The following is a 57671-nucleotide window of genomic DNA, read 5'->3' on the forward strand; positions in this document are numbered from 1 at the left end:
ATTTTGCATGTCAGCTCTGCGATCTTGCCAACTTTTCGTCTCTATACCTGATGCCTTTGCTTTCGCGTCAATTTTCTCTGAAATGGCTGGGCGTAATGTCCAAGATATTCTATCACCTACATCATGTGTGACGGGGAGCTCGCTGGTCGCAGACATGTGACAGGTTGCGCAGGTCGGTGCGGCGTCGTAGTCTTCACCGACAATCCATTTCGAGGAGTCCATATTCATGCGATCAACATGAGCATAGAAGTTGATACCATGCTTCGATTCTTCGTAAATTTCTTTTTGTGGGTGATCTGGGCCTAGGTGACACTTACCACAAGCTTCAGGACGTCTGGCTTGCACCATATCGAATTCATGACGCTGGTGGCAGGCAGTACAAGCGCCGATCGAGCCATCTGGGTTGATACGGCCAATTCCGGTGTTTGGCCAAGTGGTTGGGTCTAAATCGCCATTTTCTAGCACTTTGACTTCTGAACCGTGACACTGCCAACAGCCACTGACCGCTGCCGGGGATTCACCGTTGAAGGTTAGTGCCCCTTCAACGACTTCCGCTAAGAAGTTGTCGAGAGAACCAATGATTTGTCCTGCTTTTGCGTGATGACTTTTAGCAAATTCTTCAACCTGTTTTGAGTGACAGTTACTGCAATCTTTAGGCGATACAATAACTGCAATATCAAAGCCTTGGTGTTTAATGGCGTCTTTGTCGGAAGGATCGGCTTGGTGGCATTCATAACACCCGACATTAGCACCAAAGTGCTTTGAACGTCCCCATTGTGCGTAAATAGAAGGGTTCTTTTCCTTGTGACAAGCGGCGCACTGTTTACTCTCAGGGCTCAGTTGTGCAAATGGTTTTAAAACCAAGGCTTCCGGCTTAGCATTCGCCGTAACGGGAAAAGCAATTATTAAGATAAATAGTGATGCTAATAAGAGCAGCATCCATGTTGACAGGTTGCCTCGGTTTATATCCATATCGGGCCTCAATTTATCAGTGAAAGGTTCAATTGTATTTACTGAATATCATCCTGATTGATAATTTTAGTGTTAACTAATAATTCCACAATTAAAAAGTGGTTATTTTGAGAAGGAAGCTATCTTCAATCGGAATTATCTGATCTTTTATTGATTTATATCAGTTTGTTAAAGTTGAGGATGTAGAACTAAAATAAGCTCAAAAGGTCAACAGGATCTATGCTTGGGGCGGGCTGTTTTTTGTGGCTGAGCTTTATAGGTGTTGGTTAGTCCGCCAATAATAATCGCTAAAATTCCCATTAAAGTGAGATAGGTGATAGGTTCGTGGAAGAATACAACGCCAAATATCGCAGCAAAAATTAGGTTTGAGTATAGCCAAGGTGCGGTAGCTGTCGCATTTGATGCGGCTCTATAACCTAAATTGCGAATAGTTCGGTTGAGTGCTGAGGCGACGACAAAAACAATTAAAATTAACCAAACCCATATATCAATATGAGGTTTTATCATCGGAGCGTGATCCGTTTGCCAAAGCAATAGCGGTAGGCTAGCGATCCCCGATACTAAAAACGTCCAGCTGACTTGAGAGCTAACTCTTAAATCAGACTTTGAAACGCGGTGAGCAACGATTTGGGTAACCGCTAGTGTTATAGCAGCGATGGCTCCGTATACAAAACCATGATGCAAGCTTATGCTGCCGTCTTCAGTCAGCAAAGATACCCCAGCAAATGAAATAAGTAACGATACAATATTTTTTATTTTTATCGCACGTCGGTAGACCAACCAATCTAAAAATGGAATCAAAAGGGGGGCGAGGCTAATCATTAATGTCGCTCCAATCAAGCTCATGTTAGCTAAAGTTAGTAGCAGCATTAATTGGGTAAACATGATCAAAATACCGTTCAAAATGATTGCTTTTAAATCACCTCCTTTAGGAAACTCAACCCCACCTTGATACATGGTTACGAAACAAATAGCCGCGATAGAGAAGAATCTCACGGAAAGTAAAAAGCCAAGCAACATTTCATTGGTTAATTGCTTTGCTGCCGCACTCTGAATCGCTAGAAAAAATGTTGAAATCACGACCAATAGTGAAGCTTTTATATTGCTATTCATGGTTCTTCTACCCACAAAATAAAACGTAGCTATTATTTTAAAAGGGATCACTCTTATGGGTAGCGATATAAATTTTCACGTTTATTAGTTGAGCTGACAAATGCATCGAAAGAACATCTCTAGTTGACATTGAAGCAACGCTCAACCTCATTTAATAGACTAGAAAGAAATAGTTTTTGTGCCCTTTAACACGAAAGTTGGCTATCTTTAGTAATAAATTTAACATTTTTTTAAACTTACAATTGATTCAAATGGCAAATATGCTCTAATTGGAACGGATATTGCCTAAGCTTATGAGTTTTTGCTTTTTATAAGGACATTGTATGCGAACCCTGTCTGTTCAGTGGAAGATCACCATTCTTGCGGGATGCTGCTTGCTGATTACCTCACTTTCGTTAGTAGGATTTTCTGTTTATAACGCGTTGGGAAATCAAAAGATTATAAAAGAGCAAAGCTCAGAGTCTGTGATAAATAAATCTCAGCAGCTTTTGCAAACTCGAGCCCTGTTTAATGCCTCATTAGTCGCGGAGTTTTTAAATGAGGCTATCTATCGCTCTGAAATGCTAGCAAGTAACGCCTTGTTTTATAAAATCAACACGGAAGAGAACTTTGGTTCCAGTGAAGAGCTGCGAACCGCACTTAATGACATGGTGAAAAGTGCAGTCATCTCTTATAAGAATATTCAAGGTGCATACCTAGTCTTTAAACCGGATATGCTGGATAGTGAAGACAGCAACTACCAAAATGCACACTATGTCGGCTCCAATGAGAAAGGGCGTTTTGCCTCCTACTGGCTAAAAGCTGGAGAGGATGCAAAGGAAAATGTATTGAGTGAAGCAGCTCTGGCAGATTCCGGCAACAGCGAGCGCTTTTTCTGCCCTCTATCTAGCGGCAACACTTGTGTATCGAGTCCTAAGCTAACGCAATCCGGCAACGGCGCTTTACTCACTTCATCTATCTCCGTACCTATCAAGCAAGAAGGAGAAACCATAGGTTTCTTTGGTATTGACTTGAACCTGAATCCACTTGCAGCTATCGCTCAGGAGTCTGATCAGAGTTTATTTAGTGGTTCGGGCAACATTTTTATCATTAGCTTAGACGGGTCTTTAATCGCATCAGACAATGCGGAATTGCCGATTGGTTCGCAATTTAGTAGTAAGCATGTTTCTAGTGAAGCAGTGACTGACTTTTTATTTGGTAATGACGTTGTGACCAAGTGGAGCACTGACGGCGAATGGTTAACGGTGTTCGCGCCAATACAAGTTGCCAACCAAACTTGGGGCGTAATCTTTGAAATGCCAAGAACCACAGTACTGGCAGACGCTGATCACTTGGATCAAATGATCAGTAGCCAAGTGGAAAGAGGCGTTTATGTAGAACTAGGTACTGGTGCAATAACGGTTGTCATTGGCTTAATGGTGATCGCATTTATGTCACGCAGCTTAGTTAAACCAATCCGCGATGTCGTTGCTCGTTTGGATGATATTGCTTCTGGAGAAGGAGACTTAACGCAACGCTTGGAAGTTAAATCTCAGGATGAGATTGGCCAGCTTGCGAGTGGCTTCAATCTGTTTTTGGAGAAATTGCAAAATACCATCAGTCAAGTAGTGGATACAACACACCAAGTTGCTTCTACTACAGAGCAAGCGAAAACGGCGGCGGTACACACTCGTTCAAGTAGTGAGTCGCAATTCAAAGAAGTGGATCTTGTGGCGACAGCGTGTGAAGAGATGACGCAAACTGCGGGGCTGGTGGTACAAAATGCGGAAGTAGCGGTAAATGCTGCGGGAGAAGCGAACGAAGCGGCCAATTCAGGTAAAGAAGTCATTGAGCGCTCGGAGCAAGAGATGATCAAACTCGTTGAGCGCATGACCAGTGCAGTGCCTGTGGTGGAAGAGCTGGCGAAAAACAATGCCAATATCACCGATATATTGACGGTTATCGAAGGCATTTCTGAGCAAACCAATTTGCTGGCTTTGAACGCAGCGATTGAGGCTGCGCGAGCGGGCGAGCAGGGGAGAGGCTTTGCAGTTGTTGCTGATGAGGTAAGAAATCTTGCCAGCCGCACGCAAGATTCTGTTGGTGAAATACGAGAAGTCATTGAAAAAGTTCAACGCGGTACACAAGATGTGGTTGAAGCCATTAACCAAGGTAATGATCTAGCCAATGACTCTGCGCATCAAGTGAACAAAGCGGTCGAAGAACTTAACCACATATTTGAGTCCATTGCGGCGATCAACGATATGAACTCTCAAATCGTTCGCGCTGCTGAAGAGCAGCAAGCTGTTTCTGGAGAAGTTAACCAAAGTGTCACCAACATCCGCGATTTAAGTGCGCAAATTCTTGAGCAAGCTGGCGAGTCAGAAGCGGTAGGTGAGCAAATTGGCACACTATCGAGCAAGCAGCAGCAACTCGTTAATCAATTTAAAGTTTAGTCTTCAAAATACCAATAGCCCTTGTTAACCAGCTCGGTTAGCAAGGCTATTGTTTTAAAGCCAAGTTCTGAGCTGTCAATAGTAAAGCTAGGCCGATTACAAAGTTTATCGGCTATTTGGTTATCTTCTGATGCATCAAACTTTTCTCCATTAACATAAACAGAGTGCTCATCACCGCTGTGATAAAAAGCGCGCAACCCCGCAACTTTAACGAGCCTTGTTTCAGTGGAACAGAGTTCATCAAGAACTTGCTGCTCTGTATAGGCTGGTTCAGGCTCTACGATATCAAGCTGATGGCGAGATTGGCTAAGCATTGATGCCAAAAAATCTTTCATTAATTGGGGCTGGTCGATACTCTTTTCGATGATTGAGCGAAGTTGATCATAGGCTTTACTGCTGATCTCTCCAGTCTTGCTTTGTAGCACAATATTGTCAGTAGTGACATGCGCATCGCCGAGGTTTTCGGCTAAATAAAAATCCGCAAACTGGCTTACTAGCTCTTGCTCTTTTGGGGTGCGATAGCCAATGGAGTAGCTGATACTATTTTCAAGCGCATACCCTTCATGCGGGAAAGCGGGGGGAATATATAAAATATCGCCTGGTTCGAGCACTTCATCGATAATGGCATCGAATTGTTTTATCTGCCTCAATGCATTCGCTTGAATCACTTCTTCGTACTGGCCCTTATCTTCTGCACCAACGCGCCAATGACGTTTGCCAAGCCCTTGAATAATAAATACATCATACTGGTCGATGTGAGGGCCTACACCGCCATTTGGTGTTGAGTAACTAATCATTACATCATCAAATATCCACTGCGGAATTTGCGCAAATGGGGGAACGAGCTCAGCCGCTCCTGAATGCCAGTGATTGGCGGCTTGGATGACTAATTGCCAATGGGTTTCGGGCAGGGAGGTAAATTTACTCTCTTCGAACGGGCCATGTTCTGCCGCCCATTGCTCGTTTGCGTTTGATATAAAGCGAGAGTCTACTTCTTCTTCTAGAGCTAAACCCGCGAGCTCTTCAGGAGTAATTGGGTCAACAAAATTAGCAAAACCCGCTTTAATCACAACGGGCTGTTTCCGCCAGTATTCTGTTATAAACTCCTGTAGAGAGAAAGTCAGTTTATACATCACTGTTCCTTGCGCTTATCTTGTTTTCGATATCATGTTTGACGATTTCTAATGCCGCTAGCGCTGTTTCGAGTTCGACTTCATTGGTTTCCAACAGATAGATAAGATCGACCGCGAGTTTTATCTCATCGGGTGCGTTGTCTAGAGGGTTTGGTTCGGGTTTATTTGGGGTATCGGAACTCATAACTACTGGTTTTTCTCCCTGAAGGTAATTTGTTTCTCTAACTTTAGTTTCGAATCTTGGCATCGCTTAAGGCGCTGCTCTGTTTTTATTAGCGTTTGCTGAGCTTGTGTTTGTTGGTTAAATGGCGCTTGAGCGACAGCCAGCTCTTGTACGCGCACCATATCTTTCAAACGTCGTTCCCACTCTTGGTGCTGGGCCAATTCTTGATAGAGTTGGTTAATCGATTTCCGAAAATGGTGATAATGTTTGGGTTCATCTTTACGAATAGATAGAGTGGATAGCTCGCGTTGGATTGCTTCGATTTGTGCTACCAAACGCTCGGTTAAAAACTCGGCCCGCTGAGGTGTCAGTTTTTCGGCTTGTTGCTCGCGAGTTAGGCTCGATAATGTAGCCTGTGCTTCCTCAACACATGGCACCAATAAGCGGGCTTTACTATGAAATAGGCGCTCATCAAACAAAGCCTGATGGTGTTCACCTCTTTTTCTATCCACTTGCGCAGCATGTTTGCTTAAGCTTTCTAACGTGTTCTCGATTTGGCTAAGTTGTCTCATAAGTTAAAACCACGCTTGGTAGGCCAGTTTAATCGATAATATGCTGACAACGCAGACAAAGACAGGCCGAATAAATTTCGAGCCAAAACGAATGGCCGTGTGTGCACCAACAAAAGCGCCACCCATCAAGCAAACGCCCATTGTTAAGCCTAATACCCAGTGAATATGCCCTAAATAAGCAAATACCAGCAATGAGGTAAAGTTGCTGGTGAAGTTCATCGCTTTTGCTAGCCCAGAAGCGAGCAAAATATTGAGTCTATAAAGAGCCATTGAGCTTACCGTCCAAAAAGCGCCGGTCCCTGGGCCAGCCATGCCATCATAAAAGCCAAGCGCTAAACCTTGTAATTTTTGTTTCTTATGGAATTTTGGATCCGATGTCGGGATGGCATTTTTATGGGCATCAGGGGTTTTGTGCCAGATAGTGTAAATAGCAGCAGCTAAAATAATGAGCGGCAGCGCTTTATCTAAAAAGGCAGTGCTGATTTTATTAACCAAAAGAACGCCTGCGATCGCCCCAACAAATGTGGCGATAAAAGAACGCATCCAATATCTAGGTTTGAACAAGCGCTTTTTATAATAAGTAAATGCTGCCGTTGAAGAAGCAAATGATGCTGCTACTTTATTGGTGCCAAGCGCGATATGTGGAGGCAAGCCCAAAGATAGCAAGGCAGGAACTGTTAACATACCGCCACCGCCAGCAACGGCATCGATAAATCCTGCAATAAATGCAACCAACGCCAAAATAATTAGCGTGGTTGGCTCGATATATTCCATAGGGTATTTTTCTTTTTATAAAGGCTACGTACAGTTTAGAGGCGATTGACCTCTAGTACTCAATATTTCGCTTGAATGGCGGTAGTGAGTCGAGTAATGCTTGGCCATAACGCTTTGTCACGATGCGTCGATCAAGGATGACGACTCTACCAGAATCTTGCTCCTTGCGCAGTAGTCGTCCCACAGATTGAATTAACTTTTTACTCGCTTCTGGGACAGTGATCTGCATAAATGGATTGCCACCCTTATGCTCGATATATTCTGAATGCGCTTGCTCGACAGGTGAGGTTGGCACTGCGAATGGAATTTTAGTAATGATTAAGTTCTCCAGTTGTTCCCCGGGTAGGTCCAAACCTTCAGAGAAGCTACCAGTACCAAAAAGGATGCTGGTTTTACCGCACTGAACGAGGGCTTTATGTTTATTTAGAATTTTAGATCGCGATGCATCGCCTTGAACTTGCAGTGCCCAGCCTTTCTTTATAAATTTTTTGTTCAAACTTTCAGCAACTTGATTCATTTGCCAATAAGAAGCAAACAGAACTAAGTTAGCTTTGTTCTCTGCAATGAGGTTAGGCAGAATTTCACATAAACTGTCAGTGAAGGTATCAGCTGAAGGTTCAAGCTTCATTTTAGGGATAAGTAGTTCACCATTTTCCGTGTAATCAAACGGTGAAGCGAGAGCCAAAAAGCGTGTACCATCTTCTTCTTTATCACTGACTCCTGCTTGTTGGCAGAAAAAACGAAAAGAATTTAACGCTCGCATGGTTGCAGATGTCAGCACAGCTCCGATACATCGGCTCCAGATCTGCTGGTCGAGCTTCCAGCCTGCCTCTAAAGGCGAGACGTTGACAATAAAGTCGCCTTCTTTATCTGGGTGTAATTCTAGCCAGCGAGCGAGTGGTGCGCCTTTTTCTCTTTTTGGTTCAGCCATCAAACTCCAAACCTGAGTAAGGTTTTCCATCCTTTGTATATAAAAGCCGATTTCTGCCAAAGCAGGCTCTGCAAGTTTATTGGACACTTCACCATCTTTTATACGCTCGGCAATTAAGTCGGCAATTTTGTTGATTGCTTGGTAGCCTTTTGAACTGAGCTGCTTTAGTGTTTGAGATTCTTCTTCTAGCCAACTGGGTAGATCTCCGTGTTCAAAGCGGTAACACTTTTCTTCAAAATGCGCAGGGTCAAATCGCCTTGCAAGTTGAGTGAGTGATGGAACAAGCTGCTGGATACTGTCTTGCAGTTCATTGCGAAAACGACTGACACGCTTCTCGTCAGCTAAGTTAGTGTATTTCGTGACTGATTGGTTGAGTTTTTCTAGCCAGCTCGCTGCACCTTTTAAGCTTGCCGCCGCTGAAGAGTGGTCGCGTGCGACCTTTGGCAGGTGGTGCGCTTCGTCAAATACGTAAATGGTATTTTCTGGCTCGGGCAGAATAACGCCTCCCCCTAAGTCAGCATCAGCCATCACTAAGCTATGGTTGGCGACAATCACATCGGCTTTATCCAGTTCAGCTCGAGCTTTCTGAAAAGGGCACTGCCTGTGGGCGGGCAGACTATTGTTGCAGCTATGCTTGTCGCTTACAATCAATGACCACAACTCATCTTTGATGGTTTCGGGCCATGAGTCTCTGTCACCGTCCCATTTCCCATTCGCCAAGCTTTTATACAACTCTTGTAATAGCTTGATATCGTTTTCTTTAGGCTTCGACTCGAAAATGGCTAGCTGTCCGCCATCGGTGCCACTCGCCACCATCAATTTTTCTGCGCAGCAGTATCGCTGTCTTCCTTTGACCAACTGAAAGCGAAAATCCAAATCAGTGATGCGCCTAAACAAAGGAAGGTCTTTATCCAATAGCTGCTCTTGCAGCGCCACCGTTGCAGTTGAAATGACGACTTTACGATTGTTTAGGACCGCGACGGGTACGGCCGCCATTAGATAAGAAAGCGACTTACCGATCCCTGTTCCCGCTTCCGCCACGATTAGACGATTGGATTTGTGATACTCCCCGCACAAGGTTTTAGCAATTTCAGCCACTAGATAATTCTGCGCTCTACGTGGCACAAAGTTTTCCAATTGAGTTTGCAAGTTTTGATAGCTGTTTCTTATCGAGGATTGGATATTATTCGCTGGCATAAAGGGACCGAGTTATTTGAAGGCTAGGGCGCATTAACCGAAAAAGGTTAGCGCGTACTAGATACTAACACACTTTCACACATGCTATTGAGTTCACGAATTAGATTTTTTTTAAGCTAAAAATAGATCTAACTCACAAAATAAAATTCCGTAAAAAACCTGTAAATAAAAATAAAGTCACTAGTTTATAAAACTAATATTTAATAAATAATTAGAACTATATTCTGATTATCCATCTTGATTATTGATTTTAACAGCACAAAGCTTTGAATGTTGAACTTGTGTTACAAAATAATGATTTACGTGCTAATACTTAAGTAAATACTTATAAATCAAGTTTTTACATTAAAGTGTATGATTTTAAAGGATTTTATTTATTTTTATATATTAATTTTTAGGCTATTTGACAGCTTGGGGATTCTCTAGCAAGCTTAGCTACGGAATTTTACGGTAGTGACATCCGACCATTTAAGAGTTTGAGTGATTACCAGAAACATAAAGGGAACCGGATAAGGACTTCCCGCTAAGAAAAGGCAGTGGATTACTATGAAAAAGACGCTAATCGCTCTAGCGGTGCTAGCTACGGCTGGTACTGCAAACGCAGCACAAATCTATGGATCAGATACTTCAAAAGTGTCTCTAAAAGGTGAGATTGACTCGTACATTTCTGACTGGCAGCGCGATACAAGCGCTACAACCAAAGATAAGTACAACACAGATGTTGATCTATGGGCAAAAATTCAAGTTGATGCTGAGCATGACCTAGGTAACGGATACACAGCATTTGGTTCATTTGAGATCGAAGCTGGATCTGGCTGGCTACCTGAAGATAACGGTGCTTATAGTGCTACATTTGATGACCTATATGCTGGTGTGAAAACTGACACTTGGGGTGTGGTTGCTGGTGAACATGGTGATTGGGCGGACTCAATGGACGCTACTGAGAAAGACGACATCACTAACGAAGGTTATTACTTAGGTAATGCTGGTGGCCACCACACTGAGTCTGCTGGCCACGGTATTGGGTTTAAATTCTATGGTGTCGACAACCTTACTCTTGTTGCTGACGTGACAACTGACCAAACTGATGGTGTATCTCCTACAGTAGGTGTTTCAGCTGACTACACTATGGGTGCTTTCTCTCTAGGTGCTTCATATCAGTCTGGTGATCAGGCTACTGGCGTTACTACTACTGATTCAACGTACGCAGGTACTGATTATTACAAAGCAGGCGCTTCTGCTTCTGCTACGTTTGGTGGTCTCTATGTAGCTGCAACTTATGTAGCATATGAAGGTGTATCTGACTTTGGTTTCTGGGATGCTGGTAACTCTGCCACTACAGGTACTTTCTACGAAGGTAACTCAATTGGCGCTGCTGTAGCGTACACAATTGATAGCACTCGTGTGTATGCGACGTACTCATTATTGTCTAACGATAAAGCAACAACCGTTACTTCTTCTTCAAGCACTACTGCTGACGTTAATAACGCAGACGTTACAACATGGCTTATTGGTGTAGATCACCAAGTGTCAGACAACCTTCTAGCATTCGTGGAGTACCAAACAGCTACAGCAGACTCAGGAAACGGCTTTGCAACAGCTGATCTAGATGCTTATTCATGGGTAGTAGGTACATACTACACTTTCTAAGTTCTTAACAAACTTAGTATTAAATCTAAAGCCAACGTGTTACGTTGGCTTTTTCTTTTGAGCTATTAAGGAGAATAGTATGTTATTTAAGAAGTTTTTCTTGGGGTTCGTTTTATTGACCTTTACCAGTTTGGTTTCTGCAACGACTTTAAAAGCTAATACAGGAGTTGAAATTGCCATATTGAATGGTGAAAAAGTAGAAAGCAAAACTGTGGAGTTGCAGCCAGGGGAGAACCAGTTAGTACTAGAGTTTGGGGCTAGATTACAAAAGGGAGCACAAAGAGAGTATTTGAGCTTTTATCCTTATGTGGTGGTGATTAACAGTAAAGATTATAAAACTGTAGATGTCAGTGTTGCTTCTAATCGTTACTCAAAAGTAAAAGAACTTTCCGATGCAAAGAAACCGGTTTACAAGTTTGTTGCCGATGGCAAAGAGATCGATAGTAAACAATTCGTCCTTCCTGCTCCAGAAGGTGCCTTCCCTTACCGTGATGTATTGGCGTTAATCACCAGCTACAACAAAGAACACGGCCTAGTATTTGAGTCGGGCAAAATCCGCGAGCTGAAAAAAGAAATCCAACAAACGAATGGTGGTAAAGCGGTCACTGGTGAAACCGAAAATATTCTTCAGCTTAAGCTTTGGTATAGCCGCGCTAACAAAGAAGAGCGTGCACAGTTTGAGCAGTGGGTGAAATCCCAGTCCTAATTATTTAGGGGGAATCGAACAAGATTTAATAGATAATAGTCTCATTGCTATATGTTGGGAGCCAAGTGTCGGCTCCCTTATTAATGCGAAGAAAATAGCGTTTGTTATAAGCTTTGAAAACACTCAGGGCTATTTAACGCAGCCTCAATTGCACTCACTAGTTTTTCTATGTGCTCTGGTTTACTGATAAATGGCGGCATCATATAAATGAGCCTGCCAAATGGCCGGATATAAACGCCATGCTCTACAAACAGCTTTTGAATGGGCTCCATGTTGACGGGCTTGGTGGTTTCCACTACACCAATCGCGCCAAGCCAGCGAGTATCTTTGACTAATTCATAGTGATTCAGTTTTGGTAAAAGCTCTGCGAACAGTTGTTCAATTTGTTTTGTTTGTGCCTGCCAATCGTTTTTTTCAATCAACTCTAAGCTCGCGTTGGCCACAGCACAAGCAAGTGGATTGGCCATAAAAGTTGGGCCATGCATAAAGCAGCCAGCTTCACCGCCACATACTGTCATTGCCACTACTTTGGTAGTGATAGCAGCGGATAATGTCATGTAGCCGCTAGTCAATGCTTTGCCCACACACATAATATCTGGCTTGATACCAGCGTGTTCACAACCAAACAGTTTTCCAGTGCGACCAAAACCTGTTGCGATTTCGTCCAAAATTAACAACACACCAAACTCGTCACACAAGCTTCTTACTTGGCGCAAAAATTCAGGGTGATAGAGTCGCATTCCTCCAGCGCCTTGCACAATGGGCTCTAATATAACAGCTGCCACTTCATTATGATGATCCGTTAGCTTTTGCTTGAAATCGTCAATATCACTTTGTTGCCAGTCATCCCAAAAGCCAGTTTTTGGCGATTCGGCAAAAATGTGTTCTGGCAAAAAGCCTTTGTAAAGAGAGTGCATCGAATTGTTTGGATCGGTCACCGACATAGCGGCAAAGGTATCGCCATGGTAACCGTCACGAACAGTCAAAAACTTTGGCCGTTTTTCACCTTTTGCATGCCAATACTGCAGCGCCATTTTTAAAGACACCTCAACAGAAACGGATCCAGAGTCCGCCAAGAACACATGCTCTAAGTTATCAGGAACCAAGTTAAGCAGTCGCTTACATAAATTAATGGCGGGCTCATGGGTAATGCCACCAAACATCACATGAGACATTTTATCTATTTGCCCATGAGCAGCAGCATTCAGGTGGGGATGATTATAACCATGAATGGCTGCCCACCAAGAAGACATACCATCGATTACTTCTCTGCCATCTTCTAATTGAAAGTAGGCATCTCTAGCACCAACAACTGGATAGCAGGTGAGTGGATCAATGGTGGAAGTATAAGGGTGCCATATGTGCTGACGATCAAACTCTAAATCCATAAAGCCCTCAGATTAAAAATTAACCAATTGTAAACTTTGATTTTTATGATATGTTGACAGTTTATCTCTTGTCGGTAGACTAGCCAACAAAATTATCCCTCTAATAAAAAGGTAGCTCTGTGGAAGTGCGTCAAAACTGGACTGTAGAAGAAGTACGTGAACTGTTAAATAAACCCTTTATGGATCTTATTTTCCAAGCGCAGCAAGTGCATAGGCAATATCACCCTCACAACTATGTTCAGGTCAGTACGTTGCTCTCTATTAAAACAGGTGCGTGCCCTGAAGATTGCAAATACTGCCCGCAAAGTGCTCATTACCGCACTGACGTTGAGCGCGAACGCTTGATGGAAGTTGAGCGTGTATTAGATGCTGCCGAGAAAGCTAAAAATGCCGGCTCAACGCGTTTTTGTATGGGTGCTGCATGGAAAAATCCAAAAGAGCGCGATATGCCGCACTTAATCCAGATGATTAAAGGTGTGAAAGATCTCGGCTTAGAAACCTGCATGACACTTGGCATGCTTTCTTCAGAGCAAGCGAAAGAGCTTTCTGATGCTGGCTTAGACTACTACAATCACAACTTGGATACGTCTCCAGAATATTACGGCAATATCATTACTACCCGCACCTACCAAGATCGTTTAGATACGCTTTCCCATGTTCGTGATGCCGGGATGAAAGTTTGCTCAGGCGGCATTATTGGTATGGGCGAAAGCACCAATGACCGTGCAGGTTTGCTTGTTGAACTCGCCAACTTGCCAACTCAACCAGAGAGTGTGCCAATCAATATGTTGGTCAAAGTGAAGGGCACTCCCTTAGAAGAAGTAGAAGATGTGGATCATTTCGACTTTATTAAGCTAGTCGCTGTCGCACGCATCATGATGCCAAAATCTGCAGTGCGCTTATCAGCAGGCCGTGAAGGCATGAATGAGCAAACTCAAGCGCTTTGTTTTATGGCTGGTGCGAACTCCATTTTTTACGGTTGTAAGTTACTGACTACGCCAAACCCAGATGAAGACAGTGATATGCAACTGTTTAAGAGGTTAGGTATCAATAGCGAGCAAGTTGTACAGAAGCCAGACGTGATTCAAGAAAGTGAATTGCTTGACCAAGTTGTAGAACAAGTAGCGGCGCGACCAGCGGAAGACGATTTATTCTACGATGCCAGTGTTTGATTCTCGAATTTCCCAAGCGCTTGAAAAAAGGCGGCAAGAGGAATTAACAAGGAGGTTAGTGCCGTTTGAACACGGTAATACTGCCGAACTGGTGTCTCAAAACCGTCCATACGTCAACTTCTCTAGCAACGACTACCTAGGGCTAGCGGCGGATGCTGAGTTAGCGAAAGCGTGGCAGCAAGGGTTGGCTCTTTATGGGTGTGGTAGTGGCGCATCTCCACTCGTCACTGGCTTTAGTCATGCACATCAAAAGCTTGAGCAAGCACTTTGTGACTGGCTTGAATATGATCGCGCTATTTTGTTTAGCTCTGGCTTTTCCGCGAATCAAGCTTTGCTGTTTAGCTTGATGAAAAAGGGCGATCTGTTAATTCAAGATAAACTCAATCATGCTTCCTTGATGGAAGCAGGCAGCTTGTGTCCAGCCACTATGAAGCGGTTTAGGCATGGCAGTATCGAGCACCTTTCTGATCTGTTAGATGAAGAAAGTCATTCTCTTGTTGTGACGGAAGGTGTATTTAGCATGGACGGAGACCAGTCACCACTGCAAAAGATTGAGCAAACCTGTCGAGGAAAAGCGTGGTTAGCCGTTGATGATGCTCATGGTATAGGTGTGCTAGGTGAAAATGGGCGAGGAAGTACTTTCTTGCAAGGTGTGAAACCACAAATTTTGGTTGTCACTTTCGGCAAAGCATTTGGTTTATCGGGCGCAGCGATTTTGTGCAGTGAACAGGTAGGAGACTATTTAACTCAGTTTTCTCGCCATCATGTTTATTCGACGGCAATTCCACCTTCCCAAGCGCATGCACTTCATCATGCTCTGACAATGATTCAATCTCAGCAGTGGCGCCGAGACAAACTCGCCGAATTGCAATCTGTTTATCGTGAAAAGCTTGAAGGTATAAATGGTTATATTGATACTCAAACTCCAATTAAGCCTTTGATTATTGGTAAAGCCGAAAATGCACTTGCATGCGCTGATCTGTTGCGAAAACAGGGTTTTTGGGCCACGGCTATTCGTCAACCTACTGTACCAAAAGGCCAAGCTAGAATAAGACTGACACTTACAGCGAATCATAGCAAAGAGCAGGTCGGCAACTTGTGCGATTCAGTTCTAAGTGCAATGGAGAAAATAAATTTATGATGCTTGGCACTTCAAACTCAGCCCAAACTTATATTGGTAGCGAGATCGTGGATAAAGAAGCGGTGGCCAGTGCATTTTGTAAAGCGTCTAGCACCTATGATAATTGTGCAGAACTGCAACGAAATGTTGGACAGCAGTTGCTCAACAAGCTACCACAAGATTTGTCCGGTAAAGTTGTACTCGACTTAGGTTGTGGAACAGGTTTTTTTACACAAAAGCTATTGGCTCGTGGTGCAAATGTCCTATGTGTTGATATCTCTGCTGGTATGCTTACTGCCGCTGAGCAACGTTGCGGCAACATCAACGTAACTTATTTACTCGCAGATGCTGAGAAACTGCCGTTAGAGGATAGCAGCGTCGATTTTGTATTTTCTAGTTTGGCACTACAATGGTGTGCAGACTTAGTCGTACCCTTACGGGAAATGAAGCGCGTTGCGAAGGGGAATGGGGCACTTTTCTTTTCAACCTTGCTGGATGGTTCACTCTCTGAACTCAAACAAGCGTGGGCGAACGTTGATTCGTATCAACATGTCAATGACTTCATAAGTAACAATCAAGTAAAAATTGCGTTAGCGCAATCTCATTGTGTCGACCATGAATTAGACTGTCGGAAAATTACGGTTTGGTACCAGTCTGCATTTGATCTAATGCGTGATTTAAAAGGGATTGGTGCTAATCATGTTGTTGGTCGTTCACAAGGGCTAACAAGTCGCAAAGCGCTTATGCAAGTTGAGCAAGCGTATGAAGTTTTCAAGAACCATTTAGGTCTCTTACCTGCTAGTTATCAGGTATGTTTGGGGGTTATTCACCTATGATTGATGCACTATTTGTTGCGGGAACAGACACGGATGTTGGAAAAACTGTCGCATCTAAAGCAATATTAAATGCTTTTGCGACCAAAGGACTACTGACTATTGGCTACAAACCTGTAGCAGCAGGATGTGATAATACAGATGAAGGCTTTCGTAGCTCCGATGCCCTGCACCTTCAACAGGCCGCAACTCAAAAAGTCGCTTATGATGACGTTAATCCGTATGCTCTAGAGTTACCCGCTTCTCCGCATATTGCGGCGAAGAAAGAGAACGTTGAGATCGATTATCAAGTGCTGAGTGAAAAGCTGGCCAAGCACAAAACGAATTCAGATATTGTGTTGGTTGAAGGAGCTGGCGGTTGGCGTGTCCCTGTCTCTGACGAAGATTACTTGTCAACGTGGGTGAAGAGAGAAAAGCTGCCAGTAGTGTTGGTTGTAGGGATTAAACTTGGCTGTTTAAACCATGCTATTTTAACTGCTGAGCAAATTCGAGCTGACGGCTTAGAAATTGTTGGTTGGGTAGCGAACAGAGTGAATCCTGGTACGGAACATTACGCTGAGATCATCAAAATGCTTGAGCAAAAAATTGCCGCGCCTAAAATTGGTGAAATTCCTTATCTGCCAAGCGTGACAAGGAAAGATTTGTCTAAATACATCAAGCCTGAAGCTATTCTGAATTCGTAACGCAAAAAATAAGGGCTGCTACTGCAGCCCTTATAGGAGCGTAAAGAAAATTATCGTCAATTTACTTTTCTTCAGACATACCAATCGCTGCTTGTCTGTCTTTTTCCGTAATTGTCTTTTGTGCTTGTTGTTCTGCTGAGATACCTAACTGTTGCTTCGCTTCGTCTTCAGTAAGACCTAAGTGGCAGCACAGTAAGTCGATAGCCATTTTATAGTTGCTCATTTCCACCATAGCCTAGTCCTTGTGTGTGTTAGTTATACTAATATTGTTATTATATCCAGTACGATACTAGTTTTATTATGTGATCTCAATACGACTAAAGTCTAAACTAATACTATAAAGACGTTGACTTTTATATGGGTCACTAATTGTTGCAATTTGTCGTGAAATCTTGAAGTTTTGCCTCTGGACTATATGTATAAAAAGTATAGGCTAATTAAAATGGAAAGCTTACGAGTGTTTTTATACCTGTGTAGGCTCATATTACAAAAATTTATTGTTTAGTAAAGTTAGCAGACAGCTCATTGGGAGAAAGTTAATGAAACGAATCTTGTTATTCTTAGCAACTAACCTAGCCGTTCTTATCGTGCTTGGTATTGTTTTGAATATAGTTTATGCAGTTACCGGAATACAACAAGGAAGCTTGTCTGGATTATTGGTGTTAGCTGCTGTATTCGGATTTGGGGGCTCGTTTATTTCATTGCTCATGTCAAAAGGAATGGCATTGAGATCTGTTGGTGGCGTTGTCATTGAAAATCCAAGAAATGAAACTGAGCATTGGTTATTAGAAACGGTTCGTCGTCAAGCGCAGCAGGTTGGTGTGGGTATGCCAACCGTTGCAATTTATGATGCACCTGACATGAACGCATTTGCCACCGGTGCGAAGCGTAACGACTCGTTAGTTGCGGTGTCAACTGGCCTTCTTCACAATATGACTCGCGATGAAGCGGAAGCCGTATTGGCCCATGAAATGAGCCATATTGCGAATGGCGATATGGTCACCATGACTTTATTGCAAGGTGTTGTGAATACTTTCGTTATTTTCCTATCTCGTTTTATCGCCAATATAGTTGCGTCTAACGACAATGAAGAAGGTCAAGGCAGCAGTACACTCGTATATTTTGCCGTTTCGATATTCTTGGATATCGTGTTTGGTTTCCTAGCGAGCTTTATTACCATGTGGTACAGCAGACGTAGAGAGTTTTATGCCGATGCTGGCGCTGCTCAGCTAGTTGGTAAACATAAAATGATTGCAGCTTTAGAGCGCTTGAAGATGAGCTATGAACCTCACCTAGAAGGCTCTATGATGGCTTTCGGCATAAACGGTAAGAAGACGCTGACCGAATTGCTAATGAGTCACCCACCATTAGATAAGCGAATTAATGCTCTACGAAATATGTAGTAGATACCATTACAGAAGAAAGCTTGGCTAACCGCCAAGCTTTTTTTATGCCTACTTAAAAATTGCAGACAAAACAGTTTGTTAAATATCACCTTTCTAAGCTATTAAGTCCTAATACTCACTTGTTTTTTGTGGCCGGGTAGTTGTTTGATTAAGAAGTCTCCCAAACCACTGATCGTTTCTTTTTATCCCTACGTATAAAAAGTATCGAATTTATGGAGCATCACGAAAAGGATTGTAAATCGATGAACGTAGAGAGCGTTGGTGAAGTTTTTCAGAAGTTAAACAAGGCTAACTTAAGCAGCCTAAAAGACGTATACCATCAAGATATTGTATTTGAGGACGCCGCGCACCGTATAGAAGGGTGGGCGAATCTAGAGCAGTATTTTGCGAACTTGTACTCCAATGTCATTCAGTGCGATTTTTCAATCGAAGAAACTTATCAATCCGGAGACACCGGCTTCTTAGTGTGGATCATGTCTTTGCGTCATTCAAAACTCAATCGTGGAGAATTGGTTTACGTTCGAGGCATTAGCCACCTTAAGCTGGATGATAACAAAGTCATTTATCATCGAGATTACTTCGACCTTGGAGAAATGCTTTATGAGCATATTCCAGTCCTAGGAGTAATCATCAAATCCATCAAACGGAAACTTGGCTCATGAAATCGGTACTCATAACTGGTGCAACGTCAGGAATTGGCTTGCAACTCGCCAAGGATTACGCGAGCAATGGTTGGAACGTTGTTGCTTGCGGAAGAAATCCTGAAAAGCTGGATGAACTCTCTAACTATTCTCCGCGTATACACACTGTGAAGTTTGATATTACAGATCTCAATCAGGCGAAAAGTGTTTTATCTGAGTTACCCGTCCAGCCAGAGCTCTGGATTCTGAATGCTGGAGACTGTGAATATATTGATGACGGAGTGGTTGATGCTGCGTTAATGGCTAGGGTGATGAGCACTAATGTTATTGGTTTAGCAAACAGTGTGGAAGCGATGCAACATCACTTTCAGGAAAAGCACAAGGTAGTGATTGTAGGCTCTATCGCCAGCGAAGTGGCGTTGCCAAGGGCAGAAGCTTATGGTGCTTCTAAAGCTGCGGTTAGCTACTTTGCTCGAGCGTTAAAGTTGGATTTGAAACCGAAAGGGATTGATGTTGCAGTCGTGTATCCCGGTTTTGTAAAAACGCCGCTAACGGATAAGAACACCTTTGCAATGCCGATGATGATATCAGTGGAAGAGGCTTCTGACGCCATAAGGCAATCAATTAAGAAAGGCAAAAGCTTTATCTATTTTCCTTTCTTGTTTACTTCGGTCCTGCGCGTCATTGGGTTAATGCCGTATAAGTGGCAGATGGCTATAACGTCGAAGCTGGTAAGTTAATAAGGAAAGACAATGAATATAGCAATAATAGGAACGGGTATTTCAGGATTAACTTGTGGTTACCACCTATCCAAAGAGCACAACGTCACTTTGTTTGAAGCCAATAACTACATTGGTGGGCACACGGCGACAGTGGACGTTAACGTCGATGGAGAATCGTACGCAGTAGACACGGGTTTTATTGTGTTCAATGACAGAACGTATCCTAACTTTATTGCGATGCTTGAAGAGATTGGTATCCAAGGAAATCCAACTGAAATGAGCTTCAGTGTCAAAAACGAAGCGTCGGGGCTTGAATATAACGGTCATACATTAGCCACGTTGTTCGCGCAAAAACGTAATCTACTCAATCCAAAGTTTTATCGCTTTATTCTTGAAATTCTGCGATTTAACAAGCTTGCTAAAGAGTACAACCAAAAGCTAACCAACAATAGTCAACATACCTTGGGTGACTTTTTGCAGTCTTATTCATTTAGTCATTATTTTTGTGATAACTACATTTTACCAATGGGAGCTGCGATTTGGTCGTCGAGTATGTCGGATATTCGCAAGCTACCCGCAACATTCTTTTTCCGTTTCTTCTTAAACCATGGTCTTTTAGATATTGTTAATCGCCCTCAGTGGTACGTCATACCGGGTGGTTCCAGAAGCTATATTGAGCCACTTACTCGGTGCTTTAAAGATAACATCAGACTTAATTGCCCGGTTTTTTCTGTCAAAAGAGATATTGCTGGTGTCACGATAGAAAGCTCTCAAGGCGTTGAACGTTTTGATTATGTCATTCTCGCTTGCCATAGTGATCAAGCTTATGAGCTCATTTCAGATAAAACGGCAGGTGAAAATGAAGTTTTAAAAGAAATGATGTATCGAGCAAATGATGTGGTTCTTCATACCGACACATCGTTACTACCACAATCCAGATCAGCTTGGGCTTCTTGGAACTATCTAATAGACGAGCACCAAGAAAGTCGTCAGATGCTCCCTTCGGTTACATATAATATGAATATTTTGCAGGGCATAGAATCACAACATACATTCTGTGTTTCGTTAAATAGTACTGAGCGAATCGACCCTAGTAAGGTGCTACGCTCATTTGTTTATCACCACCCAGTATTTTCCATCGAGTCTATCCAAGCTAGAGTACGAAAACACGAAATAAACGGGGCAAACCGAACTTGGTTCTGTGGAGCGTATTGGTATAACGGCTTTCATGAGGATGGCGTAAAAAGCGCCTTAGATGTAGTTAAAGGCATTCGCTTTCTAAGCCAAGAAAATAAAAAAGCAGTGTGAGGTTTGCCATGAATAGCAAGATTTTGATTGGTTACGTAAATCACCGCCGCTTTAGTCCGGTTAAGCACTCTCTTTCTTATAAGATGTTCATGCTAGGTATCGATCTTGACGAGTTAGATACGTTAAAAAAGCAGATTTGGGGTTTTGGAGAACGTTGGTGGCATTGGGCGCGATTTCGTAGGAGTGACTATTGCGGCAGTGGTGATATTAAGCAAGCTCTGTTTGACAAATTGTTTGAGCTAACTGGCGATAGAATTGAAGGGCGTATTGTTGCTGTGGTACATCTGCGTTATCTCGGTCTTTATTTTAGCCCAGTTAACTTTTACTACCTCTATGATGAAGACGACAACTGGCGCTATGTGATTGCGGAAGTGAGCAATACGCCTTGGAACGAACGTCATTACTACGCTATTCCGATCGAAAGTGGCGAAACCAACGTGACATGGCAGCATAAAAAAGCATTTCATGTCTCTCCATTCAATCCCATCGACCAGACATACGACTGGGTGTTAAAGCCTTTAGATGAAAACCTCTTTGTCCACTTAAGCTGCTCTAGAGAGCGTAAAGAGTTTGACGCTTTGTTGTCGATGAAATCTTATGGATTTTCTTCAGGTCGTTTATTTGTCCAGCTATTAAAAACACCAATTATGACAGTCAAAGTCGTTGCGAGTATTTACTGGCAAGCGGCGAAATTGTGGATTAAGGGTGCGCCTTTTTATAGTCACCCAAAATATTCTGATACACAGGCTCAACAGAAAGAGCCTTCTCAAGGAGTAGGGAAATGATCAACTCTGATACTATTTTAGCCCCTTGTCAGCTGACAAAAGTTCAGCTTGGTGCCAGGAAAATTATCTTTAAGCTTATGCAGGGCATAAAAAAAGGCACTTTGACAGTCAATGAGTCTTTCGTTGATTTATCTACAGACTCTCAAAGCTTCGTTACTTTTGGAGAGCAGTCTGAGCGATACCCAAACGCGATATTAAACATTACCGATGCGGAATTTTATACCTGCATATTAAGGAGAGGAAGCATCGGAGCCGGAGAAGCCTATATGGAAGGCTTATGGAATAGTCCGGAGTTGACCGAGTTAGTTGAGTTAGTAGCACTGAATCAAAATGCTCTTGACCGCTGGGACGGAAATATTGGCTTTGCGACTAAATGGATTGAAAAGCTGGGCCACTGGCTTAAGAGAAATACCTTTAAAAACTCTAAAGAGAATATTCATGCTCACTATGATTTAGGTAATGATTTTTACCAGCTTTTCCTAGATAAAAATATGCTTTATTCATCGGGCATATACTCTCAAGATTGCGATTTAGAGCAGGCTCAAATAAACAAAATGGAGCGTTTGTGTCAGCAGCTGAAGCTATCAGAAAGCGACCACGTACTAGAAATTGGTACCGGATGGGGCGCGATGGCAATCTACATGGCAAAGAATTATGGTTGCCGTGTCACGACGACCACGATTTCTCAAGAGCAACATGATTATACCGAAAAACGTATTGTCGAAGAAGGTCTGACCGACAAGATAGAACTGCTTGACCAAGATTATCGTTTGCTAGAAGGAGAGTTTGACAAAATCGTTTCGATAGAAATGGTAGAAGCTGTCGGTAAACAGTACTTATCGTCCTACCTTTCAAAATGTTATTCGCTCTTGAAACCGAACGGATTATTAGTGTTGCAAGCGATAACCATCGCAGACCAACGCTACTTAAGCTATTCCAACAGTGTCGACTTTATCCAGAAGTATATTTTTCCCGGAGGCTTGCTGCCGTCCGTGACCAACCTGTTGTCGACGACAACCGAGCATACTAGCTTAGTGTTAAGGGATTTATATGATATCGGCCTCGATTACGCGCAAACCTTAAAGGAGTGGCGCGAACGGTTTGAGGCTCAGAAATCAGCGGTTCGTCAGCAAGGGTTTGACGAGAGGTTTATTCGAATGTGGCGTTACTATCTTTGCTACTGTGAAGGCGGTTTTAACGCGAAGAGTATAAGTACCGTCCATTTGACCTTTGAGAGGTTGTAACTATGACTCGGCTAATTGTTATCTCAACTTGGTTTCAAATACTGTGGTTTATCGCTGTATTGGGCACTTATCAATGGCAGTCGCTATTGCTTTTTTTGGTTGCCGCAACCTACGCAATTAGCTGGAAATCCCTCCCGTTAACTAAACTTGCTGCTGTTGCGTTAATGGGTATCGCAACTGATAGTGCAAATATTCATTTTGGATTATTAGAATTTTCAACGTCACATCTACCTATTTGGCTGATGGGGTTGTGGTTAGGGTTTGCTTGGTATGCATTCTACCTAATGCCCATAGTTAATCGATACTCGACGATGATTTTTGCACCGATTGTCGGATTAGCTGGTGCTTTAAGTTATTTCGCTGGGGCTAAACTAGGTGCCGCTCACGTAGACAACTTATGGCTAACACTCAGCGTATTATTTATCGAGTGGAGTGTGTTAGCTTGGTTTATCGTTAAGATGTTTAACACATCTAAAGATATGGATTCTCAAAGCACTTCGGCAAAAATAATGTTGGCTCTGTTGATGGTATTTCCATATTCAGATGAAGCACAGGCGACCACAGAAAATCAAAGCTGGGATAAAGAGTGGAAAAGTTGGTCCGTCGTGGGTAAGGCTGATTTCTCTTGGCTATTTTTTGATATTTACCAAGCGAAATTGCTTTCTCCTGATGGACAATATGTACAACAACAAGACATCACACCCCATCCACTTGCGCTGCAAATCGATTATGAAAGAAACATCGCCAAAGAAGACTTGCTTACCGCTACTAAAAAGCAGTGGATAAAACTAGGTTACTCGCCAGCTCAAATTGCTCTATGGCTGCAATTTCTAAAGGATATTTTCCCAAACATCTCAGATAAAGAGCGGTTAACGTACGTCACAGATGGCAACACAGGCCAATTCTATTACTCGCAAGCGGGTGATGAAGACAGAATTATTGGTAATATAGCGTCAGCACAGCTCAATGATGCTTTTCTCGCTATCTGGTTGTCGCCCAAGGGTGAATATCCACGACTAAGAGCTCAATTAGTTGGAGAAACGAAGTGACTAGCCTTAAAAAATGGTGCTTTGTATTTTGTGTGTTTCTTGCAGGTTGTTCGAGTGACATTGATGATTACAATCAAACTAAACCTGCTTTCAATTTGTTTGAGTATTTCTCTGGTCAGTCTCAAGCTTGGGGAATGGTGCAAGATTATTCAAACAAGCAAACCCGACGCTTTGAAGTAACACTAGATGGAACAATCAAAGGAAATACTCTCACATTGAAAGAAGACTTCGTTTTTGATGATGGTGAAAAAACGCAGCGCACTTGGGTAATCACTCGTTTAACTGATGGAAGCTATGAAGGAAAAGCGGACGATATAATTGGCATTGCCAAAGGAAGAGAGCAGGGCAATGCGCTACATTGGCAGTATGACTTTGACCTTAAAGTTGGCGACAGTAGCTATGAAGTGTCCTTCGACGATTGGCTATATCGCCAAGATGAACGCCACGTATTCAACATTACATCTGTGAGGAAATTTGGTTTCGAGGTGGCAAGGATTACTTTGTTTTTTCAGAAGTGATACCAGTACGAAAAATTCTCGCTAACTATATGTTTGCTTAACAAAAAGCCTCGACTGAATCGAGGCTTTAAACGTGATGAAAAGAGTATTACAGCTTATCAGTTAGCTCGATTGCTTGGCCAATATAGTTCGCTGGGGTCATCTCTTTTAGGCGAGCTTTTTCATCTTCAGGTAGTTCTAGACCGTCGATAAAGTTGCGCATTGCTTCACCGTCAACACGTTTACCACGAGTGAGCTCTTTTAGCTTCTCGTATGGTTTTTCGATGCCGTAACGACGCATTACAGTTTGTACTGGCTCTGCAAGTACTTCCCAGTTTTGGTCTAGTTCAGCTAATAGCGCTTCACGGTTAACTTCTAGTTTGCTGATACCTTTTAGGGTAGATGTATAGGCAATAATAGCATAGCCAACACCAACGCCTAGGTTACGCAAAACGGTAGAATCCGTAAGGTCACGTTGCCAGCGAGAAATAGGCAGCTTTTGTGCTAGGTGACCAAATACTGCGTTCGCCAAGCCTAGGTTGCCTTCAGAGTTTTCGAAGTCAATTGGGTTAACTTTATGCGGCATAGTGGAAGAGCCAATTTCGCCAGCAATCGTTTTTTGTTTGAAGTGACCAAGAGCAATATAGCCCCAAACATCACGGTCGAAGTCAATCAAAATTGTGTTGAAACGAGCAATTGCGTCGAATAGTTCAGCGATGTAATCGTGCGGCTCAATCTGAGTGGTGTATGGGTTCCACGTTACACCAAGCGATTGAGTGATGAACTCTTCGCTGAATGTATGCCAATCTAACTCAGGGTAAGCAGAAAGGTGAGCGTTGTAGTTACCTACTGCGCCGTTGATTTTCGCTAGGATCTCAACGTTTTCGATCTGCTTGTACTGACGCTCCATACGGTATGCAACGTTTGCCATCTCTTTACCCATAGTAGTAGGCGAGGCTGGCTGACCGTGTGTACGAGAAAGTAGAGGAATATCACGGTATTCTTCTGCTAACTTGCTGATAGCGTCAATGATGTTACGAATTTCTGGAAGAATCACAGTTTCACGCGCTTCTTTTAACATAAGAGCGTGAGAGGTGTTGTTGATGTCTTCAGAAGTACAAGCGAAGTGAATAAATTCACTGACCGCTTCAAGCTCAGGAAGGGCTGAAACTTTCTCTTTTAGGAAGTACTCAACTGCCTTTACATCGTGGTTGGTAGTGCGCTCGATCTCTTTGATTCGTGCTGCATCACTTTCACCGAAGTTTGCGGCAATGTTGTCTAGGTACTGGTTCGCTTCTGCACTAAAAGCAGGAACTTCTTTGATGCCGTCGGTTTGTGAAAGCTTTTGTAACCAACGAATTTCAACGATAGTACGGTATTTTAGGAGACCAAACTCACTAAAGATTTCGCGCAACGCAATCGTTTTACTTCCGTAGCGGCCGTCTACCGGTGAAACAGCAGTCAAGGCTGACAGTTCCATGTTTTTCTCCTGAATAATAATTACACTTTGGGGATGACTACATTCGAGCCAGCAATATTCTTGCTTGCTCGACTATTTTTTTTCGGTTGAAGACGAGGTGTCGACGTTTACCACCCACCTGTCTCCACAAGACCGCGCTGCGTATACCTGAAAGTAACAAAGCGCGAACTTTATGTTGATTGCCAGTTTGCTGCAAAACCTCTGGCGTGCCCGTAATTTGAATACGTGGGCCTATAGGGCTGATGACATCTAGATAGACACTTGCCAAGTTGCTGATCATTTGATCATCAAGTAAATCATAATGGTTACTTTGTCTCTCAAGCATCTGAATGCGGTCGCCTAATTGTGACATAGAATCGCGACGAGCATTCAGTTTACGCTCAAGAGCAAGAATACCAATAATATAACGGGTCACTTCACTGCCGGCCGTCGAGTTGTCTATGCCTTCAATAAGGCATTCAAGACCAACTTTTAGGTCAGATTCTCTGCCAAATACGTCCACTGTACTGCTAGGATTGGTACTCAATATAGCCTTAAGTGAAGTTTCAAACGCGTGCGAATCACAGTGACCATTTTTTGCGACGTCTCGAACCAAAGCGACAGCTTGGCATATACCGGCAAATGCGATTGTGCGGTCATAAATTGTGTTAGCCACGTATAAATACTCCTTAATTGAATCGTTTAAATCCGTTGCTCGATGATACCGCCTCCAAGACAAACCTCACCATCATAAAAGACAGCTGATTGCCCTGGTGTGACTGCCACTTGCGGCTCATCAAACTCAACTTTAATGCTTGTGTCGTCAATTGGTGTAATGGTACATGGTATATCTTGTTGTCTATAACGAGTTTTTACCGTGCATTTTACTGGCTTGGTAATTGTTTCTCGAGACACCCAGTGCAGCTGTGAAGCGATTAAACCATTCGATTTCAACAACGGATGATCTGCGCCCTGAACCGCGATAAGAACATTACGTTTTAGGTCTTTGTCTGCAACATACCAAGGATCTTCGTTTCCGCCACCGCCTTTTTGACCACCAATAAGTAGTCCTTTACGCTGACCTAGAGTGTGATACATCAACCCTTGGTGTTCACCAACGACTTTGCCTTCTGGCGTCTCAATCTTACCCGGTTGCGCAGGTAAATAACGAGATAAAAAGTCTCTAAATTTGCGCTCACCGATAAAACAGATGCCCGTTGAATCTTTCTTTTTCGCTGTAATTAAGCCTTGTTCTTCGGCAATTTTGCGAACTTCTGGTTTTTCAAGATCACCGACAGGAAACAGGCTACGTGCAACTTGATCATGGCTTAATGTATAAAGGAAGTAACTTTGGTCTTTATTATTGTCCAAACCTCTCAGCATTTTTACTTGTGAGCTGTCTTCGTCGAATGTGCGGCGAACATAATGACCCATTGCGATGTAGTCAGCGTCGAGCACCTCATCAGCAAATTCTAAGAAGGCTTTAAATTTGATTTCTTTGTTACATAAGATGTCTGGGTTGGGAGTACGTCCCGCTTTGTACTCGGATAAGAAATATTCGAATACATTATCCCAATATTCGGCAGCAAAATTGATAGTGTGCAGTTCGATACCGAGCTTGTCACACACGGCTTGTGCGTCTGCTAGGTCTTCAGCAGAAGTACAATATTCTTCACCGTCATCTTCTTCCCAATTCTTCATGAAAAGGCCTTCGACTTGATACCCTTGTTGCTGCAATAGATAAGCAGAGACAGAAGAATCAACGCCACCAGACATACCGACGATTACTTTTTTTTGACTATTGTCCGACATCAAAATACACCACATACATAAACTGGACGCAGATTCTAACAGAAAGCTATGCTTGGGGACAGGTCTGAGAGCCAAATCTCAAGTGTTATTAATTTCCAAGGCAAACGTTTGCTATTCGATCGAATATTGCTGATAGAAGATAGTGTATGTAAAATTCGCATTCTTCCGTTTTTATCGCCAATTTAGAATCTGTACTATGAAATTTCCTGGACAACGAAAATCCAAACACTACTTTCCTGTGGATGAGCGTGACCTTCTGGTTAGCCAAAATAAGCAAGATAAGAATATGTCTCATACCCACATTATTGGTATAGATCAGACACTGGTAGATATAGAAGCAAAAGTCACGACTGATTTGATAGAAAAATTTCAGCTGAGCAAAGGACACTCTTTAGTTATTGACGATGAAGCCGCAGAAAAGCTATACCAAGAGTTGGTAAGAAATCGCTTGATTACCAATGAGTTTGCTGGCGGTACGATTGGCAATACGTTGCATAATTACTCGGTATTAGCTGATGATAAATCGACACTATTAGGTGTCATGAGTCAAGATATTAAGATAGGTAGTTATGGCTATCGCTATTTGTGTAATACCTCAAGTCGAATGGATTTGAATTATCTGCAAGCAGTAGATGGGCCAATTGGCCGTTGCTTCACCCTTATAACTGAAGACGGTGAACGAACTTTTGCTATTAGTGAAGGTCAAATGAATCAACTGCGACCGGAAAGTATACAGGAATGCATATTTAAAAATGCTTCTGCATTAGTCTTAACTGCTTATTTAGTACGTTGTAAAGATGGTGATCCGATGCCAGATGCAACCATGAAAGCAATAGAATATGCAAAGAAATATGATGTTCCTGTTGTATTAACTCTTGGTACTAAATTTGTTATTCAGGATGATCGAGAATACTGGCAAAACTTTTTGCGAGATAATGTCACTGTTGTGGCAATGAATGAAGAAGAAGCAGAAGCATTAACGGGAGAAAGTGATCCGTTATTAGCTGCGAATAACGCGCTAGAATGGGTTGATATTGTATTATGTACTGCTGGGCCATTAGGTTTGTTTATGGCAGGCTATACGGAAAATTCGGCAAAGCGTGAAACTTCGTTACCCTTATTACCAGGTAGAATTGCAGAATTTAATCGATATGAGTTCAGTCGACCAGCCAAGAAAAGTATGTGTACTACCCCTATTAGGGTATATTCACATATATCTCCTTATATGGGTGGGCCAGAAAAAATAAAGAATACCAATGGGGCAGGAGATGCAGCACTTTCAGCTTTATTACATGACATGGCTGCGAATAAATACCACAAGAAAAATGTCCCCAATTCCAGTAAGCACAATCATACGTTTTTGACATATTCGTCTTTTTCTCAAGTCTGTAAATATGCAAATAGGGCGAGTTATGAAGTATTAGCTCAACATTCCCCTAGGCTGTCACGTGGATTGCCAGAGAGAGAAGACAGCTTAGAAGAAGCATATTGGGAAAGATAATTCTCTTTCAATAAAGCTTAAAAATAAAAAAGCCGCAATATCTGCGGCTTTTTTATAAATTCTTTTCTAGGCAATTAAATTAAAAAATCGTCTAGTGTCTTACCTGCATCAAGTTGAACTTGAATTGCTGATGGCGTACGCCCTTGACCTGTCCAAGTTTTCTCGTCGCCAGATACAGGATCTGTATACTTATATTTCGCTGGGCGAGGAGCGCGCTTAGATTTACCTTTTGATTTACTCTCACCAGATAGTGCTGCAATAACCGCTTCTGGGTCAATACCAGCGTCAGCGATTTGAGCTGCAATAGCAGAAAGCTTAGCTTCTTGAGCTGCTTGCTCTTCACGCACTTTTGCTTCCGCTTCTTGTCTTTCAGTTACAACAGTAGTCAGCTTTTCTAGCGCTTCTTCAAGTTGTTCAAGAGTTAATTCGCGACCGAAAGCACGTAGGCTGCGAATATTTAATAAAGTTTTAGTTAATTCCGACATTACTATTCCTATGAATTAATACAAACGACTCAATAATATTAAACTGCATTTAAGATGAAAACAATAATATCGTTGCAAATAGTGATTAATTTCTTTGCAAAATATCATTTTTTCCCTGTAGCCAAAGTTTAGTGGCAAGATGTCAATAAATCTAATCGATTTGCAAAAGAAAAACGAATTTTAAATACAACATACGTTGCTTGTCTCACACCCCAAAATAAGCTGAACTGCCGAAAGGTTGACATTCCCCACAGTTTTTAACTTGGTATATCAAAACTATTATGCCAGGATGCTCAAAGTTCGTACTTCAGATAAAGTTCAATTATGAATATTGGTGCTTGCTATATAGGTGTCCTAATACTCAATGCATATTAGGGCTATAAGAGCTTTCATAAAACTGTAAAAGATAATTACAGATTAACATTTGTAACAAATTTACAGGTAACTAATATTGCACTACGTACTGATTAAAGTAACATTAGCTACCCTTTTGATACTGACTAAGTTAGACTTTGGTTAATTTATTGGATTAGCCTCAACAATAGTACTGGTATCATTGTAAGGGGCAGGGGTCTTTTGCATATATTCGATACAAAATGACCAGTATATGTTAAAGATCTTTTCACATAGTAATGCTCGTTTCATCCAAAATTTTGCTGGAAAAGTTATCTATTTGAGATAGCTCACTCGTAGCTTATACTATTTTACGCGAAGGATCGCTGCTGTAAAATTGGGTGATGAATACCCTTTTTCGATCTAAATAATAATTAGGGTAGATATTCTATTTAGTTTGTGCAGTAGGTCTTCAACCGTTTATTAACTGGTTTTGCAGATCATGAATTTAATTGACTTTAGCTCTTCTCCTATATCCTTACTTCCTGCTCTTATTGCATTAAGTCTGGCAATTATTTCTCGACATGTCATTGTTTCTTTAGGTATTGGCATTTTATTGGGTGCTTTCTTATTAACGAATTATTCCATTTCCGAATCGACTTATTACCTTAGTTCAACTATATCAGGTGTATTCGTTGAAGAAGGTGGGTTGAACAGCTGGAATATGAGTATTATTGGCTTTTTGCTGCTATTAGGGATGATGACGGCCTTACTTGCCTTATCTGGAGGAACCAAAGCTTTTGCTCTTTGGGCGCAAAGCAAAGTTAAAAGCAAAAGAGGTTCAAAGCTTTTAGCTGCTTTTCTAGGTGTTTTCATATTCATTGACGACTATTTTAACAGTTTGGCTGTTGGTTCTATATCGCGTCCAGTTACCGATAGGTTTTATGTATCTAGAGCTAAATTGGCATATATCTTGGATTCTACCGCTGCACCAATCTGTGTCGTGTCTCCAGTTTCTAGCTGGGGGGCCTACATCATGACTATCGTGAGCGGGATTCTTATTTCTCACGGGGTGGTTGAATACTCGGCACTTGGTGCGTACCTGCGGATTATCCCGATGAACTTTTATGCCATTTTTGCACTTCTGATGGTGTTTGTGGTGGCGTGGTTCTCTCTAGATATTGGTCAAATGCGTAAACATGAGATCCTTGCTTCTCAAGCACAGGAGAATGGCGACCAAAATGAACCTCTTTCGCAGGAAAGTGAACTTGATATAAAAGAAAGTGACAATGGCAAAGTTTCTTATTTGGTTTCGCCAATTATTTTACTCATTGTTTCCACCTTTTCTTCCATGTTGTATACAGGCGGCCAAACATTAGCAGAACAAGGAAAAGTATTCTCTGTTTTCGCCGCATTAGAAAATACCGATGTAGGAATGTCACTCATATTCGGCAGCTTGGTTGGTGTTTTGTTCGCGTTATCCATAACGTTGAAACAAAAGTTACCAGCTCGAGAGGTTGTGCGAGCATTGTGGCTTGGCGCTAAATCAATGAAAGGCGCGATTATAATACTTCTGTTTGCGTGGACTATAGGTAAGGTCATCAGTGATATGCAAACCGGAACCTACCTTTCTACACTGGCCCAAGGAAATATTAATCCTCAATGGTTACCAGTTATTCTATTTCTGTTGTCTGGGTTGATGGCTTTTTCAACAGGTACGTCTTGGGGAACATTTGGCATTATGTTACCAATCGCAGGCGATATGGCGGCGACTATTGATATTTCATTGATATTACCGATGTTGAGTGCGGTACTCGCGGGCTCAGTTTTTGGCGATCATTGTTCTCCCATATCGGATACCACAATTCTTTCTTCTACAGGTGCAAAATGCAATCACATTGCCCATGTGGCTACGCAGCTACCTTATGCGCTCGCCGTGGCCTTTATTTCTAGCATTGGCTTTATTGTGCTTGGAGTCACAGGCTCTTTGATGCTTTCACTACTGATATCAAGTGCCGTTTTTGCTTTGGTATGTGTGTTATTTTCGGTCTTGTCTCGCGCTCGAATGGTTACAGCAAGCTAAATTGCTTTTTGCGCCCCCTTTAGCCTTTATTGAATAAGAAAATTTCAAAAAGGGGTTGCAAAACAAATCTGCCTTGGTTAGTGTCTAGGTGTACCACTGAGCTAATACAGATAGAGAAGTATGCGCAATTTTAAAATGAACAATCATCACCACCATCACCCAGAATAATCTTTCGGGGAGATGAGCGCGTACCCGGGAGATTTGACTCCCGGAGGTGAATGCAATTAAAAAGATTCAAACCCTCGGGAAATTCAGCCCCGAGGGTTTTTTTATATCTTTAAACTATGGCAAAACAGTAGAAATTAATCTGTTAACTAGGAATGACATCATGCAAGCACAACGCCTAAGAATAGCAATCCAAAAGAAAGGACGTTTGAGTAAAGATAGCCAAGAGTTACTCAAGAAATGTGGAGTTAAATTTAATGTCATGGGTGAGCGCTTGGTTGTTCATTCTCTTAATATGCCGATTGATTTGCTGCTCGTTCGTGATGATGATATTCCCGGTTTGATTATGGATGGTGTTGTCGATCTTGGTTTTATCGGAGAGAACGAGTTAGAAGAAGTCAGATTGGATCGCAAAGCCGCGGGCGAAGCGTGTGAATTTGTCGCGCTGCGACGTTTAGACTACGGTGACTGCCGACTATCTATTGCAGTAAATAAAGACGAAACATACTCTGGCCCACAAGACCTAGAGGGCAAGCGAATTGCGACTACCTATCCGCAGCTTGTGAAAGCCTATATGGAAAAGCAAGGAATTGAATACAGTACCTGTATGTTGACGGGTTCAGTTGAAGTCGCTCCACGTGCTGGTCTTGCTGATGCGATTGCCGATCTCGTTTCAACGGGTGCAACTTTGGAAGCCAACGGTCTAAAAGAAGCAGAAGTGATTTTTGAATCTAAAGCCACTCTGATTCAACGTAAAGGTGAGTTTGACGAGGATAAAACGGCGTTAATTGAAAAGTTGTTAACTCGTATGCAAGGTGTACAGCAAGCAAAAGAATCAAAATACATCATGCTACACGCGCCATTAGAAAAGTTAGAACAGGTCAAAGCTTTGCTTCCTGGAGCTGAAGATCCAACCGTATTACCACTTGCTTCAGACAAAACAAAAGTGGCGGTACATCTAGTGAGTACAGAGAATCTCTTTTGGGAAACTATGGAGCAACTTAAAGAACTAGGTGCTAGCTCTATTCTTGTTCTGCCAATTGAAAAGATGATGGGGTAACGGCAATGCGTACAGTTGGATGGCAATCACTCAGCGAGTCTCAACAAGAGACGATTTTGCAAAGGCCAGCAATTTCTGCTGGGGAAGATATTTCTGGCGCAGTAACTGGCGTTATTAATCAAGTAAGAAAAGAGGGAGACGAAGCTTTAAAATCCCTCACCAGCAAGTTTGATGGGGTAGCGCTAGACTCACTGCGAATAACATCAGAAGAAATAGAGCTCGCGTCAAGCCGACTTTCTGAAGAAATGAAATCAGCACTTGAGGTGGCGTACAGCAACATAGCCAAATTTCATAAAGCGCAAAAATTTCAGCCAATTAAGGTAGAGACTCAACCGGGCGTAGTTTGCGAACAGATCACTCGCGCTATTAACAAAGTAGGCCTCTATATTCCGGGTGGTAGCGCTCCGCTACCCTCAACCGTTTTAATGCTAGGTGTTCCTGCAAAAATTGCAGGCTGCAGAAAAGTCGTGTTGTGTTCTCCACCGCCTATCGCAGACGAGATTCTTTACGTTGCCAAACTGTGTGATATCGATGAAATCTACAGTGTTGGGGGAGCGCAAGCGGTTGCTGCAATGGCCTATGGCACCGAGACCGTAACCAAGGTCGATAAGATCTTTGGTCCTGGCAATGCTTATGTAACAGAAGCAAAGCGTCAGGTGAGCAACGACTTCAATGGTGCAGCGATTGATATGCCAGCAGGTCCTTCTGAAGTGTTAGTGATCGCTGATGAAACAGCAAATCCAGATTTTGTTGCTGCTGACTTACTTAGCCAAGCAGAGCATGGTCCCGACTCTCAGGTTGTTCTAGTTACGCCTTCACCTATCGTCGCTGATAATGTGGCCGATGCAGTGAAGGCACAACTAGCACAACTGCCACGTGCAAGCATTGCTGAACAGGCGCTTTCTTCAAGCATTATTGTTATCGCGGATTCCATTACTCAAGCTGTCTCTATTTCTAATTACTACGGACCGGAGCACCTCATCGTACAAACGAAAAGCCCAAGAGAATTACTCCCGTTGCTAGACAACGCAGGGTCTATATTCTTAGGTGATTGGTCTCCAGAGTCTGTAGGCGATTACGCTTCAGGCACAAATCACGTTCTGCCAACTTACGGATACACTCGAACATATTCCAGCCTTGGGCTTGCTGATTTTTCTAAGCGAATGACGGTGCAAGAGCTTTCTCCACAAGGGTTATTAGATTTAGCGCCAACCGTTGAAAAAATCGCCGAGGCAGAAGGCCTTGATGCACATAAACGAGCAGTCACAATTCGTGTTGAACAACTTAACAAGGGCAACTCATAATGGAAAAGTTAGCGAGAAAAACAGTCCAAGAATTAACGCCTTATCAGTCTGCTCGACGCATAGGTGGCTCAGGTGATATTTGGTTGAACGCAAACGAATCCCCGTTTGATAATGAATATAAATTAGATTGTAACCGTTTAAATCGCTATGGAGAGTGCCAGCCAAAAGAGCTAATTGAAGCTTATGCAAACTACTCTAAAGTGAAGCCAGAACAAGTGCTGACAACACGTGGAGCAGATGAAGGCATAGAGCTTTTGATTCGCGCTTATTGTGAGCCAGGTGAAGATGCGATTTTATATTGTCCACCAACTTATGGCATGTATGCGATAAGTGCAGAGACGATTGGTGTAGAGCAAAAAACCGTTTCTTTGAAGCCAGACTGGCAGCTTGATTTAGCTTCAATAGAAGAAAACCTGACTGATGTTAAGTTGGTATTTGTCTGCAACCCAAATAACCCAACAGGCAACTTAATCAATAAAGAAGACATTGTCGCTTTGTTAGAAATGACCAAAGACAAGGCAATCGTGGTGATTGATGAAGCTTACATCGACTTTTGTATGGAAGCGTCTTCAGTAGACTTACTTGGCCAATACTCTAACTTGGCGATTTTAAGGACCATGTCGAAGGCATTTGCTTTGGCTGGGTTGCGCTGCGGCTATACTATTGCCAATGAAGAAATCATCAATGTTCTACTCAAAGTCATTGCCCCTTATCCGGTTCCTCTTCCTGTCAGTGACATTGCCGTTAAAGCACTTTCAGAGGCTGGGCTAGCCAAAATGCAAAGTCAGGTGTTAGAGCTGAATGCAAATCGAGCCTACCTGAAAGCCGGGCTAGAGTTGTTGGAAGGACTAGCGGTTTTTGATGGCTGGGGTAACTACTTGCTGATTCAATTCCCTGATGGAGATGCACTGTTCAAATCTACTTGGGAAACAGGCATTATTCTACGAAATTCTCCATTGGAAAGCTGCGTTCGCATCAGTATTGGCAGCCGTGACGAGTGCGAAAAAGTACTTGGGTACATTAGAAATTACTATTCATAACGATAAAACTCGCTGTAGGATTTTGCCTGCGGCGAGTGACATATAAGATTTAAGGTAGTCGCCGTGAGCAAGCAACAGAAAATATTATTTATTGACCGTGATGGGACGTTAATCGTTGAACCACCGATTGACTTTCAAGTTGATCGTTTAGACAAACTCAAATTTGAACCCTTCGTTATTCCAAGTCTTTTAGCGCTGCAAGATGCTGGCTATAAGCTTGTTATGGTGACCAACCAAGATGGACTTGGCACTGATAGCTATCCACAAGAAGATTTCGATGCGCCTCATCAGATGATGATGGATATATTTGAGTCTCAGGGCGTGAAGTTCGACGACGTGCTGATATGTCCTCACTTTGATGAAGATAACTGTTCGTGCAGAAAGCCAAAATTAGGGCTAGTAAAAGACTATTTGCAACAAGGGCTCATTGATTTTAAACACTCTGTTGTTATTGGCGACCGCGCTACAGACATGCAGCTTGCAGAGAATATGGCAATTCGAGGCATCCAGTACAATCCAGAAACTATGGGCTGGCAGAAGATCCTAAAAGACCTCACGGTTAAACAGCGTGTTGCACAAGTCTCAAGAAAAACCAAAGAAACCGACATCAATATTCGCGTCAATTTAGATTCTACGGGAGACAACCAAATCTCGACGGGAATGGGCTTTTTTGATCACATGCTGGATCAGATTGCGACTCATGGCGGATTTAACATGCAGGTTGAAGTTGACGGCGACTTGCACATCGACGATCACCACACCGTTGAAGATACGGCACTCGCACTAGGGCAAGCGATTAAAGAAGCATTGGGTGACAAACGTGGTATCGGAAGGTTTGGATTTAGTCTACCGATGGATGAATGCTTAGCACAGTGTGCATTGGATTTATCTGGCCGTCCGTATCTAAAGTTTGACGCTAAATTTAGTCGAGAAAGTGTCGGTGATTTGTCCACTGAGATGGTGGTGCACTTTTTCCGCTCTCTAACGGATACGTTAGCTTGTACATTGCACCTTTCTTCTAGCGGTGACAACGATCACCACATTATTGAAAGCCTATTTAAGTCGTTTGGTCGAACACTAAGACAAGCAATAAAAGTAGAAGGGAACGATCTGCCAAGTAGTAAAGGGGTGCTGTAATGGCGGAACAAAAAGTTGTCATTATTGACACCGGATGTGCGAACATTTCCTCGGTAAAGTTTGCCATTGAACGTTTGGGTTATCAGGTTTCTATCTCGAAGGAGCCAGAAGTGGTGTTGTCAGCAGACAAGCTATTTTTACCCGGTGTAGGCACGGCGAAAGAAGCGATGAACAACCTAGAGCAGCGTGACTTAGTCGAATTAATCAAGCAGGTTGAAAAACCGTTACTCGGTATCTGCTTGGGGATGCAGCTTTTAGGCAAACTGTCTGAAGAAAAGGGCTCAGTAGCGACAGAAACCGTCGATTGCTTGGGGATCAGTCAAGGTGAGATTCGCTTGTTAGACACAGGCGATCTACCCTTGCCACATATGGGCTGGAATACCGTTGAGGCAAAACAAGGCAATCCACTTTTTAACGGAATAGAAAAAGGCAATTACTTCTACTTTGTACACAGTTATGCGATGCCAGTAGGCGAAGATACCATTGCACAATGCCAATATGGACAGCCTTTTACGGCCGCATTGCAGAAAGACAACTTCTATGGTGTGCAATTCCATCCAGAGCGCTCAAGTAAAGCAGGCTCAAAACTCATCCAAAACTTCTTAGAGTTATAAGGCGAACATTTTGATCATTCCAGCATTAGATTTAATTGAAGGCCAAGTCGTTCGCCTATTTCAGGGAGACTATGGCAAAGTAACAGAATACAAGGTCGATCCGGCCGAGCAGTTTAAGCTTTACCATGACGCAGGCGCGAATTGGTTGCACCTCGTCGACTTAACAGGTGCTAAAGACACACAAGCTAGGCAGCTTGACTTGATCGCCAAATTGCTTGCTAGCACGCCAGCTAATATTCAAATTGGTGGTGGTGTTAGGAGCGAGCAAGATGTATCTGATCTGCTAAATGCAGGTGCTCAGCGTGTGGTTGTCGGCTCCACTGCCGTCAAAAACAGACCACTGGTTAAAGAGTGGATGAGTAAGTTTGGCCCAGAGGCCATTGTGCTGGCACTTGATATCAATATTGATGAAAACGGTGTCCGCAGTGTCGCTACCTCTGGTTGGCAAGAAAACTCAGGCGTTACTATCGAAGAGCTCATCGAAGACTATTTAACAGTAGGTTTAAAGCATGTGCTGTGCACAGACATTTCGCGCGATGGTACGTTAGCCGGCTCGAATGTTGAGCTTTATCAAGACCTTTGCAAACAATACCCGCAAGTGCAATTTCAATCTTCTGGTGGAATCGGTTCTCTGGCAGACATTGAAGCTTTAAAAGGTTCAGGCGTTGCAGGCGTTATCGTAGGTCGAGCGCTGCTTGATGGTAAGTTTACAGCTGAGGAGGCGTTCGAATGCTGGCAAAGCGAATAATTCCATGCCTTGATGTCCGAGATGGACAAGTGGTGAAAGGCGTTCAGTTCCGTAACCACGAAATTATCGGCGACATCGTTCCCTTAGCTCAGCGATACGCGGAAGAGGGTGCAGACGAGCTGGTCTTTTATGATATCACCGCATCTAGTGATGGTCGCGTGGTGGACAAAAGCTGGGTCGCGCGGGTTGCGGAAGTGATTGATATTCCATTTTGTGTAGCTGGTGGGATTAAATCTGCTGAAGATGCGGCACGTATATTACAGTTTGGTGCTGATAAAGTGTCTATCAATTCCCCAGCGCTGGCGAACCCAGAGTTGATTACTGAGCTTGCCGATAAGTTTGGTGTCCAGTGTATTGTCGTTGGCATAGATTCTTACTACGACAAGGAAACAGGTAAGTATCAAGTCTATCAATTTACCGGCGATGAAGAGCGTACTAAAGCCACTCAGTGGGAAACTGAAAACTGGGTGAAAGAAGTGCAAAAACGTGGTGCTGGAGAAATTGTACTCAATATGATGAACCAAGATGGTGTGCGTAATGGGTATGATATTGAACAGCTCAACATGGTGAGAAAAGTGTGTCGCGTTCCTTTAATTGCCTCGGGTGGTGCTGGTGCGATGGAGCACTTTGCCGAAGCCTATCAAAAAGCCAACGTTGATGGTGCATTAGCAGCGTCAGTATTCCACAAGCAAGTCATCAATATTGGCGACTTGAAGCAGTATCTAAGACAGCAAGACATTGAGGTTAGAGTATGAGTTTTACCCAATCCAGCAACGAACAACTCAGCGAAAGAATCGATTGGGAAAAAGTCGAAGGGCTTGTGCCTGCCATCGTACAAGACTTTGAATCTAGTCAAGTTCTTATGATGGGCTACATGAATCAAGACGCTCTGAGCAAGACAATCGACACCCAAATGGTGACATTCTTTTCCAGAACCAAACAACGTTTATGGACCAAAGGTGAAACCTCCGGAAATGTATTGAATCTAAAAAACATTTCGCTCGACTGTGATAACGATACGCTGCTAGTGAAAGTTTTGCCCGTTGGACCAACCTGCCACACAGGCACAAAGACTTGTTGGGACGCTGACCCACAAGAAGAGTCGCAAATGGTGTGGTTGAGTCAATTGGAAAAATTGCTTGCTGAGCGCAAAAACGCTGACCCAGAATCTTCTTATACGGCGAGCTTGTATGCTAGAGGTACAAAACGCATTTCACAAAAAGTGGGTGAAGAAGGGGTTGAGGTGGCATTAGCAGCAACCTCTGGTGATAAGCCTGAGCTAATTTGTGAATCGGCGGATCTTATTTACCACTTAATTGTGTTGCTCCAAGATCAAGGGCTTTCGCTAAGTGATGTGGTCAATAAGCTGAAAGAAAGGCATAAGTGATTCATACCAATTAGGAAAAGTTATAGGTCAGCGAAGCTTATTCACTTAGATCATATTTATACTTAGAACGGTATAAGATGACGTTCTTGATTCTTTAAAATGCAGTGAAAACTTAATCTAAGCCGTAAGGTGCGTATAATGCTCCTTACGGCTTTTATATTTAACCTGAACTCGAGATAATTTAAGCCTATCAGCACCGCTCTTTTAGCGCCTAACGTCGTTAAAATCAACGCAATAGACTCGCTATTGCTTATGATTTTGCCTAGTTATTCATCTAAAATATCGGCACTGATATCTTCATCTGACTAATCTATTGAATATTTGGATTTTATTGACTTTCTTATCCCGAGCTCAGGTTATTCAAATGAAAATAATAAGAAGGATCATATGGCAGGTCATAGTAAATGGGCGAACATTCGCCACCGCAAAGCGGCCCAAGATGCAAAACGTGGAAAGATTTTTACTAAATTAATCAGAGAAATCGTCGTAGCGGCAAAGGAGGGGGGCGGTGAGCCAGACAATAACCCTCGTCTGAGAGCTGCAATAGACAAAGCGTTATCCAACAACATGACGCGCGATACGGTAAATAGAGCCGTGAGCCGTGGTGCAGGTGGTGAAGGCGATGACAACATGGAAACCGTGGTCTACGAAGGTTATGGGCCTGCTGGTACGGCTGTGATGGTTGAGTGTTTAACCGACAATAGAAACCGCACAGTTTCTGGAGTTCGACACGCATTTTCTAAGTCAGGCGGTAATCTAGGAACTGACGGTAGTGTTAGCTACTTGTTTAGCAAAAAAGGCGTAATCTCTTACGCGCCGGGTCTAGATGAAGACGCAGTAATGGAAGTGGCGTTAGAATCTGGAGCGGACGATATCGAAACAGGTGAAGATGGCGTAATCGATGTGTATACCACCACCAATGATTTCGGTTCAGTAAAAGATGCGCTTGATGCTGCAGGATTTGACGCTTCAAATGCAGAAGTGACTCAAGTGCCTTCGACAAAAGCAGAATTGGACGCTGACTCAGCACCAAAACTGCTTCGTTTGATTGATGCGCTGGAAGAACTCGATGATGTTCAAGAGGTGTACCATAATGGTGATATCTCGCAAGAAGTTGCAGATTCACTGTAATAGGAAGCCAATTTAAATCATGTCCATTATTCTAGGAATCGACCCAGGCTCAAGAGTAACTGGCTATGGAGTAATACGCCAGCAAGGACGCCATTTACAGTATATGGGGAGTGGCTGTATTCGGATGGCTGAAGGTGATCTAGCGAGTAAGCTGAAACAAATCTATGCTGGAGTGACCGAAATCATTACTCAATTTCAGCCGGATGTGTTTGCCATTGAACAGGTGTTTATGTCCAAAAATGCTGACTCAGCGCTCAAGCTTGGGCAAGCCAGAGGCAGTGCGATTGTCGCTGCCGCCAACGCTGAACTACCGGTTTTTGAGTATGCTGCTCGCCTAATAAAGCAGGCTGTGGTTGGCACGGGTGGGGCAGACAAAGCGCAGGTTCAACATATGGTACAGCACATGCTTGGCTTATCGAGTAAGCCTCAGTCAGATGCTGCCGACGCTTTGGGTGTCGCAATATGCCATGCGAACACGAACAAAACACTAGTGGCGTTAGCAGGTAAAGCACAAGGTGCTAAAAAAGGTCGTTACCGATAGATCCAAACAATCCTAACTTTATGTACCCAAACTCTCTCACGTCTTGAGATTGTTTGGGTATAAGTGTATAAGGTTGCTCATACCTAAGCAGTTAGCGGGTAGGGTTATTTTTCTAAGGAGAACTCTTTAGAAAGATGGTGAGCTAAGTATTTGAACATATTGAATGCAGCTGTCGTTTTTGCAGTTGGTAGGCCACTTTCATCTAAAAAGTATTCCCCATTAAATATCAGGACTTCGTCTTTTTCTTCTACCGATTCAGCGCGCATGCCCTCGATATAGTCTTTATGGTCTTGAATTAATTGGTTTGCAATTAATAGCAGATCAAAAGAAGAAATAACTTGCTTATTTTTCATTAATATACCTTACTAAAGCGACAAAGCTTAGAAGTCTATCGAGATAGATCTGAAGCGAACACATTTAAAATAATGTGATACAGAACATGATTTTGTCGTTTATAGTAGTCAAATTAGAGGTCTGAAGTCTAGTATTTGCCGCTTTCTATCCATGTAACGAAAGTTTGAGTGATAGGGTAAAAGTGAGAATTAAGTTTTCGCCTAGTTGTCATACGGTTGAAATTAATTTTTCAAAAAGAGATTGATCTTCTGGATTTCAGGCTCGATATTAAGAAAGAAGTAATATATTGGTACGTTGTGCGGGAAAGGCCGCACAGTGATGAAAGGCGTTTAAATCAATTATGGGTAAATCACTCGTTATCGTGGAGTCTCCTGCAAAGGCAAAAACGATAAATAAATATCTTGGTAAAGACTTTATTGTAAAGTCTAGTGTTGGACACGTACGTGATCTTCCAACAGCAGGCCAAAGTACTGGTAAAAAAGCTGCAGCAGTCTCTACTAAAGGCTTGAGCCCAGAAGAAAAAGCTCGCCTTAAAAAAGAAAAAGATCGTAAATCACTTATCAAGAAAATGGGTATCGACCCTTATCATGGCTGGGAAGCGAATTATCAAATTTTACCCGGTAAAGAAAAAGTTGTAGCCGAGCTGCAAAAGCTGGCAAAAGACGCCGACAGCGTTTATCTCGCAACCGATTTGGACCGCGAGGGAGAAGCAATCGCGTGGCATCTTCGTGAAATTATTGGCGGAGATGAAGAGCGTTATAAACGTGTAGTATTTAATGAAATTACAAAGAACGCTATCCAACAAGCCTTTGAATCACCGGGTGATTTAAACATGGATGGTGTAAATGCCCAGCAAGCTCGTCGCTTCATGGACAGGGTTGTGGGCTTTATGGTTTCACCACTGCTTTGGAAAAAAGTGGCACGTGGTTTGTCTGCTGGACGGGTACAGTCAGTTGCTGTGAAGTTGTTAGTTGAGCGCGAACGTGAGATCAATGCGTTTATTCCTGAAGAATTCTGGGATATTCACGCCGATACGAAAACTAGTGATAAGACCGATTTCCGTTTACAAGTCGCGCAAAAAGATGGTGCGGCATTTAAGCCTTCGAACAAAGAAGAAGTTGACAGTTCTCTTGCCGTACTTAAGCAAGCCGCTTATGAAGTATGCAAGCGCGAAGATAGGCCAACTTCGAGTAAACCTTCTGCTCCTTATATCACCTCTACCTTGCAGCAAGCGGCAAGTACCCGTCTAGGTTATGGCGTTAAAAAGACCATGATGCTTGCTCAGCGGCTTTATGAAGCGGGTTACATCACTTACATGCGTACTGACTCAACAAACTTGAGCTCAGAAGCAGTTGATGCGGTTCGTAGCTACATTACCTCTGAATATGGTGATGCTTACCTTCCTGCCAAAGCGAACGTTTATGGAAGCAAGGAAGGGGCGCAAGAAGCTCACGAAGCGATTCGTCCTTCTAGTGTTGAAGTGAAGGCTGAAGATTTACAAAGCATGGACCCAGATGCGCACAAGCTTTATTCATTAATTTGGAATCAGTTTGTTGCATGTCAGATGACCCCGGCTAAATATGATTCGACTACTGTCAGCGTTAAGGCTGCAGAATACACCTTGAAAGCAAAAGGTCGTATCCTTAAATTTGACGGTTGGACAAGAGTTCAGCGCCCTCTAGGCAAAAACGAAGACCAAATCCTTCCAGCGGTTCAAATTGGCGACAAACTCGATTTAATTACGCTTGACCCTAAACAGCACTTTACTAAGCCGCCAGCTCGATACACTGAAGCTGCTTTGGTGAAAGAGCTTGAGAAGAAAGGTATTGGCCGTCCTTCAACGTACGCATCAATCATCTCTACGATTCAAGACCGTGGTTATGTACGTGTTGAACAGCGTCGCTTCTATGCTGAAAAAATGGGTGAAATTGTTACCGACAGGCTTGATGATAGCTTCAACGACCTGATGAACTACGACTTCACCGCGCGCATGGAACAAAAACTTGACCAAATCGCCGAAGGTGAGCGTGGTTGGACCGCTGTGTTAGACAGTTTCTTCTCAGACTTTAGTGGCGATCTTGAGAAAGCCGAGCAAGATGAAACCGAAGGTGGTATGAAGCCGAATCATATTGTGATGACGGACATTGAGTGCCCGACTTGTTCTCGACCAATGGGTATTAGAACTGCATCAACGGGTGTTTTCTTGGGGTGTTCTGGTTACGCACTGCCTCCAAAAGAGCGTTGTAAGACAACCATCAACCTTGGTGACGAAGAAGGCATCGTTAACGTCCTTGAAGAAGATGTTGAAACAGCGGCACTTCGAGCGAAGAAGCGTTGCCCGATTTGCGAAACTGCCATGGATGCTTATCTCATCGATGACAAGCGTAAGATGCATGTTTGTGGTAACAACCCGAACTGCGATGGCTATATCGTTGAACACGGCGAATTCAAGGTTAAAGGTTACGATGGACCTGTCGTAGAGTGCGACAAATGTGGCTCAGACATGGTGCTTAAGAATGGTCGATTTGGTAAGTATATGGACTGTACCAGTGAAGACTGTAAAAACACCCGCAAGATTCTCAAAAACGGTGAAGTTGCGCCGCCAAAAGAAGACCCTGTGCACTTCCCAGAGTTACCGTGTGAGAACTCCGATGCTTACTTTGTATTGCGTGATGGAGCTTCTGGCTTGTTTATGTCAGCCAGTAACTTCCCGAAATCGCGTGAAACACGAGCGCCTAAAGTTTCTGAATTAGCAGAGTTTAAGGAACGGTTACCAGCTAAGTTTACTCATTTAGCGGAAGCTCCTCAGGAAGACCCTGATGGACGTCCAACGGTAGTGCGCTTTAGCCGTAAATCCAAAGAAAACTATGTTCGTTCAGAGATAGATGGGAAGCCTTCAGGTTGGACTGCATTGTTCATTGATGGAAAGTGGGAAATAACAGACAAGCGGAAAAAGCCTAAAAAATAACTCTGCTTGTATTTGAACTGCAAGATTACCATCGCATTATAGCGTGAGAAAAATATATATTTGAAGCCACTACTCAATGAGGGTGGCTTTTTTATTGAAACAGAAAAATCAAATATATTCTCAATAATATAGTGGCAGTCGGGTATATCGATTTTCAGGTTTATTACAACAGTATTAAAAACTGTAAAAAGTTCGCATTTAGTGTAAATACGTTAAAAATCACCATGATTTATCATGACTTTTTAGCAACTTATCTATTCTATTTATAGAATTCTAGCCTATTTACCTATTGACAAATTACGGTCAATACGAATCTCAGAATTAGTCAAATTTAGTGTCATTTTTCGCGAGACAACTATGCAATATCGCGTTATTGTATTGGTGGCATGTGATGAATCATGCATATTGTGCAAGGTTCGGTATAAAAATAGCGACAATATAACCAAATTATTGGAAGTATTTTCGAACAATAAATCATGCTTATAACAAGAAATAAAATCGAACTTTAGATCAGACTTTGTCAATTGGGTATGGGCTTAGTTGACTTTTAACAATGTCGACAGTTGGTAAACATAAAGTTCAGTAAGTTGAAAAGGATAAATGATTCTACGCAACAGAATCATTTGTAGATATAAAAAAGAACATGGAGATAAAAAATGGCTGGTGTATTAGGAATGATTCTTGCCGGGGGCGAGGGTTCACGTTTAAGACCTTTAACTGAATCTCGTAGCAAACCTTCGGTACCGTTTGGCGGGAGTTATCGTCTTATCGATTTTGCATTAAACAACTTCGTTAATGCTGATCTTATGAGAATTTATGTACTTACACAGTTCAAGTCGCAATCACTTTTCTATCATTTGAAGCAAGGTTGGAACATAAACGGCATCACAGATCAGTTTATCGATCCAATCCCAGCACAGATGAGAACAGGCAAACGTTGGTATGAAGGTACAGCAGATGCCATATACCAAAACCTTCGGTTCATGGAGCTATCAGAGCCAGATCACGTATGTATTTTTGGTTCAGACCATATCTATAAAATGGACATCAAGCAGTTCATCGACTTCCACAAAGAGAAAGAGGCATCTCTAACAGTCTCTGCACTGAGAGTTCCAATTGCAGAAGCGACTGAGTTTGGTGTTATAGAGGTTGATACGGAAGGTCGTATGGTTGGTTTTGAAGAGAAGCCCGCACAACCGAAGTCAATTCCTGGCGATCCAGAGCATGCTCTTGTATCAATGGGCAACTATGTGTTTGAAGCTAAAACATTATTTGCTGAGTTGATTGAAGATGCCGATAAGGAAGGTTCTAGCCACGATTTTGGCAAAGATATCATCCCAAATATGTTCCCTCGCGGAGATGTATTTGTTTATGATTTCAGTACCAACAGAATCACCGGAGAAAAAGAAGAAGTATATTGGCGTGATGTTGGTACTATCGACGCGTATTGGCAAGCCCATATGGATCTTCTGAAAAAAGACGCTCCTTTCTCTCTATACAATCGCAAATGGCCACTTCACACATATCACCCACCACTTCCACCCGCAACTTTCAGCGACTGTTCAAACGGTCGAGTACAGATTATTGATAGCCTAGTATGCAATGGCAGCTACGTTCGCGGTGCTCGTATAGAAAAGTCTGTCCTTGGCTTCCGTAGTAACGTTGCTTCATCTTGTGACATTAGCGAGAGTATTTTGCTTGGTGATGTTAAAGTCGGAGAGGGGTGCGTGTTACGCAGAGTCATCATCGATAAAGGTGCAGATATTGCTCCTGGTACACAGCTTGGCGTTAATTTACAAGAAGATAAAAAGCTATATCATGTATCAGATGATGGCATTGTAGTAATTCCAAAAGGAGCAAGAGTTGGCTACTAAGAGTTTATCTATTCTATTTGTAGCGTCTGAGGCAGAAGGGTTAATCAAGAGTGGAGGCTTGGCCGACGTGGCTAAAGCCTTACCCGAAGCTCTTCTGAATCTCGATCAAGATGTACGTTTGTGTATTCCTGCATATCGAAAAGTTTCAAATATAAACGAGTCACCTGTTTTGTTGGAGACTCGTCTCGATATGTGGCCCCATACCGAATATAAAGTTCGTGAGCTTCATGTTGCAGGGGTTCCTGTTTATGCAATTGATTGCCCGCAATATTTCGATCGCGATGAAATGTATGCGGAAAATAATCAAGCTTATGCTGACAATGGTGAACGTTTTGCATTTTTCAGTGCGGCTTGCTTGGACATGTTGCGTAAGCTTTCTTACAAGCCAGATGTTATTCATGCAAACGACTGGCATACAGGCTTGGTACCATACCTGCTCAAAAATCGCTATCGTTACGATACGTTCTACTCAAGTATTAAAAGTGTTCTCACCATTCATAACGCTGTATTTAAGGGTGTTTTTAGTTACGAAGAGCTCCATTGCTTGTTGGAGTTTCATTCCCGATTTGTCCCAGAAGCGGCCATCAGTTCAACGCATGTGACTATGCTCAAAGCAGGAGTGATGTCTGCAGACAAGATCAATGCTGTCAGTCCAAGTTACGCGGAAGAGCTTAAAACTGAGCTCGGTGGGCATGGGATGCATAAAGAGTTTAAAACTCGTGAGAAAGACTTAGTAGGCATATTGAATGGTTGTGACTACTCTTCTTGGAATCCGGAAACCGATGAATTCTTGCCACAACACTATTCTTCTGAAGTGAAGAGTATGAAGCTAGGCAAAAAACTAGCAAAAGCGACGTTACAAGATGAAGTTGGATTAAAGAGACGCGACGTTGCTATGTATGGCATGGTTTGCCGTTTGACGAGCCAGAAGGGTATTCACTATTTATTGCCGATACTCGATAAGTTTTTATCCCATGATGTGCAGTTGGTTATCGTTGGTACTGGTGACCCGATTTTAGCTAGCCAACTGAAAGAACTTTCCGCATTGCACGGAGAGAAATTTATTTTTATCGAAGCTTACAGCAACCGTTTAGCACACCTGGTTGAAGCAGGCTCGGATTTCTTCTTGATGCCATCTGAGTTTGAGCCTTGTGGGTTGAATCAAATCTACAGTATGGCCTATGGTACGTTACCAATTGTCCGTGGTGTGGGTGGATTAAAAGATAGTGTAACCGACTATTACCAAGATCGCGAAGCGGCAACTGGGTTTGTTTTCTATGAACCAACCCCTGTTGATTTACTTTTGACCCTTTTGAACTCTTTGTTGTTGTATACGCAAAATCCACAAGAGATGGAAAGGTTGCAGTCTTATGCAATGAAGCAAGATTTCTGTTGGAAAAATGCTGCGCAAGAGTACTTGGATTTATATCTTAGTGCATAGCAGATAGCAGATAGCAGATAGCAGATAGCAGATAGCAGGATGCAATTTATTAAGGCGCTTTTTGGCGCCTTTTTCTACATCTAGACTTCAATTGACTGCCCGCAATTCCAGCAAATAGCAAACTGTCCTTCGTTTTGCTCGTCACAGTGAGGGCATTTCCAATCCACTACATTACCTTGGGTTAGTCTAGATTGGTACTCTTTGATAATACTCGTGGCTTTGTCTTGGTGAAAAGGGTTGAGCAACCAGACATATGGCTCAGTATCTTCACCAAAAGGTAATTCACCTTGCAAGCCAAATAAACTTTCCCCTCTGACTTCACAGTCGACTCGCTCAGACTTTAAAAGCTCACAAACAAGGTGAGCTTCCGTAGGGTTTTTTGCCGTATAGAGCTTCATTAAGCACTGCCATTTTGTGTATTTGGTCCTAATTTAATTTTGGTCATGATCCACTTGGCTATAAACGGGAACAAGCCCAGTAACGCAAATGAACCAAGCACGATAGGAGATACTATGCCAGAAAGGCTATCGATTTGAGATAGCTGAGTCCCCGCATTTAGATATACCGCCGTGCCTGGTAGCATTCCAAGTTGACTGACTAGATAGAAGCGTAGAGTGCTTATAGGTGTTAATCCCATTAATAAATTAATAAGAAAGAAAGGGAATACAGGGATAAGTCTTAGAGAGAATAGGTAGAACGATCCATCTCTTTCAACGCCTTTGTTAATTGCGGATAACTTTTCACCAAACTTGCTTTGTACCCAATCACGAAGGAGATAGCGACTGCTTAGAAACGCCAGTGTTGCTCCAATAGTACTGGCAAAAGAGACCAAAATTAAGCTGTTCCAAAAGCCAAACAGGGCTGCCGCTAAAAGAGTAACGACTGCTGCGCCAGGAATAGAAAAAGCTGTGATAGCAACGTAAGCGAGGAAGTAAATCACTACGGCCGTAACAAAGTTATCGGAAATATATTGGTTAAGTAACTCTTGTTGAGCTTTTGCATTTTCTATGGTTAAGTACTGACCAAAATTGATACCAAGAAAAATAATCAGCAGGACTAAGATTGTTCCGATGATGAGCTTTTTATTCATTTGATTCTCCAGCAGCTACATAACTCTGTCTTTAAGAAGACAATTTGGCATTATCTGAGTATATAGACAGGAGCATAAAAAAATAAATTTCACCCATGTACAAAAAAACCGACATAAAGTCGGCTTTTTTATACTGAAGCTGAGGTTAAATTAACCGGCTTTGTAACTCTTCTTTCCTAGCTTGAGGAATGACGGACCAGTGCTTGCCTTGAATCGCTCCCTCTAAAGCCCACAGAAGCTCTAAACTCACATCAGTTGAATGAGTTTGTTTGATAGCTTTAAAAGCTTCAACAGAGCCTTTTTGCTCAAGTGCTTCCACAGATTCTATTCCTGCTCTTTTCAGCATTCTTTCGGTTGCTAGCCGAAGGTTAGGTAAGTCTTTTAACCTTGTCGGTTTGCCAACCGATTGAGAGACTTTCTCCTTCTGAGCAGAAAACCAAGCTTCTTTGGCACATTCAAAAGTTTGCTGTGGGTCTTTGTCCCAGTTATCCGGAAGAGCGAAGTACTTAGTGACTACAGGTAGCCCCTTTTTAGTGTATACGTAGGGTTCATATCCACGTGTTTTAAAGCTTTTCAATGCTTTATCATCAGCACGTATATGAAGTTTATCATTGGCGATAAGAGCGAACATTGTGTCATCAACAAATATTCCATAGCCACCGAACATAGAGCGAGATTTGATTCGTCCTAATGGCTCAAAGAGCTTCATTGAATCTTTTAAAATTGGTTTATCCATATCAACTAATCCCGAGCTTAGAGGATACGCACACGAAGGCATGCGATGAGTTTGAGACGTAGATGAACTACTATGCAGAAAGGTTGAATAAAAACTTTGGTTTATATTGCATAACGATCATCGGTAACCCCGCTACCTATTCTAAAAAGACTTAGGCCGGAAGCTTTGCGTCCCACTCTCTCAAGTGGTTTGCCTTGTGCGTATCATTATTAAGTCATTTAATAATAATTCAGATTTTGCGGAAAGGTTCACTTTTCTTGATATGAAACGTGATCTTGCTTCAGAGGGTGATTGTAAATAAATGCGAATGGATTTTAGGTTAAAATATGCGCTGAATTAAAATTCAGCGCATAAATACGATACATTCTGCCTATATATTTGGCTTATTTTCTGATATCTCTAACAGTATCGCGCTCGACTATCTCAGGTTGCATCTCGAACACGCGTTTTTCGTGTTTTTTATCTTTGATTCGTTCTAAAAGTATTTCGAACGCGTTTTTACCGACACGACGTTTAGGTTGGTGGATGGTTGTGAGTGGCGGAGAAAAGTATTCAGCTAGCTCAATATTGTCGTAGCCAATCACAGATATATCATCAGGAATGCGTATACCTTTTTGCTGAAGTCGGCTCATTAATCCCAGAGCCATGGTGTCATTGAAACAAAATACCGCCGTTGGCTTTTTGTCCATGACTGCAATCTTGTCTGCGGCAAGAACAGCGGTATCACACTCAAAGTTACCTTCTAAAATCCAATCATTGTTTACTGGGATATTTTCTTCGTTTAGAGCTCTGGTATAACCTCGGATGCGTTCTTGGCAGGCGGCCTTTTCTAGTTGGCCACTCAAGCAAGCGATATCTCTGTGACCTCTGTCCAACAGGTAGCGGGTAGCTAAATAGCCACCTTCTTCAGAATTATCGATAATTTTATCTGCTTGAGAACTTTCAGGTCCCCAGTCCATAATCACTTTAGGGATATCGGGGTGGCTATCAAGCATTTCCAACAGCTCTTCGGTGAGATCTGAGCACATAACCAGCATGCCATCGACTCGCTTTTCCGCAAGCATACGTATGTAATCTTTCTGCTTTTCGTAGATCCCGCCAGTGTTACATAAAATCAGAGTATACCCTTGTCGGTAACAATAGCTTTCGACACCATCAATGACTTCAGAAAAAAACAAATTAGTAGATTGAGTAACCAGCATACCAATTGTCCGGGTAGTGTTGCACTTTAGGCTCCGTGCTACAGCACTAGGAGCGTAGTTTAGTTCCTTGACCGCTTGCATCACTTTTTCTTGGGTCGCTTCGGCAACAAAACGAGTCTTATTGATAACGTGTGAAACGGTTGTCGTCGATACACCGGCTAAGCGTGCAACATCTTTAATGGTGGCCATAACGTGCTGTCCTGTTAGTTACTACCTACCTCAGCTCCAGAAGTAGGCAGAAAATTTAGTTGTAAAATGTTCTAAATAAGGCCTGCCTAACTCACTTTTTCAGAAAGTTTGGCAGGCCCTACTAGGGTGTGTTGACCTTTCGAGGTTAAATTTTGTTCAATTTTAAGGCTTTTAATCGATTGCGTTGTTATTTTGTAGTGATTTAGCGCTATTGGGCGAACAAAAACCTACCTTACTAACATAATGTGGTTATTTTGTCACGAATTTCGCCCTACAGTGTCGGGTGAAGCAAGGTATTCGCAGTCTAATTCTAGAAAAGAAACTAACAGGCGAGTAAACGCTGCATAAAAGCCAAAATTGTCTTTTGCGTTTACTTGCTCTCGAAAATCATACATCCAAGAGAGTAGATAGCTGCGGATAAAGGTTTCTTGTTCTTTTAAAGCATTTTCAAGGTGTGGGAGCTGCTCGAGTTCATTTGATCGGATAATGAGGTTTCCTAAAAAGTCCAATATGTTAGAAATATGATCGGCGGGCTCATTTTGAATTTGGTCGAGAGTAATATTGTGCGATTGCATTATCTTGACGATTTCCTGTGCGGAAATCTTGTTCGCAGGATTGGCCATATTACGATAACTTGAAGCGCAGGCAGAAATTGCGCGTTTGTCTGAACTTAAAAAAAGATCATCAAAATCTGACGATAGCTGAATTTGTGGGTCATCCATTAGAACTATTTTGTCGATGCAGTGCAACAGGTCATCACTGGGCTCAGTAAGGACTGGGACATCACCTAACCCTTCAATAAATGTTCTGATCTGTGAGCTTCGATATTGCTCTAACTCTGCGTCAGATAGTTCTTTAATGAATATGCTCGAAATCCACCAATATATTTCTGCGCGTTTATCGTTAAATGCTTTTAAGTCGATCATGCTTGCGTAAATGTTCCGTTCATGCTTTTAGTGTAATCAATAAATGGGAATCTGCTCGCAAATTGATGTATTCTTATGTGTGCGGTGAGGGGAAATACAGTTGTTCGACAATAAAGGAGAAGCGTTGAGCCCACTCTAAAAGCAGGCTCACGAGATTATTGTTCTTGAGTATTCTGGTTGGAAGAGCCAGCAAGATCTTTAGAAACCCAGTCACGCATTGATTGCCAAATTAAACCTAGGCGTTCATGCCAATAGATTTCAGTTTGTTCAAGGTACTTGGCCTTTGGCGTATATTTATCCCAAGGTTGAGAGATATTTTTATGTGCTAGGAAGTTGGTTGGAGCTGGGAGAGGATTCAATCCCACGGAATGAAATTCGTTTAGAGCCCTTGTCATATGACTTGCGGAAGTGACTAACACTAGCCGCTTCTGTTTGACGAAAGCCGCGGCTTGACGTGCTTCTTCCCAAGTGTCCTGAGCCGTTTCAAGCAAGATGATATCGGATTTTGGAACACCCAACGCAAGCGCCACTTTTGCCATCATTCGAGCGTTGCTTACTTCTGAACCGGCCGCATAACCGGACAAAATCAATTTTGAACCAGGATACATACGCATGATGCGTATACCTTCTGCAAGACGCATTAGTCCAGTTCTACTTAGTTCCGAAGTGGGTGGGATTTGATCATCAACTACGTGACCGCTCCCTAGTACCATGACATAGTCAACAGATTCGTCGACAGGGAAAAAAGCCCCATGTTGTCTTTCTAATGGCATTAAAAGGCGGCTTGAAACAGGTTGGAAAGAAATTAAAAAGATACCTGTTAGGGAAAATAAAACAATTAAGCAACCAGTTTTACGTCTGGTAGTAAACATAATTAGCATTAGGCCTAAAAAGCCAAGAATTAGCATGGCAGGCAAAGGCATTAGCATTGAAGAAATTAATTTTTTCAGCACAAACATTCTCAAATAGTCCGAAAAATCATCAGTTGATTACAAAAAAGAAATAAACCTTCTTTATTCCTACCGTTCATATGACAGAATAGCAGCACGATTAGCTATCATAACGTACCGACTGTGACTCAAGACCGCAATTTCGACGATATTGCCCACAAATTTGCAAAAAATATATACGGATCAGATAAAGGAGAGATCCGTCAACACATTGTTTGGCAAGATCTTCTCAGTATTTTAGATGTATTGGAAGCCCCAAAAAAATCTCTGCATGTGCTTGATGCAGGGGGAGGGCTGGCGCAGATGTCGCAAAAGCTTGCTAAACTCGGACACGAGATTACACTATGCGATCTATCATCTGAGATGTTGCAGTTGGCAAAAAAAGATATTGAAAAGTGTGGGCTCCTAGATTCCTACCGCTTTGTCCATGCTCCGGTTCAATCCATTTCAGAGCACCTAGAACAACCTGTCGATTTACTGATGTTTCATGCCGTCATGGAGTGGCTTGCAGAGCCAAAGTCTGCACTGAGCACAGTTTTACAACAAGTCAGGCCAGGTGGGGTCGCTTCTGTTATGTTCTATAACCATCATGGATTAATATATAAAAATGTCACCTGTGGAAACATTCCTCACATATTAGAGGGAATGCCTCATAGAAAGAGATTTAAGCTGCAACCACAGAAAGGACTCTTACCAGAAGACGTCTATCAATGGATAGAGGAACAAGGATTCGAGATTTGTGGCAAATCAGGGATTCGCTGTTTTAGCGATTACATAGGGAATATGGAATACATGGGTGACTATCAATTCGAAGACGTACTAGCGCTCGAACAACAATTGTGTAGAAAAGAGCCCTACTTATCCTTGGGCCGATACATACATGTATGGGCTAGGAAGAAAGAACAATAGGAATAAGGATGAGCGAAGAGACTCAGCACGTTGCCGAGCAGCCGATTGAAGAACTTGTCGGCTGGATACAGCAGCATGATTTCTCCTTACACCTCTCAACTGAACGACTTGCATTTCTCATTGCTTTAGCGGTACTGAGCAACGAGAGATTTGATGAAGAGATGGGTGAAGGAGAGTTGCACGATGCATTTATTTTCGTGACCAAAATGTTTGAACAAACAGGGGAAGCGACTGCATTTCGTGCCAACAACGCCATTAATGAAATGGTTTCTCAACGACTGTTAAGTCGATTTACTAGTGAAGTTACTGATGGTGCAAGCATTTATCGCTTGTCGCCGCTTGCTATTGGCATTACCGATTATTATGTACGCCATCGAGAGTTCTCAAAACTGAAGCTCTCTATCCAACTTGCCATCGTTGCGGATGAAATGGCAAAAGCCATAGAGGCAGCCCAGAAGGGCGGCACAGCAGGGCATTGGAAGAAAAATGTTTATGGCGTACTTAAGTACTCAGTAAGCGAGATATTTGACCAAATTGATCTCAACCAGCGTGTTATGGATGAGCAACAGCAACTTGTTAAAGAACAAATTGCAGAGCTACTGAATAAAGACTGGCGAGAAGCGATTAATAACTGTGAAGCTTTGTTAACCGAGACTTCAACCACATTAAAAGAGTTGCAAGATACACTGCAAGCAGCGGGTGATAATCTGCAGACTCAGCTTTTAGATATTCAAGAAATTATCTATGGAAATGAAGAGCTAGAGTTTATTGCTGAAACCTTGTATTCACTTCAAATGAAACTCGATCGCATTACAAGCTGGGGCCAGCAAGCGATCGATTTGTGGATTGGTTACGACAGGCATGTTCACAAATTTATCCGTACCGCGATAGATATGGATAAGAACCGTGCATTTAGTTCTCGTCTTCGTCAGTCGGTACAAGAGTACTTTGATTCACCTTGGTACCTAACGTATGCTGATGCGGAAAGACTGACCGATATGAGAGATGAAGCGTTAGTTCTGCGTGATGATGAAGTCACAGGCCAAGTGCCTCTTGATGTGGAATACGAAGAATTCCAACAAGTAAACGATGAGCTTTCTGAGCGAATTGGTGAAATGTTGCAAAGCCATAAAGAACGTTCCGCGCCAATCGATCTCGGTTCGGTATTGCGCGATTACTTGTCATCTCACCCACAAGCCCACCATTTTGATTTAGCCCGTATCGTTATCGACCAAGCGGTTCGCTTGGGGTATTCCGAGTCTGATTATCAAGCGATTCAACCTGATTGGCAGGCAATTAACGAATATGGCGCAAAGGTACAAGCGAATGTCATTGACCGATACTAATAACGAATACATGCCTGACAATCTGGTTAAGGCAATATCAAATCCTCTTTTTCCTGCGTTAGACAGTATGCTGCGAGCAGGAAGACATATTTCGAGCGAAGATCTCGACAACCATACCTTGCTAACAGATTTTGAGTCGGAATTAGCCCAATTTTACAAACGCTACAACACCGAGTTAGTGAAAGCTCCAGAGGGCTTTTTCTATCTTCGCCCACGCTCAACATCGTTGATTGGCAGAAGTGTTCTGTCGGAGCTGGATATGCTAGTCGGTAAGGTTTTATGTTTTCTTTATCTAAGTCCAGAGAGGCTTGCCCACGAAGGCATTTTTACCAACCAAGAGCTATACGATGAGCTATTGCAGCTCGCTGATGAGAAGAAACTGATGCGATTGGTGACAAACCGAGCTACTGGGTCCGATCTGGACCGTGAGAAATTATTCGAGAAGGTTCGCACCTCACTGAGACGCCTAAGACGCCTCGGTATGACTATCAATATTGGTGAAACGGGTAAGTTTCGTATTAGTGAAGCGGTTTTCCGCTTTGGAGCTGATGTGCGCACCGGTGACGACGCTCGTGAGGCACAATTACGCTTGATTCGTGATGGTGAAGCAGTGGTACATGACTCTAAGCCGGATCAAGCTAGCCTGTTGGAAGATGAAGAGCTAGTAGACAATGAGAATAATTCTGAGTTAGAAGGTGAAGTATGATTGAGAGAGGTAAATATCAATCTCTTACGATGATCAACTGGAATGGCTTTTTTGCCCGTACTTTTGATATCGATAACTTAGTGACCACACTATCGGGTGGTAACGGAGCGGGTAAATCGACCACAATGGCGGCCTTCATTACCGCACTTATACCCGATCAAAGCTTACTTCACTTTCGCAATACGACTGAAGCCGGTAGTTCGCAGGCTTCAAGAGATAAAGGCCTGTTTGGTAAGCTCCAACCCGGTGCCTGTTATGCGGCGTTAGATGTCGTTAACTCAAAAAAACAAAGAGTAATTTTTGCCGTTAAGCTGCAACAAGTCGCTGGCCGCGATAAGAAAGTGGATATCAAGCCATTTATTATTCAAGGCTTGCCAAGCGATATAAAGCCCACCGATGTTTTAATCGAAAATGTCTCCGATAATCATGCTCGTGTGCGACAAATTAATGAAGTCAAAGATAAAGTTGGTGAAATAGAAGGCGTCTATTTCAAAACCTTCAACTCTATCGTTGACTATCACGCGCAGATGTTTGAACTCGGCGTAGTGCCAAAGAAATTACGTAATAGCAGCGACCGCTCAAAGTTCTATCGACTCATTGAAGCTTCGTTATATGGTGGTATTTCTAGTGCGATTACACGCTCGCTGCGTGACTACCTTCTACCGCAAAATGGTGGAGTGAAGAAAGCATTCCAAGATATGGAATCCGCACTTCGTGAAAACCGCATGACGTTGGCTGCGATTCAAACCACGCAAGCTGACCGTGATTTGTTCAAGCACTTGATCACTGAATCGACAAACTATGTTGCGGCTGACTACATGCGCCACGCCAATGAGCGTCGTAAAAAGTTAGAGCAAACACTGTCACTTCGCAGTGAGCTGCAAAAATCCAACTCAACGCTTGTTGAGCAGACAAATCTACTCAATAAAATTAAGCAAGATTTAGAAATCTTAGCCGAGCAAGAGTCGTCACTTGAGCAAGATTTGCAAGCTTCGAGTGACCACTTGCAACTTGTTCAGACCGCTATTCGTCAGCAAGAAAAAATTGAACGTTACCAAGAAGATTTAGAAGAGCTTGGTGAGCGCCTTGAAGAGCAAGTGATGATTGTTGAAGAGGCGCAAGAAAGGTTGTTGATGGCTGAAGAGCAGTCTACTTTTGCTGAAGAAGAAGTGGACAGTCTAAAAACACAATTAGCCGACTATCAGCAAGCCTTGGATGTGCAGCAAACTCGTGCATTGCAATATCAGCAAGCAGTCCAAGCCTTAGAAAAAGCTAAGGATGTATTGGGAGATGAGAGTGTTAGTGCTGAAACTGCTACTTCTTTGCTCTCTGAACTGAAGCAAAATGAAAGCGAGCAAACTAGTCACTTACTTTCGCTAAAGCACAAGCTCGATATTTCATCAGCAACGGCAAAACAGTTCGACAAAGCGTTTAGCTTGGTTAAAAAAGTCGATGATTCAGTTGAACGAAAAGATGCTGCCCAGTTTGCTAAACTGTCCATCGAACAGCTGCGTGAAGCTAGCGTAATCGTGCAAAACGAACAGCAGTGGCGCTCTCAATGCCGAGATATGGAGCGTTCGCTGGCACAAAAGGCTCAAGCTGAAACGTTAGCAAAAGAATTCCAACAAAAAAGCAATGTGTTGATTGCCGATGAACTTGCATTAGAACAGGAGCAAGAACGGCACA

54 protein-coding genes, 1 riboswitch and 1 other annotated feature (2 of these 56 cut by a window edge) are annotated in these 57671 nt (G+C 42.7%); of the genes, 34 read left to right on the forward strand and 20 right to left on the reverse strand.

Going from position 1 to position 57671, the window contains the following annotated elements; all coding sequences use genetic code 11:
- Both ACM2FC_RS15775 and ACM2FC_RS15780 read right to left on the reverse strand, forming a co-directional pair.
- On the reverse strand, positions 1-972 hold the 5' portion of the coding sequence (locus tag ACM2FC_RS15775) for a multiheme c-type cytochrome (protein ID WP_498481921.1). Its footprint begins 498 nt before the window's first position; 972 of the gene's 1470 nt are visible here — the first part of the coding sequence; the start codon lies at positions 970-972; its stop codon lies beyond the left edge, outside the window.
- A gap of 207 nt (positions 973-1179) precedes the next feature.
- Complete coding sequence (locus ACM2FC_RS15780) at positions 1180-2085, reverse strand: DMT family transporter (RefSeq protein WP_498481922.1); 906 nt, start codon at positions 2083-2085, stop codon at positions 1180-1182.
- Positions 2086-2408: 323 nt separating this feature from the next.
- Here ACM2FC_RS15780 and ACM2FC_RS15785 point away from each other — a divergent pair, with 323 nt between their 5' ends.
- Positions 2409-4520: a methyl-accepting chemotaxis protein gene (locus tag ACM2FC_RS15785; RefSeq protein WP_498481923.1), complete on the forward strand. Its 2112-nt coding sequence runs from the start codon at positions 2409-2411 to the stop codon at positions 4518-4520.
- On the opposite strand, the gene ACM2FC_RS15790 is transcribed toward ACM2FC_RS15785, so the two are convergent.
- From ACM2FC_RS15790 to dinG, 5 genes are read right to left on the reverse strand one after another with little or no spacing between them, the layout of a single operon-like run.
- Positions 4517-5653, reverse strand: coding sequence for a ribosomal protein uL16 3-hydroxylase (locus ACM2FC_RS15790; protein WP_498481924.1), 1137 nt, complete (start codon positions 5651-5653; stop codon positions 4517-4519). The genes ACM2FC_RS15785 and ACM2FC_RS15790 overlap by 4 nt on opposite strands.
- Positions 5646-5837 (reverse strand): pleiotropic regulatory protein RsmS, encoded by a 192-nt coding sequence (rsmS, locus tag ACM2FC_RS15795; protein WP_498481925.1) that lies wholly within the window; start codon positions 5835-5837, stop codon positions 5646-5648. Before rsmS ends, ACM2FC_RS15790 begins: the two co-directional genes overlap by 8 nt.
- Positions 5838-5839: 2 nt before the next feature.
- On the reverse strand, positions 5840-6388 hold the full coding sequence (locus ACM2FC_RS15800; RefSeq protein WP_498481926.1) for a primosomal replication protein: 549 nt from the start codon (positions 6386-6388) through the stop codon (positions 5840-5842).
- 3 nt (positions 6389-6391) lie between these two features.
- Positions 6392-7162: a sulfite exporter TauE/SafE family protein gene (locus tag ACM2FC_RS15805; protein ID WP_498481927.1), complete on the reverse strand. Its 771-nt coding sequence runs from the start codon at positions 7160-7162 to the stop codon at positions 6392-6394.
- Positions 7163-7214: 52 nt separating this feature from the next.
- Positions 7215-9290 carry an ATP-dependent DNA helicase DinG gene (dinG, locus tag ACM2FC_RS15810; protein ID WP_498481928.1) on the reverse strand — a complete coding sequence of 692 codons (2076 nt, stop codon included), beginning with the start codon at positions 9288-9290 and terminating at the stop codon, positions 7215-7217.
- A 546-nt stretch (positions 9291-9836) separates the two neighbouring features.
- Between dinG and ACM2FC_RS15815 the strand changes: the two genes are divergently transcribed.
- Together ACM2FC_RS15815 and ACM2FC_RS15820 are read left to right on the forward strand one after the other, a co-directional pair.
- Positions 9837-10940 (forward strand): porin, encoded by a 1104-nt coding sequence (locus ACM2FC_RS15815; protein ID WP_498481929.1) that lies wholly within the window; start codon positions 9837-9839, stop codon positions 10938-10940.
- A 79-nt stretch (positions 10941-11019) separates the two neighbouring features.
- On the forward strand, positions 11020-11646 hold the full coding sequence (locus ACM2FC_RS15820) for a DUF2057 family protein (RefSeq protein WP_498481930.1): 627 nt from the start codon (positions 11020-11022) through the stop codon (positions 11644-11646).
- A 104-nt stretch (positions 11647-11750) separates the two neighbouring features.
- Here ACM2FC_RS15820 and bioA read toward each other — a convergent pair whose 3' ends face one another.
- Entirely contained in the window at positions 11751-13034 is a 1284-nt protein-coding gene (gene bioA, locus ACM2FC_RS15825; RefSeq protein WP_498481931.1) for an adenosylmethionine--8-amino-7-oxononanoate transaminase, read from the reverse strand.
- A 119-nt stretch (positions 13035-13153) separates the two neighbouring features.
- Between bioA and bioB the strand changes: the two genes are divergently transcribed.
- Genes bioB through bioD form a run of 4 tightly spaced genes read left to right on the forward strand, consistent with a single transcriptional unit; the run spans position 13154 to position 16842 of the window.
- Complete coding sequence (bioB, locus tag ACM2FC_RS15830) at positions 13154-14206, forward strand: biotin synthase BioB (protein ID WP_498481932.1); 1053 nt, start codon at positions 13154-13156, stop codon at positions 14204-14206.
- Positions 14193-15347 carry an 8-amino-7-oxononanoate synthase gene (bioF, locus tag ACM2FC_RS15835; RefSeq protein WP_498481933.1) on the forward strand — a complete coding sequence of 385 codons (1155 nt, stop codon included), beginning with the start codon at positions 14193-14195 and terminating at the stop codon, positions 15345-15347. The genes bioB and bioF overlap by 14 nt, the downstream gene beginning before the upstream one ends.
- On the forward strand, positions 15344-16162 hold the full coding sequence (gene bioC / locus ACM2FC_RS15840; protein WP_498481934.1) for a malonyl-ACP O-methyltransferase BioC: 819 nt from the start codon (positions 15344-15346) through the stop codon (positions 16160-16162). The genes bioF and bioC overlap by 4 nt, the downstream gene beginning before the upstream one ends.
- Positions 16159-16842 (forward strand): dethiobiotin synthase, encoded by a 684-nt coding sequence (gene bioD / locus ACM2FC_RS15845; protein WP_498481935.1) that lies wholly within the window; start codon positions 16159-16161, stop codon positions 16840-16842. Before bioC ends, bioD begins: the two co-directional genes overlap by 4 nt.
- Positions 16843-16903: 61 nt before the next feature.
- On the opposite strand, the gene ACM2FC_RS15850 is transcribed toward bioD, so the two are convergent.
- Positions 16904-17065, reverse strand: coding sequence for a hypothetical protein (locus tag ACM2FC_RS15850; RefSeq protein ID WP_498482036.1), 162 nt, complete (start codon positions 17063-17065; stop codon positions 16904-16906).
- A gap of 316 nt (positions 17066-17381) precedes the next feature.
- Between ACM2FC_RS15850 and htpX the strand changes: the two genes are divergently transcribed.
- The 8 genes from htpX (at position 17382) to ACM2FC_RS15890 (ending at position 24515) form a co-directional block, all read left to right on the forward strand.
- A complete protein-coding gene (htpX, locus tag ACM2FC_RS15855; protein ID WP_498481936.1) occupies positions 17382-18245 on the forward strand; it encodes a protease HtpX in 864 nt (287 codons plus the stop codon).
- 245 nt (positions 18246-18490) lie between these two features.
- Entirely contained in the window at positions 18491-18910 is a 420-nt protein-coding gene (locus ACM2FC_RS15860) for a nuclear transport factor 2 family protein (RefSeq protein WP_498481937.1), read from the forward strand.
- Positions 18907-19629 carry an SDR family NAD(P)-dependent oxidoreductase gene (locus ACM2FC_RS15865; RefSeq protein ID WP_498481938.1) on the forward strand — a complete coding sequence of 241 codons (723 nt, stop codon included), beginning with the start codon at positions 18907-18909 and terminating at the stop codon, positions 19627-19629. Before ACM2FC_RS15860 ends, ACM2FC_RS15865 begins: the two co-directional genes overlap by 4 nt.
- Positions 19630-19641: 12 nt before the next feature.
- The gene (locus ACM2FC_RS15870) at positions 19642-20919 is read left to right on the forward strand and encodes an NAD(P)/FAD-dependent oxidoreductase (RefSeq protein WP_498481939.1); all 1278 of its coding nucleotides are present in this window, start codon (positions 19642-19644) and stop codon (positions 20917-20919) included.
- Positions 20920-20927: 8 nt separating this feature from the next.
- Complete coding sequence (locus ACM2FC_RS15875; protein ID WP_498481940.1) at positions 20928-21704, forward strand: DUF1365 domain-containing protein; 777 nt, start codon at positions 20928-20930, stop codon at positions 21702-21704.
- On the forward strand, positions 21701-22948 hold the full coding sequence (locus tag ACM2FC_RS15880; protein WP_498481941.1) for a class I SAM-dependent methyltransferase: 1248 nt from the start codon (positions 21701-21703) through the stop codon (positions 22946-22948). The genes ACM2FC_RS15875 and ACM2FC_RS15880 overlap by 4 nt, the downstream gene beginning before the upstream one ends.
- A gap of 2 nt (positions 22949-22950) precedes the next feature.
- Positions 22951-23997 carry a DUF2878 domain-containing protein gene (locus ACM2FC_RS15885; RefSeq protein ID WP_498481942.1) on the forward strand — a complete coding sequence of 349 codons (1047 nt, stop codon included), beginning with the start codon at positions 22951-22953 and terminating at the stop codon, positions 23995-23997.
- The gene (locus ACM2FC_RS15890) at positions 23994-24515 is read left to right on the forward strand and encodes a DUF3833 domain-containing protein (protein WP_498481943.1); all 522 of its coding nucleotides are present in this window, start codon (positions 23994-23996) and stop codon (positions 24513-24515) included. The genes ACM2FC_RS15885 and ACM2FC_RS15890 overlap by 4 nt, the downstream gene beginning before the upstream one ends.
- A gap of 88 nt (positions 24516-24603) precedes the next feature.
- On the opposite strand, the gene purB is transcribed toward ACM2FC_RS15890, so the two are convergent.
- From purB to mnmA, 3 genes are read right to left on the reverse strand one after another with little or no spacing between them, the layout of a single operon-like run.
- Complete coding sequence (gene purB / locus ACM2FC_RS15895) at positions 24604-25974, reverse strand: adenylosuccinate lyase (protein WP_498481944.1); 1371 nt, start codon at positions 25972-25974, stop codon at positions 24604-24606.
- Between the two features lie 37 nt (positions 25975-26011).
- Entirely contained in the window at positions 26012-26629 is a 618-nt protein-coding gene (gene hflD / locus ACM2FC_RS15900) for a high frequency lysogenization protein HflD (protein WP_498481945.1), read from the reverse strand.
- Positions 26630-26655: 26 nt separating this feature from the next.
- Positions 26656-27765 carry a tRNA 2-thiouridine(34) synthase MnmA gene (gene mnmA, locus ACM2FC_RS15905; protein WP_498481946.1) on the reverse strand — a complete coding sequence of 370 codons (1110 nt, stop codon included), beginning with the start codon at positions 27763-27765 and terminating at the stop codon, positions 26656-26658.
- A 196-nt stretch (positions 27766-27961) separates the two neighbouring features.
- Here mnmA and ACM2FC_RS15910 point away from each other — a divergent pair, with 196 nt between their 5' ends.
- Positions 27962-29266: an inosine/guanosine kinase gene (locus tag ACM2FC_RS15910; protein WP_498481947.1), complete on the forward strand. Its 1305-nt coding sequence runs from the start codon at positions 27962-27964 to the stop codon at positions 29264-29266.
- Positions 29267-29340: 74 nt separating this feature from the next.
- Here the strand turns inward: ACM2FC_RS15910 and ACM2FC_RS15915 are convergent, their stop codons facing one another.
- The gene (locus tag ACM2FC_RS15915) at positions 29341-29751 is read right to left on the reverse strand and encodes an H-NS family histone-like protein (RefSeq protein ID WP_498481948.1); all 411 of its coding nucleotides are present in this window, start codon (positions 29749-29751) and stop codon (positions 29341-29343) included.
- An 835-nt stretch (positions 29752-30586) separates the two neighbouring features.
- On the opposite strand from ACM2FC_RS15915, the gene ACM2FC_RS15920 reads away from it, so the two are divergent.
- The 11 genes from ACM2FC_RS15920 to ruvC all read left to right on the forward strand — a co-directional run bounded on the left by ACM2FC_RS15920 (position 30587) and on the right by ruvC (position 41294).
- On the forward strand, positions 30587-32167 hold the full coding sequence (locus ACM2FC_RS15920) for a Na+/H+ antiporter NhaC family protein (protein WP_498481949.1): 1581 nt from the start codon (positions 30587-30589) through the stop codon (positions 32165-32167).
- Between the two features lie 143 nt (positions 32168-32310).
- Positions 32311-32440 (forward strand) — a sequence feature (His leader region).
- A 55-nt stretch (positions 32441-32495) separates the two neighbouring features.
- A complete protein-coding gene (gene hisG, locus ACM2FC_RS15925) occupies positions 32496-33392 on the forward strand; it encodes an ATP phosphoribosyltransferase (protein ID WP_498481950.1) in 897 nt (298 codons plus the stop codon).
- Between the two features lie 5 nt (positions 33393-33397).
- Positions 33398-34696, forward strand: coding sequence for a histidinol dehydrogenase (hisD, locus tag ACM2FC_RS15930; RefSeq protein ID WP_498481951.1), 1299 nt, complete (start codon positions 33398-33400; stop codon positions 34694-34696).
- The gene (gene hisC, locus ACM2FC_RS15935) at positions 34696-35736 is read left to right on the forward strand and encodes a histidinol-phosphate transaminase (RefSeq protein ID WP_498481952.1); all 1041 of its coding nucleotides are present in this window, start codon (positions 34696-34698) and stop codon (positions 35734-35736) included. Before hisD ends, hisC begins: the two co-directional genes overlap by 1 nt.
- 63 nt (positions 35737-35799) lie before the next feature.
- Positions 35800-36873 carry a bifunctional histidinol-phosphatase/imidazoleglycerol-phosphate dehydratase HisB gene (gene hisB, locus ACM2FC_RS15940; protein WP_498481953.1) on the forward strand — a complete coding sequence of 358 codons (1074 nt, stop codon included), beginning with the start codon at positions 35800-35802 and terminating at the stop codon, positions 36871-36873.
- Positions 36873-37487 carry an imidazole glycerol phosphate synthase subunit HisH gene (gene hisH, locus ACM2FC_RS15945; protein WP_498481954.1) on the forward strand — a complete coding sequence of 205 codons (615 nt, stop codon included), beginning with the start codon at positions 36873-36875 and terminating at the stop codon, positions 37485-37487. Before hisB ends, hisH begins: the two co-directional genes overlap by 1 nt.
- Before the next feature lie 10 nt (positions 37488-37497).
- On the forward strand, positions 37498-38235 hold the full coding sequence (gene hisA / locus ACM2FC_RS15950; RefSeq protein ID WP_498481955.1) for a 1-(5-phosphoribosyl)-5-[(5-phosphoribosylamino)methylideneamino]imidazole-4-carboxamide isomerase: 738 nt from the start codon (positions 37498-37500) through the stop codon (positions 38233-38235).
- Positions 38217-38990, forward strand: a complete 774-nt coding sequence (gene hisF / locus ACM2FC_RS15955) for an imidazole glycerol phosphate synthase subunit HisF (RefSeq protein ID WP_498481956.1) — start codon at positions 38217-38219, stop codon at positions 38988-38990. Before hisA ends, hisF begins: the two co-directional genes overlap by 19 nt.
- Positions 38987-39622 (forward strand): bifunctional phosphoribosyl-AMP cyclohydrolase/phosphoribosyl-ATP diphosphatase HisIE, encoded by a 636-nt coding sequence (hisIE, locus tag ACM2FC_RS15960; RefSeq protein ID WP_498481957.1) that lies wholly within the window; start codon positions 38987-38989, stop codon positions 39620-39622. The genes hisF and hisIE overlap by 4 nt, the downstream gene beginning before the upstream one ends.
- Before the next feature lie 387 nt (positions 39623-40009).
- Positions 40010-40753 carry a YebC/PmpR family DNA-binding transcriptional regulator gene (locus ACM2FC_RS15965; RefSeq protein WP_498481958.1) on the forward strand — a complete coding sequence of 248 codons (744 nt, stop codon included), beginning with the start codon at positions 40010-40012 and terminating at the stop codon, positions 40751-40753.
- Positions 40754-40772: 19 nt separating this feature from the next.
- Positions 40773-41294 (forward strand): crossover junction endodeoxyribonuclease RuvC, encoded by a 522-nt coding sequence (gene ruvC / locus ACM2FC_RS15970; protein WP_498481959.1) that lies wholly within the window; start codon positions 40773-40775, stop codon positions 41292-41294.
- Positions 41295-41398: 104 nt separating this feature from the next.
- On the opposite strand, the gene ACM2FC_RS15975 is transcribed toward ruvC, so the two are convergent.
- Positions 41399-41647 (reverse strand): YciN family protein, encoded by a 249-nt coding sequence (locus tag ACM2FC_RS15975; protein ID WP_498481960.1) that lies wholly within the window; start codon positions 41645-41647, stop codon positions 41399-41401.
- 341 nt (positions 41648-41988) lie between these two features.
- On the opposite strand from ACM2FC_RS15975, the gene topA reads away from it, so the two are divergent.
- From topA to glgA, 3 genes are all read left to right on the forward strand, one after another.
- The gene (gene topA, locus ACM2FC_RS15980) at positions 41989-44616 is read left to right on the forward strand and encodes a type I DNA topoisomerase (RefSeq protein ID WP_498481961.1); all 2628 of its coding nucleotides are present in this window, start codon (positions 41989-41991) and stop codon (positions 44614-44616) included.
- Between the two features lie 656 nt (positions 44617-45272).
- Entirely contained in the window at positions 45273-46490 is a 1218-nt protein-coding gene (gene glgC, locus ACM2FC_RS15985; RefSeq protein ID WP_498481962.1) for a glucose-1-phosphate adenylyltransferase, read from the forward strand.
- Positions 46480-47931, forward strand: coding sequence for a glycogen synthase GlgA (gene glgA, locus ACM2FC_RS15990; protein WP_498481963.1), 1452 nt, complete (start codon positions 46480-46482; stop codon positions 47929-47931). The genes glgC and glgA overlap by 11 nt, the downstream gene beginning before the upstream one ends.
- Before the next feature lie 80 nt (positions 47932-48011).
- Here glgA and ACM2FC_RS15995 read toward each other — a convergent pair whose 3' ends face one another.
- The 6 genes from ACM2FC_RS15995 to elyC all read right to left on the reverse strand — a co-directional run bounded on the left by ACM2FC_RS15995 (position 48012) and on the right by elyC (position 53033).
- On the reverse strand, positions 48012-48329 hold the full coding sequence (locus tag ACM2FC_RS15995; RefSeq protein WP_498481964.1) for a DUF7577 domain-containing protein: 318 nt from the start codon (positions 48327-48329) through the stop codon (positions 48012-48014).
- The gene (locus tag ACM2FC_RS16000; RefSeq protein ID WP_498481965.1) at positions 48329-49021 is read right to left on the reverse strand and encodes a TVP38/TMEM64 family protein; all 693 of its coding nucleotides are present in this window, start codon (positions 49019-49021) and stop codon (positions 48329-48331) included. The genes ACM2FC_RS15995 and ACM2FC_RS16000 overlap by 1 nt, the downstream gene beginning before the upstream one ends.
- 145 nt (positions 49022-49166) lie before the next feature.
- A complete protein-coding gene (locus tag ACM2FC_RS16005; protein ID WP_498481966.1) occupies positions 49167-49757 on the reverse strand; it encodes a TfoX/Sxy family DNA transformation protein in 591 nt (196 codons plus the stop codon).
- A 119-nt stretch (positions 49758-49876) separates the two neighbouring features.
- Positions 49877-49961, reverse strand: a riboswitch (cyclic di-GMP riboswitch).
- Positions 49962-50140: 179 nt separating this feature from the next.
- Positions 50141-51148, reverse strand: coding sequence for an HTH-type transcriptional repressor PurR (purR, locus tag ACM2FC_RS16010; protein WP_498481967.1), 1008 nt, complete (start codon positions 51146-51148; stop codon positions 50141-50143).
- Positions 51149-51405: 257 nt separating this feature from the next.
- Positions 51406-52074: a molecular chaperone TorD gene (torD, locus tag ACM2FC_RS16015; protein ID WP_498481968.1), complete on the reverse strand. Its 669-nt coding sequence runs from the start codon at positions 52072-52074 to the stop codon at positions 51406-51408.
- A gap of 155 nt (positions 52075-52229) precedes the next feature.
- The gene (elyC, locus tag ACM2FC_RS16020; RefSeq protein ID WP_498481969.1) at positions 52230-53033 is read right to left on the reverse strand and encodes an envelope biogenesis factor ElyC; all 804 of its coding nucleotides are present in this window, start codon (positions 53031-53033) and stop codon (positions 52230-52232) included.
- Between the two features lie 114 nt (positions 53034-53147).
- Between elyC and cmoM the strand changes: the two genes are divergently transcribed.
- The 4 genes in view from cmoM to mukB are tightly spaced (at most 8 nt apart) and all read left to right on the forward strand, a layout consistent with a single transcriptional unit that may run on beyond the window.
- Positions 53148-53933 (forward strand): tRNA uridine 5-oxyacetic acid(34) methyltransferase CmoM, encoded by a 786-nt coding sequence (cmoM, locus tag ACM2FC_RS16025; RefSeq protein ID WP_498481970.1) that lies wholly within the window; start codon positions 53148-53150, stop codon positions 53931-53933.
- Between the two features lie 8 nt (positions 53934-53941).
- The gene (gene mukF / locus ACM2FC_RS16030) at positions 53942-55279 is read left to right on the forward strand and encodes a chromosome partition protein MukF (protein WP_498481971.1); all 1338 of its coding nucleotides are present in this window, start codon (positions 53942-53944) and stop codon (positions 55277-55279) included.
- Complete coding sequence (gene mukE / locus ACM2FC_RS16035; protein WP_498481972.1) at positions 55260-55985, forward strand: chromosome partition protein MukE; 726 nt, start codon at positions 55260-55262, stop codon at positions 55983-55985. Before mukF ends, mukE begins: the two co-directional genes overlap by 20 nt.
- On the forward strand, positions 55982-57671 hold the start of the coding sequence (mukB, locus tag ACM2FC_RS16040; protein ID WP_498481973.1) for a chromosome partition protein MukB. The gene runs 2765 nt beyond the window's last position; the window shows 1690 of its 4455 coding nt (coding positions 1-1690); the start codon lies at positions 55982-55984; its stop codon lies beyond the right edge, outside the window. The genes mukE and mukB overlap by 4 nt, the downstream gene beginning before the upstream one ends.

This window comes from Vibrio sp. A37 (assembly GCF_059777565.1).

Excerpts from the sequence above, each read along its gene's own strand:
- ACM2FC_RS15780 (WP_498481922.1), bottom strand. The coding sequence starts at position 2,085 with ATGAATAGCAATATAAAAGCTTCACTATTGGTCGTGATTTCAACATTT.
- ACM2FC_RS15785 (WP_498481923.1), top strand. The coding sequence starts at position 2,409 with ATGCGAACCCTGTCTGTTCAGTGGAAGATCACCATTCTTGCGGGATGC.
- ACM2FC_RS15790 (WP_498481924.1), bottom strand. The coding sequence starts at position 5,653 with ATGTATAAACTGACTTTCTCTCTACAGGAGTTTATAACAGAATACTGG.
- rsmS (WP_498481925.1), bottom strand. The coding sequence starts at position 5,837 with ATGAGTTCCGATACCCCAAATAAACCCGAACCAAACCCTCTAGACAAC.
- ACM2FC_RS15800 (WP_498481926.1), bottom strand. The coding sequence starts at position 6,388 with ATGAGACAACTTAGCCAAATCGAGAACACGTTAGAAAGCTTAAGCAAA.
- ACM2FC_RS15805 (WP_498481927.1), bottom strand. The coding sequence starts at position 7,162 with ATGGAATATATCGAGCCAACCACGCTAATTATTTTGGCGTTGGTTGCA.
- dinG (WP_498481928.1), bottom strand. The coding sequence starts at position 9,290 with ATGCCAGCGAATAATATCCAATCCTCGATAAGAAACAGCTATCAAAAC.
- ACM2FC_RS15815 (WP_498481929.1), top strand. The coding sequence starts at position 9,837 with ATGAAAAAGACGCTAATCGCTCTAGCGGTGCTAGCTACGGCTGGTACT.
- ACM2FC_RS15820 (WP_498481930.1), top strand. The coding sequence starts at position 11,020 with ATGTTATTTAAGAAGTTTTTCTTGGGGTTCGTTTTATTGACCTTTACC.
- bioA (WP_498481931.1), bottom strand. The coding sequence starts at position 13,034 with ATGGATTTAGAGTTTGATCGTCAGCACATATGGCACCCTTATACTTCC.
- bioF (WP_498481933.1), top strand. The coding sequence starts at position 14,193 with ATGCCAGTGTTTGATTCTCGAATTTCCCAAGCGCTTGAAAAAAGGCGG.
- bioC (WP_498481934.1), top strand. The coding sequence starts at position 15,344 with ATGATGCTTGGCACTTCAAACTCAGCCCAAACTTATATTGGTAGCGAG.
- bioD (WP_498481935.1), top strand. The coding sequence starts at position 16,159 with ATGATTGATGCACTATTTGTTGCGGGAACAGACACGGATGTTGGAAAA.
- ACM2FC_RS15850 (WP_498482036.1), bottom strand. The coding sequence starts at position 17,065 with ATGAGCAACTATAAAATGGCTATCGACTTACTGTGCTGCCACTTAGGT.
- htpX (WP_498481936.1), top strand. The coding sequence starts at position 17,382 with ATGAAACGAATCTTGTTATTCTTAGCAACTAACCTAGCCGTTCTTATC.
- ACM2FC_RS15860 (WP_498481937.1), top strand. The coding sequence starts at position 18,491 with ATGAACGTAGAGAGCGTTGGTGAAGTTTTTCAGAAGTTAAACAAGGCT.
- ACM2FC_RS15865 (WP_498481938.1), top strand. The coding sequence starts at position 18,907 with ATGAAATCGGTACTCATAACTGGTGCAACGTCAGGAATTGGCTTGCAA.
- ACM2FC_RS15870 (WP_498481939.1), top strand. The coding sequence starts at position 19,642 with ATGAATATAGCAATAATAGGAACGGGTATTTCAGGATTAACTTGTGGT.
- ACM2FC_RS15875 (WP_498481940.1), top strand. The coding sequence starts at position 20,928 with ATGAATAGCAAGATTTTGATTGGTTACGTAAATCACCGCCGCTTTAGT.
- ACM2FC_RS15880 (WP_498481941.1), top strand. The coding sequence starts at position 21,701 with ATGATCAACTCTGATACTATTTTAGCCCCTTGTCAGCTGACAAAAGTT.
- ACM2FC_RS15885 (WP_498481942.1), top strand. The coding sequence starts at position 22,951 with ATGACTCGGCTAATTGTTATCTCAACTTGGTTTCAAATACTGTGGTTT.
- purB (WP_498481944.1), bottom strand. The coding sequence starts at position 25,974 with ATGGAACTGTCAGCCTTGACTGCTGTTTCACCGGTAGACGGCCGCTAC.
- mnmA (WP_498481946.1), bottom strand. The coding sequence starts at position 27,765 with ATGTCGGACAATAGTCAAAAAAAAGTAATCGTCGGTATGTCTGGTGGC.
- ACM2FC_RS15910 (WP_498481947.1), top strand. The coding sequence starts at position 27,962 with ATGAAATTTCCTGGACAACGAAAATCCAAACACTACTTTCCTGTGGAT.
- ACM2FC_RS15915 (WP_498481948.1), bottom strand. The coding sequence starts at position 29,751 with ATGTCGGAATTAACTAAAACTTTATTAAATATTCGCAGCCTACGTGCT.
- ACM2FC_RS15920 (WP_498481949.1), top strand. The coding sequence starts at position 30,587 with ATGAATTTAATTGACTTTAGCTCTTCTCCTATATCCTTACTTCCTGCT.
- hisG (WP_498481950.1), top strand. The coding sequence starts at position 32,496 with ATGCAAGCACAACGCCTAAGAATAGCAATCCAAAAGAAAGGACGTTTG.
- hisD (WP_498481951.1), top strand. The coding sequence starts at position 33,398 with ATGCGTACAGTTGGATGGCAATCACTCAGCGAGTCTCAACAAGAGACG.
- hisC (WP_498481952.1), top strand. The coding sequence starts at position 34,696 with ATGGAAAAGTTAGCGAGAAAAACAGTCCAAGAATTAACGCCTTATCAG.
- hisH (WP_498481954.1), top strand. The coding sequence starts at position 36,873 with ATGGCGGAACAAAAAGTTGTCATTATTGACACCGGATGTGCGAACATT.
- hisF (WP_498481956.1), top strand. The coding sequence starts at position 38,217 with ATGCTGGCAAAGCGAATAATTCCATGCCTTGATGTCCGAGATGGACAA.
- hisIE (WP_498481957.1), top strand. The coding sequence starts at position 38,987 with ATGAGTTTTACCCAATCCAGCAACGAACAACTCAGCGAAAGAATCGAT.
- ACM2FC_RS15965 (WP_498481958.1), top strand. The coding sequence starts at position 40,010 with ATGGCAGGTCATAGTAAATGGGCGAACATTCGCCACCGCAAAGCGGCC.
- ruvC (WP_498481959.1), top strand. The coding sequence starts at position 40,773 with ATGTCCATTATTCTAGGAATCGACCCAGGCTCAAGAGTAACTGGCTAT.
- ACM2FC_RS15975 (WP_498481960.1), bottom strand. The coding sequence starts at position 41,647 with ATGAAAAATAAGCAAGTTATTTCTTCTTTTGATCTGCTATTAATTGCA.
- topA (WP_498481961.1), top strand. The coding sequence starts at position 41,989 with ATGGGTAAATCACTCGTTATCGTGGAGTCTCCTGCAAAGGCAAAAACG.
- glgC (WP_498481962.1), top strand. The coding sequence starts at position 45,273 with ATGGCTGGTGTATTAGGAATGATTCTTGCCGGGGGCGAGGGTTCACGT.
- ACM2FC_RS15995 (WP_498481964.1), bottom strand. The coding sequence starts at position 48,329 with ATGAAGCTCTATACGGCAAAAAACCCTACGGAAGCTCACCTTGTTTGT.
- ACM2FC_RS16000 (WP_498481965.1), bottom strand. The coding sequence starts at position 49,021 with ATGAATAAAAAGCTCATCATCGGAACAATCTTAGTCCTGCTGATTATT.
- ACM2FC_RS16005 (WP_498481966.1), bottom strand. The coding sequence starts at position 49,757 with ATGGATAAACCAATTTTAAAAGATTCAATGAAGCTCTTTGAGCCATTA.
- purR (WP_498481967.1), bottom strand. The coding sequence starts at position 51,148 with ATGGCCACCATTAAAGATGTTGCACGCTTAGCCGGTGTATCGACGACA.
- torD (WP_498481968.1), bottom strand. The coding sequence starts at position 52,074 with ATGATCGACTTAAAAGCATTTAACGATAAACGCGCAGAAATATATTGG.
- elyC (WP_498481969.1), bottom strand. The coding sequence starts at position 53,033 with ATGTTTGTGCTGAAAAAATTAATTTCTTCAATGCTAATGCCTTTGCCT.
- mukF (WP_498481971.1), top strand. The coding sequence starts at position 53,942 with ATGAGCGAAGAGACTCAGCACGTTGCCGAGCAGCCGATTGAAGAACTT.
- mukE (WP_498481972.1), top strand. The coding sequence starts at position 55,260 with ATGTCATTGACCGATACTAATAACGAATACATGCCTGACAATCTGGTT.